The following is a 44,168-nucleotide window of genomic DNA, read 5'->3' on the forward strand; positions in this document are numbered from 1 at the left end:
CACCCAGCTGACCGACGGCGCCGGCGCCGCCCGCGCCCTGGCCGAAGGCCGCCCCGCCATCGTCGAGGCCCGCGACGACGAAGCCTTCCGCCGCGCCCTGGCCGACCTGGGCGCCGCCGGGCGGGCCGTCGGCGTGGTCAGCGGCCACAACTATTCCTCGGGCGACGACGTGCGCCTGACCGTCTACGCCCCGGCCCTCGCGCACCGCCTCCCCGTCTGGACCACGGGCACCGAGACCTGGCTCCGCGCCCACGGCACCCGGCTGATGCTGGGCTGCCGACCGGAGCACTGGGACGTGGCGTCCCGGCACTACACCCCCGACGCGCTCCACCGCGCCGCCGCCGAGGCGGTGCCCGGCGCGGTACCGCTCGGGGACCTCACCGAGGACGAGGCGCGGCTCGCCCGCGCGCGGTACGGACTCGACCTCGCCCCTCCCGCCGCCGACGACGCCCGGCATCCCCTCACGCTGCGGCTGCTCGCCGAGGTACGGCACGCCATGCCCGGGGGAGCGCCAGGGACGCCGGGCCGGGAGGAGGTCTTCGCCGCCCACCTCGACCTGATGTGTCTGCGGGTGGCCGTACGGATCGCCGCCGGAACCCGCCCCGTCCCGCGCGGCACCGCCGTCCGCAGGCTGGCCACGCGCGTCGCCGGGCAGATCCACGAGGCGGCCCGCAGATGCCTGGGGCCCGGGGAGGGCGAGCTGGACCGCGGCTCCTTCGAGGAGCTGTTCCCCTGGCGGACCGGCTGGGCCTCCGCCGTCCTGACCGAGGGCCTCCTCGCCCCGGCCGGTTCCGGCTACCGCTTCGGCCACGAGGAGCTCGCCGACTGGATCCAGGGCGCCCACCTGGACGTCGACGGCGCCCTGCGCGTGCTCGCCGAGGTCACCCCGCCCGCCCCCGCCCGCCCGGGCTCCCCGCACGCGGCCCCGCCACAGCACCCCCTGCCCGTACCGCGTCACCGGATCGGGCCCGTCGTGCAGGCCCTGCTCCTGATGGACCGCGAACACGGCCCCGACGCGCTCGGACTCCGTCTGACCGGTCTCGCCGACACCCTGGACCGGCTCCGCGCCGACGGCCGCGCGGCCACCGACACCGGCTGGTGGGCCTCCCGGCTCCTCGCCCAGACCCTGCTCCGCCTCCCCGACCCCCGGCCCTACCTCCCGGTCCTCCGCCACCTCGCCGACCGGCTGGGCGCCCCCCGGCCGGCCCCGCTCCCCGGGGAGGGGATCCCCCAGCCGCGTCCCGCGCCCGAGGCCCGGCCCCAGGCCGACGCCCCGCACGCCGACACCTCGCCCGCACCGCGCTCCCACCTCTCCGGGCCGGCCGCCCCCGTCTTCGGGCCCGCGTTCTGGGAGGCGCTGCGGGTCGGGGAGGGGGAGCGGATCGACCTGCTCCGGAGAGTCGTGCCGGCCGACCCGCCCGTCGGCGCGACCACGGCGCCCCGGTTCCTCGACGTCGTCGCAGAACGCCTCGTCGCCGAGCCCCGTGGCGTACAGCCGCTGCTCTGCCGCTGGTTCGGCGACGGACGAGCCCTCGCCGCCGCCCCGTACGCCACCGTCGGCACCGCCGCGCAGGCCCTGCTCCACACCCATCGGCACCTGGCCGTCGACGACTTGTGCGAGGCGCTCGTCGCCACCGCCCATCCGCTCGCCGAAGGGCTGCTCACCGCGCTCACCGAGGACGAGCCGTCGGCCGTCTGCCGGGCCGTCGACCGCTGGGCCCACGACGACGGCCGGCCCGCGCGCCGCGCCGCGGCCGCCACGTACGGCAGCCTGGTCGCCCCGCACGCCACGACCGGCCCGGACCGCGAGCTCCTCCGGTACGCCGCCCTCGCCCTGCTCGCCCGCCCCGGCGACGCCGCCCTGCACGGCCCCGCCCTCGGCCTCCTCGTCCGCGACCCGCACACCCGCTCCCGCCATCTGCCCCGCGCCCTGACCCACCCCCGCGTCCCCGCCGACGCCCTCGCCGCCGCGCTCGCCACCCACCCCGAACCCGTCCTCGCGGCCCTCCAGGCCCGGCTGCACGGACCCGGCGAGGCCGCCGGAGAGACCCTGCGCGCGCTCGCCGAGGTCACCACGCCCGCCCTCGCCCGGCGCGCGGCCGCCGTCGTCGGCGCGTACATCGACCGCCACCCCGACGGCGCCCGTCATGCCGCCGCCTTCGTCGACCGCCGCCTCGAACACGGTCCCGCGGCCCGAGCCGTCCTGTTCCCCCTGGTCACCGGCCTGCTCCGGGGCCGGCCCGTCCAGGTCCGCAGCGCCCTCGCCCCCGTGCTCGCCGCGCCGGGCACGGGGGCCTCCCGCCTCCTGCGCACCGAACTCCTCGACGTACTCCTCGACCACGAGCGGTACGCGGCGCGGGACCTCACCGTGCTCGACGCCCTGCTGCGCGCCGCCGCCCTCGGCTGCGAGAGGCGCCCGGAGGTCCGCACCCGGGACCTCGTCCACCGCGCCGCCCTCCTCCTCGTCCGTACCGCCGAGGGGGCCACCTGCTGCGACCGGCGACTCGTCGAGCTCGCCCGCGAAGTGCCCGCGTTCGCCGTACAGCTGGCCCGCTGGATCGCCGACGCTCCCGACGACTGGTCCGTGCTGATCGGCCCGGTCGCCCGCCGTACGGTCCAGAGCATCGGCAGGTCCATGCCGATGCGAGGAGAAGGCCGTGGGCATGGCAGTCTTAGACCGGCGTAATCGGCGAACAGGCGGACGAGGAGCGGTCACAGTGCAGCGCTGGCGTGGCTTGGAGGACATCCCCCAGGACTGGGGGCGCAGCGTCGTCACCATCGGCTCCTACGACGGGGTGCACCGCGGGCACCAGCTGATCATCGGCAGGGCCGTGGAGCGCGCCCGCGAGCTGGGCGTGCCCTCGGTCGTGGTCACCTTCGAGCCGCACCCCTCCGAGGTCGTGCGGCCCGGCAGCCACCCCCCGCTGCTCGCCCCGCACCCCCGCCGCGCCGAGCTGATGGCGGGGCTGGGCGTGGACGCGGTCCTCGTCCTGCCGTTCACGGCCGATTTCTCGCAGCTCTCCCCGGCCGACTTCATCGTGAAGGTCCTCGTCGACAAGCTGCACGCCAAGGCCGTCATCGAGGGCCCGAACTTCCGCTTCGGCCACCGCGCCGCGGGCAACGTCGCCTACCTCGCCGAACTCGGCGCCACCTACGACTACGAGGTCGAGGTCATCGACCTCTTCGTGAGCGGCACGGCGGGCGGCGGGGAGCCGTTCTCCTCCACGCTCACCCGCCGGCTCGTCGCCGAGGGCGATGTGGAGGGCGCCGCCGAGATCCTCGGACGCCCGCACCGCGTCGAGGGCATCGTGGTCCGCGGCGCCCAGCGCGGCCGCGAGCTCGGCTTCCCCACGGCCAACGTCGAGACCCTGCCGCACACCGCGATCCCCGCGGACGGCGTGTACGCCGGCTGGCTGACCGCCGCCGGGGAGCGCATGCCGGCCGCGATCTCGGTCGGCACGAACCCGCAGTTCGACGGGACGGAGCGGACGGTCGAGGCGTACGCCATCGACCGCGAGGGCCTGGACCTGTACGGCCTGCACGTGGCCGTCGACTTCCTGGCGTACGTCCGCGGCATGCTCAAGTTCGAGACCCTGGACGATCTGCTCGAAGCGATGGCCGGGGACGTGAAGCAGGCCCGCGAGCTCACCGCGGTGTACGACAGGAAGAACTGACCCGCCGTCCCCCGGCCGGGGTCGGCGCGTCAGACCGTCTTCGCGCCGTCGGTCACCCAGTGGCAGGCCACCTCCCGCGTACCGCCGCCGCCGAGCACCGGCAGGTCCTCGCCACGGCAGCGGTCCGCGACCGCCGAGGCCTCGCCCGAGGCGAGGACCTGGCAGCGGGCGTGGAAGCGGCACCCGGACGGGATCCGGGCCGGGTCCGGCGGCTCGCCCGCCAGCACCACAGACGCTCCCTCGGACTCCGGCAGCACCGACAGCAGCGCCCTGGTGTAAGGGTGCTGAGGGGCTGTCAGGACGGACTCCACCGTGCCCGTCTCCACGATCCGCCCCAGGTACATCACCGCCACGCGGTCCGCGATGTTCCACGCGAGGCCGAGGTCGTGCGTCACGACGAGCGCCGAGAGTCCCAGTTCGTCGCGGAGCCGCAGCAGCAGCGCCAGGATCTCGCCCCGTACCGACGCGTCCAGCGAGGCCACCGGCTCGTCCGCGACGATCAGCTCCGGCTGGAGGACCAGCGCGCCCGCGATGACGACACGCTGGCGCTGGCCCCCGGACAGCTCGTGCGGATAGCGCAGGAAGAACCGCTCCGGCGGGCGCAGACCGGCTCGGGACAGGGCCTCGGCGACGGCCGCCCGCTCGTCCCCGTCGTACCCGTGGATCCGCAGTCCCTCGGCCACCGCGTCGTACACGGTGTGCCGGGGGTTGAGCGAGCCGCTGGGGTCCTGCAGGACCAGCTGGGCGCGCCTGCGGTACGCCTTCAGGGCGCGGGAGGTGTACGCGAGCGGCACTCCGGCGAAGGCCACGGAGCCGGCCGTCGGCGGCACGAGTCCGAGCAGCGACCGCGCGAGCGTGGTCTTGCCGCACCCCGACTCGCCGACCAGGGCCACGATCTCCCCGGTGCCGATGTCGAGATCCACCCCGTCCACGGCCCGCGCGGGGGGAGCGCCCCGCCTCCCGGGGAAGGTGACGCGCAGCCCGCTCGCGGACAGCAGCGGACCGGCGGTCCTCGCCGCGCCGTCCGGGGGCGCCGAGGCTACCGACGCGCCCGAGCCCGAGCCTGCGCCCGCGCCCGCGTCGGCGCCCGCGCTCGTCGGTGCGGTGTCCGGTGTCAGCGGGTTCATGAGCCACTCCCTACGTGTACGCAGGCGGCGCGGCGTCCTGTGCCCGCCTCCCTCAGCTCCTGGTCCTGCTCCCCGCAGACCTCCACGGCCGCCGGACAGCGCGGATGGAAGGCGCATCCGGCCGGCAGATCGGCGGGGTCCGGCGGATCGCCCGGAAGGCCCCGCGGTGCCCGGCGTGACGCCGGGTCGCCGATCCTCGGGAAGGCCGAGGACAGGGCGCGCCCGTACGGGTGCTCCGCCGCGTCGTACACCTGACGCGCCGGGCCCTCCTCCACCACCCGCCCCGCGTACATCACCGCGAGCCGGTCGCAGGTGTCGGCGAGGACCGCCAGATCGTGACTGATCATCAGCAGGCTGATGCCGTCGTCGGCCACCAGACGCTCGATCAGCCGCAGGATCTGCGCCTGGATCATCACGTCGAGCGCCGTCGTCGGCTCGTCCGCCACGATCAGGCGCGGATCGCAGGCCAGCGCCATCGCGATCATCACGCGCTGCCGCTGCCCGCCGGACAGCTCGTGCGGATAGGCCGCCGCCCGCGCCGCCGGCAGGCCGACGTGCTCCAGGAGCTCCCCGACCCGCTTCCGTGCCTCCGCGGAAGTGGGCCGCCCGTGCACGAGCAGCGGCTCGGCGATCTGGTCGCCGATCCGCCGCACCGCGTTCAGCGAGTGCATCGCGCCCTGGAAGACGATCGACGCGCCCGCCCAGCGCACGGCCCGCAGCCGCCCCCACTTCATGGCGAGGACGTCCTCGCCGTCCAGCAGGATCTGCCCCGTCAGCCGCGCCGAGGCGGGCAGCAGGCGCAGCAGCGCCAGCGCCATCGTCGACTTGCCGCACCCGGACTCGCCCGCGACCCCGAGCTTCTGCCCGGCCTCCAGAGTGAGATCGATACCCCGTACGGCGGGGACGGCCGACGCCCCGGACCCGTACGTCACCGTCAGATTCCGTACGTCGAGCAGGCTCATCGCCCCACCCCCAGCTTCGGGTTCAGCACGGACTCGACCGCGCGCCCGCACAGCGTGAAGGCCAGCGCGACCAGTGCGATCGCGATCCCGGGCGGCGCGAGGTACCACCAGTGGCCCGACGAGACCGCGCCCGCCTCCCGGGCGTCCTGGAGCATGCCGCCCCAGGAGACCACCGTCGGATCGCCGAGGCCCAGGAAGGCGAGGGTCGCCTCGGTGAGGATGGCGGTCGAGATGCCGAGCGTGGTCTGGGCGAGGACCAGCGGCATCACGTTGGGCAGCACGTGCCGGCTCATGATGTGCCCGTGTCCACCGCCGAGCGCCGTGGCCCGCTCGATGTACGGACGGGACTCCACCGCGATCGTCTGGGCCCGCACGAGACGGGCCGTGGTCGGCCAGGTGGTGACGCCGATCGCGAGGATCACCGTCCACATCGAGCGGGACATCACGGTCGCGAGCACGATCGCGAGGACGAGGGTCGGCATGACGAGGAACCAGTCGGTGATGCGCATGACGACCGTCGAGAACCAGCCGCCGTAATGCCCGGCGATGATCCCGACCAGCGTGCCGATGGCGACCGAGAGCGCCGCCGCGAGCAGCCCGACGAGCAGCGAGATCCGCGCGCCCCAGACCAACAGCCCGAGCAGCGAACGCCCGAACTGGTCTGTTCCGAGCGGGAATTCGGCGCTCGGCGGCTCCATGGCCGTACCCGGCGCGTTCGTCACGGACTGCACGTCCGCGCCGACGATCAGCGGGGCGGCGAGCGCGATCAGGGCGATCAGGGCGAGCCCGGCGAGACCGTAGAGACCGGCGCGGTGGGTGCGGTACTGCTTCCAGAAGCGGGACACCGTACCGCGCCGGCGTTCCCAGGCCAGAGACGAGAGTGACGAGGAGGTCATCGGCCCACCCGGGGGTCGAGCAGCGGATAGAGCAGGTCGGCGATCAGGTTCATCACGATCATCGCGCCGGCGAAGACCACGAACAGGCCCTGGACCAGTGGCAGATCAGGCACGCTGAGCGCCTGGTAGAACAGCCCGCCGAGCCCGGGCCAGGAGAACACCGTCTCCACCAGGATCGAACCGGCCGCCACATGGCCGAGGTTGATGAAGACCATCGTCACCGTCGGCAGCAACGCGTTCGGTACGGCGTGCCGACGCCGTACGAGGTCGTCGCGCAGCCCCTTCGCCCGCGCCGTCGTCAGATAGTCGCTGCCCATCTCGTCGAGCAGCGAGGAGCGCATGACGAGCAGCGTCTGCGCGTAGCCGACCGCCACCAGGGTGACGACCGGCAGCACCATGTGGTGGGCGACGTCGAGGACGTAAGCGAAGCCGGTCTCACCCGCGCCCGACTCCATGCCGCCGGTAGGGAAGAGACCGGGGACCGGCCCCATGCCGACCGAGAAGACGATGATCAGAAGCAGACCGAGCCAGAACGAGGGCACGGACCACAGGGTCAGCGCGACGCCCGTGCTCACCTTGTCGCCGAGCCCGCCGTGGCGCCAGGCGGAGCGGGTGCCGAGCCAGAGGCCGAGCGCCGAGTAGATCACCACGGCGACACCGGTCAGCAGCAGCGTCGCCGGCAGCTTCGTCGCGATGAGATCGCCGACCGGGGCGTGGAACTGGTACGACGTGCCGAGATCGCCACTCAGCGCCTTGGCGCAGTAGTCGGTGAACTGCTGCCACAGCGGGAGATCGAGCCCGAACTGCCTCCGTAGTGTCGCCAGCTGCTCCGCCGAGGTGGGGATCCCGTGGGTCATCGCCTTGACCGGGTCACCGGGGATGATCCGGAACAGGAAGAAGCTGGTGACCAGGACGGCGAAGAGCGAGACGGCCGCGCCGCCCAGCTTCCCGGCCACGTAGCGGAGGTACTGGAGGGTCGTACCGGTGCGGGACGCGCCGTCCGTGGTGCGGGCCTTCTCGGTCCGCACCACGTCGACGGGGGTGCTTGCTGTCGTCACGTCGCCGCTCGTCTACTCGCGGTCGTCGGCGGTGGAGCGCCGCCGCATGCCGAGGAGGACGCCGATGCCGACCACGACCACCACGGCCGCTCCGATACCGAGGATCACACCGTCGGAGGACTTGCTCTCCGACCCGGCGGCGGTGGACGCCGGGGTCGGCACGGCCGACCACCAGCTCCAGTAGCCGTCCTGACCCCAGAGGTTGCCGGCGGCCGCCGGCATGGTCGTGATGGACTTGATCTGGTCCGAGCGGTACGCCTCCAGGGCGTTCGGGTAGGCCATGATGTTCATGTACCCGGTGTCGTACAGTCTCGACTGCATCTGCTTGACGAGATCCGCCCGCTTGGCGGCGTCGTACTCCGCCGACTGCTGCGCGTAGAGCGTGTCGAACTGCTTGTCGCAGATGAAGTTGTCGGTGGCGCCGGTGTCCTTCGGGGTCGCGGGCAGCGTGCCGCAGGTGTGGATCGACAGGACGTAGTCGGGGTCCGGGTTGACCGACCAGCCGTCGAAGGCGAGGTCGTAGTCGCCCTTGGTCCACGGATCGCCGACGTTGTCGAGGCACTCGACCCTCAGCCCGATGCCGAGCTCGCCCCACCACTCCTGGAGGTACTTCCCGACCGCCTTGTCGTTCGGGTCCGTGGCGTGACACAGGATCCGGAAGTCGAGCGACCTGCCGTCCTTGCCGACCCGCTTGCCCTCGCCGTTCTTCCTGTATCCGGCCTGGTCCAGGAGCCGCGCGGCCCTGGCCGGGTCGTAGGCGAGCTTCTGCGCGGCGCTCGGCTTCCAGAAGTACGAGCCGAAGCGCGGCGGGATGTAACCCTCGCCCTCGACGGCGTGGCCCTGGAAGACCTTGTCGACGATCGTGGTCCGGTCGACGGCGAGGAAGAGCGCCTTGCGGACCGCCGGGTCCAGGAGCGCCGGGTGGCCGTTGCCGAAGGTCTTGCCGTCCTTGGAGCGCGCGCCCGGGTTGGTGGCCAGGGCGAAGAACCGCCGGCCGGGAGCGTCGTTGACCTTGATGTTCTCGGCGGACTTCAACGCCGCGGCCTGAGCGGGCGTCAGGTTCGAGACGAAGGACACCTCGCCCTTCTGCAGCGCGGCGACGGCGGCGTCACCGTCCTTGTAGTACTTGAACACCAGCTCGTCGAACTTGGGTGCGCCTCGCCAGAAGCCCTTGTTCGGCTTCATCTTGATGTACTGGTCGACCTTGAAGTCCGTGATGACGAACGGTCCGTTGCCGACGATCGGGAACTGCTGGTCGTTGTTGAACTTCGAGAAGTCGCCGACCTTCTCCCAGACGTGCTTGGGCACGATCGGCACGTCCAGCGCCGTCATGGTGGCCTGCGGCTTCTTCAGCTCGATGACGAGGGTCCGCGGGTCGGGCGCGGTGACCTTCCTGAAGTTGGACGTGAAGCTGCCGTTCGCGGTGGCGGCGTTCGGGTCCGTCATCATCTTGTCGAAGGTCCAGGCGGCGTCCTCGGCGGTGGCCTTCCTCCCGTCGGACCACGTCGAGTCCTCACGGATCGTGTACGTCCAGGTGAGCTTGTCCGGCGAGGACGTCCACGCGGTCGCCAGCCCCGGGATCGCCCGGGCGTCGTCGGCGTCGTAGTTGGTCAGGTACTCGTACGCCAACCGGTGGATGCTGGTCGAGACGAGCTTCTGGGCGAGGAACGGGCTCAGCGAGTCGACGCTCTGCGAGACGGCGACGGTGAGGGTGGTGCCGCCGCTCTTGGCGTCGCCTTCGGCGGCCGGCGCGGCCTGGGCCGTGGCCTGGGGGACGGCCATGAGCGTGGCGGCGGCGACGCCTGCGGCGAGGAACAGCCGGGGCAGTCTTCGGGGGGTGGCGGGGCGGGGCGGGACCTTCGTGACCATGACCATAGGACGTACCTCGCGTCGTGGATCTTGGGCGCCAACTGGTGAAGCGAAGGTCTATCAGCGGTGGACAGCGTCGTCAACGATGACTCAAACCCCTTGTGGGCTGCGGGAATGCAATGAGGCTCCGCACCGGGGAGCCGGTGCGGAGCCTCATTGGTCTACTCCTGTGATGCCTTACTGCTGAGGGGCTGGCGGAGCCTGCGGGGGCGTCTGCTGGGGCTGCTGCGGCCATCCGGCGGGAGGCATGGGAGCGTTCGGATCCGCTTGCGCCTGCGGTGGTACGGGCTGCGCGGGAGGCTGCTGCTCCCACCCCTGGGCGGAGCCGGGCTGACCGTACTGGGGCGGCTGTCCGGGCTGTCCCGGCTGAGGCGCGTACGGCTGCTGCGGGTAGGGCTGCGGCTGAGCCTGCGGGTACGGCTGGCCCTGCGGCTGCGGCTGCGGCTGCGGGTACGGCTGTGCCTGGGGGTACGGCTGGGGCGCGTACGGCTGACCCGGCTGGGGCGCGTACGGCTGACCGGGCGCGGGCTGGCCGGGCATCGGCTGCTGGCCTGGCATGGGCTGGCCGGGCATCGGCTGTCCCGGCATCGGCTGCTGTCCCGGCATGGGTTGACCGGGCATCGGCTGCTGGCCGGGCATCGGTGGAGCCGAGTTCGGCGGCACGCCGCCCTGGCCGTCGCCCGTCCACAGTCCCTGCACCTGCTGCGCCCGCGCGAAGTCCTCGGCGACCATCGCCGACAGGTTGAAGTACGCCTCGCGCGTCTTCGGCCGCATCATGTCGAGGTCGACCTCTGCGCCGGCCGACAGGTGCTCGTCGAACGGCACCACGATCACCCCGCGGCAACGGGTCTGGAAGTGCTGCACGATGTCGTCGACCTTGATCATCTTGCCGGTCTCGCGCACCCCGGAGATGACCGTGATCGAGCGCTGCACCAGGTCCGCGTACCCGTGGGCGGAGAGCCAGTCGAGCGTCGTCGAGGCGCTGGAGGCGCCGTCGACGGACGGGGTGGAGATGATGATCAGCTGGTCGGCGAGGTCCAGTACACCGCGCATCGCGCTGTAGAGCAGACCCGTACCGGAGTCGGTGAGGATGACCGGGTACTGCTTGCCCAGGACGTCGATCGCCCGCCGGTAGTCCTCGTCGTTGAACGTCGTCGAGACGGCCGGGTCCACGTCGTTGGCGATGATCTCCAGGCCGGAGGGCGCCTGCGAGGTGAAGCGGCGGATGTCCATGTACGAGTGGAGGTACGGGATCGCCTGCACGAGGTCACGGATGGTGGCCCCGGTCTCGCGCCGCACCCGGCGGCCGAGGGTGCCGGCGTCGGGGTTGGCGTCGATGGCGAGGATCTTGTCCTGCCGCTCGGTGGCCAGGGTCGCGCCGAGGGCGGTGGTCGTCGTGGTCTTGCCGACACCGCCCTTGAGGGAGATGACCGCGATCCGGTAGCAGGACAGGACCGGCGTACGGATGAGGTCGAGCTTCCGCTGTCGCTCGGCCTCCTCCTTCTTCCCGCCGAGCTTGAAGCGGGCGGAGGCGCCGGGGTTCCGGCTGGACTTGGCCTTCTGCTTGTTGTTGCGCAGCAGCCGGTCGGAGGAGAGCTCGACGGCGGCGGTGTATCCGAGCGGGGCACCCGGCACGGACCGTTCGCGCTGGTCGTGCGTCACCGGGGTGGGCCAGGCGGCACCGGTCCGCGGATCGACGGGCGCCTGCGGCGGAACCTGCGCCTCGGGCTGCGGCTGCCCCGGCTGGGGGAATCCGTATCCGCCCTGCTGCGGGAACCCGTACCCACCCTGCGCCTGCGGAGGGACGGGGGCGGGCTGCCCCTGAGCGGCCGGCACCTGACCGGCCTCCGGCTGACCGTGCTGGGGCTGCGGCTGCCCGGGCTGCGGGAATCCGTACCCGCCCTGAGGCGTCGGTGCCTGGGGTGCCTGGGGTGCCTGGGGTGCCTGGGGTGCCTGGGGTGCGGGCGGTTGCTGGGCCTGACCGGGCTGGGGGAATCCGTACCCGCCCTGGGGTGCGGGCGCGTCGGTCGCCTGCGGCGCGGGCGGCTGCTGCGGCTGCCCGGGCTGCGGGAATCCGTACCCGCCCTGAGGCGTCGGTGCCTGCGGTGCCTGCGGTGCCTGCGGTGCCTGCGGTGCGGGCGGCTGCTGCGGCTGCCCGGGCTGGGGGAATCCGTACCCGCCCTGCGGCGGAACGGGAGCCGGCGGCGTCTGCCAGGAGGCGGCGGCCGGCATCGGCGTGGCCGGCGCCGGCTGGTCGCCGGGCGGCACCGGCGCGGGCCACTGCGGCGCGGGCGTGGGCGCCGCGGGCTGGAACGACGGCGGCAGCGGCGGCAGTCCGGCCCCGTCCTGCGGCGCGGGCGCCGTGTGAACCGCGGGCGGCAACGGCGCCGGGACAGCGTCCTGGGGTGGCGTCGGGACAGCGTCCTGGGGTTCCGGCTGCGCGGGCTGCTCGGGCGCGAGGGTGGTCTGGGAGGCGGAGCCGGTCACGTCGCCCTCGGCGCGCCGGGTCGGCTCCGCGCCGTCGGCGACCTCATCGGCGGTGACCGGGCCGGCATCCGGGGCGTCCTCGGAGTCGTCGCCCTGAGCCGTCGGCTCCACCGGCCTCTCAGCTGCGGGCGCTGCGGGCGCTGCGGGCGCGCCGGGGTCCGCCGTACCGGAGACCGCGGTCGGCTTCGGCGTCGTCGTGCCGTCCTCCGCCCGCTCCGTGGAGGTCGCGTCACCGCTGCCGGCCGCCTCCGGGGACGCGGCCGGGCTCCCACCCTCCGTGGCCGACTGCGCCGCAGCCGCGCGGTCCGCGATCTCCGCCATCTCACGCTTCATGGCGGCGGGGGAGAAGCGCATGGTCGCGCCGCTGTCCAGATCACCGTTGCCGAAGGGCTCCGCAGCGGACGCCTCGACCGGCACCGGCGCCGGCGCGCTGTCAGCAGGCGTGCCCGCACCAGGCGGTACGGGCATGGCGGACGGAGCCGGCGTCGCGGGCGGGACCGGCGCCGCTGACGGAACGGGTGTCGCGGGCGGGACCGGCGTCGCGGACGCTACAGGCGTCGCGGGCGGGACCGGCATTCCGGGCGGTACAGGCATTCCGGGCGGTGCGGGCGGCACCGGTACGTTCGGCTGGAAGCCGCTTCCCGCGGGCAGGCCGGGCACGGCGACCGGTGCCCCCGCCGGCGGAGGCAGGGGCTGCTGCCCCGACGAACCGTCGGAGGTGTCGCCGGTCGCGCTCTGCGTGTACCAGGCGGGCGGCGTGTAGTCGATGGTGAACTCACCCGTCAGCTCTGCGGGATCCGCGTCGGACTCGTCGACGGGAAGGTTCCAGCTCCCGTGGATGTCGTCCCGATCGCTGTTCACTGTGCCTCCTGGTGTGGTCGAGCACCCTTGTGCCGTCGTGGGTGGGGGCCACCGTTCACATCCGATCGGCCCGGCTCTCCCCCTGGGACGCGGTGAACAAGCCCGAGGTTCTTCTGCCGCGCCCTGACCCACCCTAATCGCCCGCATCACCGCCAGGGCAGGCCCGTCTGCCCTCGGCGGCCGTCCCTTGCGTCACGCGTCGCCCTCAGGTGACGCCGGTACGGCAGAGCGTGAAGAATCGCAGGGGTCAAACCCATACAACTGCACACGAGTCCTAACCGAATCCGCCCATCCGGTGTGCGCGGCCCAACAATCCGGTCTCGGCGCCCCCGGTCTTCGGTCGAGCCTCACGACGACGAACCGGCGGCCGCGCGCCCCCGACCGGGACGTACGGCCGCCGGTTCGACGGCCACCTCTTCACCTCAGCTTCACCTCAGCGGAGGTCGAACTCCCCGTCCCGCGCGCCGAGCACGAACGCGCGCCACTCGGCCTCGGTGTAACGCAGCACGGTGTCGGGGTCCAGCGAGGAGCGCATGGCGACGGCGCCGCCCGGCAGATGGGCGATCTCGACGCGCTCCTCGTCCGGACTCGTACCAGGCGCGCCCTGCCATTCGACGTCGGAGATGTCGAGGGCGTACAGCTCGTCCTTTTCCTGCGCGCTCCCCATGGGGTTCCTTTCGCTCCTGGCCGGTGAACGGCCCAAGTATCCCGTGGCGCCGAGGCGTTCGGCGTCGCCCGGCGTCATACGGCTCACCAAGGGATACTAGGCAGCTCAGGACCCCGGCGGGGGCGGTTCGGCCACCCGCTCACCCGGGGGTGGCTCAGTCCATCCGGCGGGCCGCGCCGAGCAGACCGGACTCCGCGTCCGTGGCGCTCGTCATCACCCACTGCCGCTCGGCACCGGCACACCAGAGTGTGACACCGTCCGCCAGTGTCGGCAGCGCCTCGACCTCGGCCTGGGCCAGCCCGAGGATCCGCCCGGTCTGCTGTGCCTCCTGGGGCGAGACGCGCTGGACGCCCACGAGCGTCGAGGACCGCATGAGCCGCGGTGCCACCGGGCTGAGGTAGGGGAGCAGGGTCAGCACCGACTGCCACGGCGACGAGACGACGCGCCCGCGCGGCGGTCGCATGCCGCAGTCGCGCACCACGACGACCGGGCTGCCGACGGTCGCGCCCAGCGGGGGCACCCGCCCCACGTCGGCGAGCGTGATGCACTCGAGGCCCGCTCCCGCCGCCTGCGCCAGGCCGGTCCACTCGTGCGGACGCCCGGTCTCCACCACCACCCGCGCTCCCGTGCCGGCCGCACGCAGCGCCAGCACCTGCGCCGTCCACAGTCCGCCGATGAGCAGGACGTCGTACGGCGTCGAGCGGTGGAACCCCACCAGCTGCGAACGCCCCTCGGCGTCCTCGCCGATGACCACACCGTCGTCGCCGACGGGCAGGGACAGGGCGCCGAGATGGTCCGCGGGCATGGTGTGCCCCGCGTACCGGGGGCCGACCAGGCCCCGCAGCCCCTTCGCCGTACCGCCGCGTCCGATCACCGGGCACCTCCCAGAGGCATCGTCGCCAGCGCGCCCGGCAGCTGTTCGCGGTCGAGCCGCAGCAGACCGACCTTCGCGGTGCGCGCCGCCTGCTCCAAGGTCCGCCGCACCCGGACCAGTTCGTTGTCGGAGCCGCCGGTGACCCGCACATGGCCGCCGACGTCCATGGCTCCCTGTCGCGCGCCGCGCCGCACCGTGAGGCTGACGGTCGTGGCGTACGCCGGTACGGAGGTGAGCAGCGAGATCAGCCTGGGCAGCGGAGCCGCTCCCCGGCCGAGCTCCGGCCAGCGGCCGACCGCGTACGTGGTGTGCCAGCGGTCGTCGCAGCGCCAGACGCGGGAGGTCTCGGCCGTGCGCCGCTGGGGCGCGGCGTCGGGCCGGCCGGCGCGGGCGGCGGCGCGCGGGCTCGTGCAGGCGGCCGTCGCCACGGTGGAGTTGAGCTCCTCCTGGTCCAGTACGGAGGCATGGAAGCCGGCACCGGTGATACGGCTCGCGAGGTGGTCCGCGATCCGGACCAGGCAACGCTGAGCACCCTCGAGCCCGCCGCCGCGGGCCTCCACGGCCTCCCGGCAGAGCTCGGGGTCCAGCTTCACGGCCACCCAGGTCAGGCGCAGCGCGGGAGCGCCGGTCCGTTCCTGGAGCGGGGTGTACGAGAGCCGCGCCACGGCCTGCTGGGGGAGGTGCGGTGCGGGAGCCGGGCGTACCTGCTGCACCAGCTGCACCGACTCCACCACGATGTCGTCGACTTCCAGGGCGTCGCCCAGAAGGGAGAGGGGGAAGGCGCGCACACCGAAGACCGGGCGCAGCGCCGAACCGCTCGCCTCGACCCGCAGGACCGCGGTCAGGAAGCTGCCGTCGCCCAGCATGCCGACGGTGCGGTGGTTCTGGTCGACGTAGGGCACGGCGCGGAAGCTCGGCACGCTCTCGGTCACCGGGGCGAGGGAGGGCTCCGAATCGGGCACGGTGGGCGCGGTGTTCCGCCGGCGTGCGCGCAGCGCGAGCGCGGTCCCCAGCCAGTCCTGCATGGCCTGACCGCGGCGGCGGATCGCCGCGAACACGACCAGCACACCGGCGGCGACGCACGTGGGAACGAGCCAGAGGCCGCCCACCGCGAGTCCGACCGCGACGAGGGCGAGCGCCGACTCCACCAGAACAAGTTGCCGCAGCTGGAAGGGGCCCACCCGGCCCGTGCGCGACAACGGGCGCAGGGTGGTGGTCGCGGGGACACCGCCCGGACCAGGCGTTGTTCGAGTTCCGCCGCCACCATTGCTTCGTTGCCGTCGGGAAGATCCGGGCGTCCGGCCAGTGGTCCGCCCGTTACGCGCACGCGTCGCCGTACCCATCGCCGCGTTGCCCCCTCGTGTCCGTAATAGCCGAATTCCCATGGGCGTTGACTGGGCGATCACCCTACCTGAGCAGTGCGACGCAAGCGCCGACAGGCATAGTAGGGGGCTGCGGGACGGCTGACCGGCCCGACGAGTGTGGGACCCTGGTCGCCCATCGGGGAGAGGGACAAGCGAACAGATGGCATCACGACGGGATGAACTGAACGCCTACACCTTCGCGAAGCGGAGGCTGATTGCGCAGTTCGTGCAGCCGAACGCGACAGGCTCGGAGGAAGGCGCTCCGCGCCCGCTGCGGGCGGTCGCACCCGGAGCCATCGTCGGTGTGGTGATCCTCGCGGTCTTCGGCGCCTGGGGCATGTTCAAGCCCGTCGCCCCCAAGGACTGGGACAAGCCCGGCGAGAACGTCATCATCGCCAGCAAGTCGACCACCCGCTACGTGGTGCTCAAGACCGGTGGCAAGACGCAGCTCCACCCCGTCCTCAACATGTCGTCGGCCAGACTGCTCCTCGACCCCGACAAGGGCAAGGTCATCAACGTCGACGAGTCCGTACTCGACAGCGGCAAGATCCCGCACGGCGCCACGCTCGGCATCCCCTACGCCCCCGACCGCCTTCCCGGTGGCAAGGAGGCGGGCGCCGCCAAACGCTGGGCCGTGTGCGAGCGCCCCGGTGAAGGCGGCCGCGCGATCCAGAAGGCGGTGTTCGTCCTCGCCGAGCGCGAGGAGAAGAAGACGGACGGCACCGACCGGCTCAGCGGCGGCGAACTGCTGTACGTCGAAGGTCCCAACGGCACGCGCTACGTGGTGGACGCCAAGGGGACCGCGTACGCCGTCGAGAAGGACGAACTCCTCCTGCGCCAGCTCGTCGGCCAGGGCCGTGCCGCCCAGCGCGTCTCCGACGCGTGGCTGCGCACGCTCCACAAGGGCGACCCGATCTCCTTTCCGACCGTCCCCGGCCAGGCGGGTGCCTCCGCGGGCGTGAACGGCCTCGCCCCCGAGGTCGACAAGATCGGTATGGTCATCTCCGCGACCGACGGCACCCGCAGGCAGATGTACGTCGTCCTCAAGGGAACCGTCGCCCCCGTCACGGACTTCGTGGCCAAACTCCTGCTCAACAGCAGGCAGCTGGTGGACATGGGGCAGGCGGGCCAGGCGACCTCGGTCAGCGGTGGTGCCTTCCAGCCGGGCCGCGCGTTCGGCGACGACAAGAAGTGGCCCGCGGCCGCGCCCGTGCCCGTCAACGAGGCGAGCACGACCGAGGGCAGCCGTAACACCGTCTGCAACGTCCTGCGTGAGGTGGACACCGACAACGGGGCGACCACTCTCAGCACATGGGCGGGCACCGACTTCCCTGCGACGCTGCCCACCGGCTCCAGCAGCGCGTACGTCACCCCCGGATCGGGACAGCTCTTCCGGCAGTTCAAGGGGTCCACGACCGAGACCGGGTTCCTCTTCCTCGTCACCGACACCGGCCTGCGCTACGCGATGCAGTCCAACGGCGACAGCGCGACCGACGACGCCGGCATCGGCTCCTCCGGCTCGGACGAGGAGAAGCAGGCACGCCTGGCGGAGCAGCAGCAGGCCCAGAACCGTCTCGGTTACAAGAACGTCGAACCGCTGCCGATCCCGGCCGAGTGGTCGACGTTCCTGCCGACGGGCCCGCGACTGTCGACGGGCGCCGCACGTCAGCCGCAGGGTTCGTGAGGACCGGCAGGGCGATGACGACGATGACGACGATGACGCCGCGGAACTCCCGCCGCGTGCTCGCGGTCGCGGCGGTCGCGATGCTCACGCTCGCGGGCCTCCCGCTGCCGACCGCGGCGGCGGACGACGGCTCGCAGTGCACCTTCCCCGGCAAGACGTACGAAGGCCGTCCCTGGGCGCTCCAGCGCGTCCTGCTGGACGAACTGTGGAGGCAGTCCACCGGCAAGGGGGTCAGGGTCGCCGTCATCGACACGGGTGTGGATGTCAGGAACCCGCAGTTGACCAAGGCCGTGGACGTCAAGAGCGGGGTGAACCTCATCCCGAAGGGGATCAAGGACGCCAACGGGAACAAGATCGAGCGCGGCAAGGAGAACGGCACCACGGACACCGTGGGCCACGGCACCAAGGTCGCGGGCATCATCGCCGCCCGCCCCGCCAAGGGCACCGGGTTCGTCGGACTGGCGCCGGACGCCACGATCATCCCCGTCCAGCAGAACGACGCCGAGGGCCACGGCACGGCCGCCACCCTCGCCGCGGCCATCCGGCACGCCGTCGCCAAGAAGGCCGACGTGATCAACATCTCCCAGGACACCGCCGACGCCGTCGAGCCGACGCCGCTGCTCAAGCAGGCCGTCGACGAGGCGCTGGCGAAGGAGATCGTGATCGTCGCGTCGGCGGGCAACGACGGCATGGGGGGCAATGTGAAGCCCACGTACCCCGCCTCGTACGAAGGCGTCCTGGCGGTCGCCTCGTCGGACCGCAACAACGAACGGGCCCAGTTCTCCCAGTCCGGTGACTTCGTGGGCGTCGCCGCCCCCGGGGTGGACATGGTCTCCACCGTGCCGGGCGGCGGTCACTGCGCCGACAACGGCACCAGTTTCTCCGCCCCGTACGTCGCCGGCCTGGCCGCCCTCATCAAGGCCAAGCACGGCACATGGACGCAGGAGCAGATCGTCGCCCAGATCCAGCAGACCGCCGAACGCTCGATCGCGGGTCACGACCGCCTCGTCGGCTGGGGCGTGGTCGACCCGGTCCGGGCGCTGACGGAGGACGACAAGCCCATCGAGAAACCGGTAGCGCACGAGGGCATGACGGACGCCGAGGCCCCGACCCCGGCCGCCCTCCACCTGGGGGAGACCCCGGAGCAACGCGCGGCCCGCCTGGCCACGTACGTGGTCGTGGGCGGAGGCGTCCTCGTGGCCGCGATCGTCGGCGCGGCCGTGGCCCTCCGGGACCACCGCCGCCGAAGCCGCCGGATCGCGCGGGGAGCGTCGGGCTGAGTTCGCGCAGCAAGGTCGGGACAATACGGTGATGGTTGCAGCCGCACACCGTCCTTCGCTCACAGAGCTGTTGAAGTCTCGTGACCGTGAGGACACTTGGGGCTGTCAGACCAAGATATTAGAGTGGTGTGCGATGCGATCGACGGTTGATCACTCGCCGCGATCGCAATGTAGGACAGCTGTAGCAAACGGGGAGGAAGTCTTGTGCTCGAGGTAGATGGTTTCGGGGGCCGCTGTGACGAGTAACCTCGAGCTCGGCGTCGGCGAGCTGAAGAAGTTCCGCAACCGGGTCAACGCCCTGCTGACCGACCTCGAGGGCGGCGACGCCGGCGCAGCCAAGGTCGGAGTGGAGCGCGTGACGCGCGGCTCCTTCGGCACAGGCATCCCCTTCGGCGAGGCAGAGGGCTTCTACGCGGAGTTCAACCGCGTCCACAAGGCCCTCGTGGGTCTGTCGAAATCCCTCAGCGACCAGATCGAACTGCTCAGCATCGGAGTCCACGCGGCCGACGTCGGCTACGCCAACGTCGAAGAGGAACAGCGCCGACGTTTCTACGAGATCACCGCGCGCCTGGACAAGGAGCGCGACGAGGCGACCGAGCGCGAGAAGCAGGCCAGGAGCGGCGACCCCGCCCAGCCCGCGAAGCCGCACGGAGACCGCAACACCGTCACGAAGGACATGGGGTGATGACGGGTGAGTGACGAGAAGCAGCCGACGCCGAGCCAACCCGAACTGACGCCTCAGGAGCAGGCGCAGCAGAAGGAATCGGACCAGATCCAGACCAGGCACGCGGTCACCGACATGGTGGAGCGGCTGGACGACATCTTCCCCGTCTTCGGTATCGGCGGTTCGGGGAGCGTCTTCGGCAAGACGGCGTTCGACGGCCAGCGACTGAACGCGATGCTCGACTTCCTGGACAGTGCCAACCCGAGCGACCTGGAGGAAGCCGGCCGCGCCCTGGAGAACGCCACGAAGGCGCTCAACGCGGCCGCCAAGGACCTCGGCGACTTCGTCAGCAGGACGGAATGGAAGGGCGAGGCCGCCACCGAGTTCCAGCGCTACGGCTCCGAGGTCGTGAGCTATGCCTGGGGCATCGGCAACCTGGCGAACGCGGTCGGCGCCCAGATGAAGGTCGCGAGCACGGGCCTCGCCTCGGTCCGCAACGCGAAGCCCCCACGGGATACCCGCATCGATCAGAGGCAGCCGAAGGACTTCCCGCTGCTGGAGCAGACGGAGGACAACCCGAAGTACAAGCAGGCCCTGCAGGTCGAGAAGGACCGGCAGGAGGCCATCAACCAGATGAACCGCCTGGCGTCCTTCTACGCGGTCTCGCAGTCGACCCTCCAGAGCCAGGAGATCCCCAAGCCGCCGGTGTCGTACAAGGCGCCGATTCCGCCGCCGTCTGGGCAGCAGCGGATCGAGCATGCGGGCTCGGGCTCCACCAAGCCTCGTGACTCACTGGCCAACGAAACCTCCGGACGTGTCAGTCCCAGCGAGGGCCGCCCGAGCGAGACGGTGATCCGTTCCGGGGACCTTGGCAAGGACGAGGCGATCCGGGAGCCGGACACGAAGGTCCAGATCGACAGCGTGAAGACGCCTCCGGCGCCGCCCACCACGCTCCCCACGACACCGCCGACCGCGCCGCCCCAGGTAACCCCGAACCAGACCGGTCCCATGCTCCCCCCGACGGTCTCGCTCGGAGGTCCTCCGCGTACCGGAGGCCCTCGGGCCACCGGCGTGCCCGGTGTCCCGCGCACCACGACCGGACCGACCGCCGTGGGCCGGACGGGTGGGCCGACGACTTCCCCTGCCGTGGGAAGACCTGGTGGCCCGACCAGCTCGCCCGCCGTCGGACGTCCGGGTGGGCCCGTGGCGAAGACAGGAGGCCCGCCGACGACTGCGCAGTCGCCGCAGGTCGGCCGTCCGGGCGGACCGGGCATGCCCGGCGGCACGACGCAGCGTCAGGGAGCCGGTGGGACACGGCAGTCTCCGATCGTGGGCAGGCCCACGGGTACGGGACAGCCTGTCACCGGACGCACGAGCGGCGGCCCGGGCACCGGCCGGTCCACCCCGATCGTCGGTGGCTCGCCGCAGCGCACCTCGGTTGGGAACGCCGGATCCCGGCTTCCCAAGGGCACGGTCGTCGGCAGCGAGGGTCAGGCTGCGGGCCGTACATCCGCGGCCCGGCCCAGCCAAGCGGGTGTGGTGGGCGCCAACTCCGGTAACGCCGCCGCCCGTCCCGTCGGTCGCGGCACTCCCAGCACGAACGGCGTCATCGGGACGCCTCGTGGCGCAGGCACGCCCGTCGGCGGCGGCCGTGGCAACCAGCGCCCGGCACGTGACGAGCAGGACCGCGAGGGCTCTTCGCGCCCGGACTACCTGACGGAAGACGAAGAGACATGGACGAACCGTCGGCGCGGTGCTGTGCCACCGGTGATCGACTAACCACGGGGAAGGCTCGGAAGTCGGGATGACGGCAGGAATGATTGAGGTGCGCAGGCTTCGGCGAGGGATGCTCGGCGCGGTGGCTGTGACGGCGGTGCTGGCATCAGGCCTCACCGCGGCTGCTCCGGCTGCCGCTGCCGACATCCAGTCGAAGCAGTGGTACCTGGATGCCATGCACGCCGAGGAGATCTGGAAGACCTCCACCGGCAAGGGCATGACAGTCGCTGTGATCGACACCGGCGTCAACCCGGCCACCCCTTCGCTCAAGGGCCAGGTGCTGAAGGGGATGGACGTCTCGGAGGCCGAGGGTGACGAGACCGACGACTACACGGGTCACGGAACGACGATGGCAGAACTCATCGCCGGGACGGGGAAGGGTGGCGGGCTGAAGGGCCTGGCACCTGGAGCCAAGATCATTCCATACCGGGTCAGTGACACCGAGTTCCAGAACAAGAACAAGGTCAACGCCTTCGACATGGAGGAAGCGATCAAGGCTGCCGCTGACAGCGAAGCTCAGATCATCAGCATTTCCTTCGGAAACGAGTTCTACTCGTCCTCGGTCCGGCAGGCGGTCAAGCATGCCCAGGCGAAGGGAAAGCTACTCTTCGCCTCAGCTGGCAATGACGCGAAGAAGGGGAACAAGGAGAACTACCCGGCGGCCTATCCCGAGGCGATCGCCGTTGCGGCGACCACCGGCGACGGAGAGGTGGCCGAGTACTCCCAGCATGGCGACTTCGTGGACCTCGCCGCACCGGGCAGCGAGATTCCCGGTTGGTGCGACGAGAACTTCACGCGCTACTGCGACGGTGACGGCACCAGTAACGCTGCCGCCATCGCCTCCGCTTCCGCCGCCCTCATCTGGTCCGCCCACCCCGACTGGACGGGAAACCAGGTGCTCCGGGTCATGCTCGAGTCCGCCGGTAAGGGCGACGACTGGGAGCCCGGCACCCTGAGTCGGTATGCCGGCCACGGCGTCATCCGGCCCAACGCCCACCTCACTCGTGGCATCGGCAAGCCGGGTGACCCCGACATCAACCCCCTGACCAACCAGAGGGTCGGCGGCGACACGGGCTCGTCCGGTTCGTCCCCGTCCGCGGCCCCCTCGGCGTCGATGTCTGCATCAGGTTCGCCACAAGCCCCGGAGAGCAAGCCGTCGTCGGACGCCGTTGTGGCAGGCTCCAGCGAGAGCACCGATGACGGCAGCCCGTTGGGGCTCATCATCGGCGGCGCCGCGGCCGCAATCGTCGTCGCGGGAGTGGCGTACGTGATCGTGCGACGGCGGCGTACGGCCTGACGACGTTCGGCCTGACGACGTTCGGCCGGCGTCGGATCCGGGCCATCGAAGACCACTCTGCGCTCCGCGCGAGGCGGCGGACGCAGCCACAATGAGAATCCACGAAAGGGAGAGCGTCACATGACGATCCAGAAGGTCGGCGATCAGAGTCTCAAGGAATTCCAGGATGACCTCACCCTCCGCTTCGAGGGCGTCAAGGGTCAGCTGAGGACGCTCCAGGGCGTCATCGACGGTCTCGAGGGCCGCTGGAAGGGTGTCGGCGCCGGCGCGTTCGACGTCAAGCAGAACGAGATCAACCAGGGCATGGTGCGCATCGCCAAGCTGCTGCTGAACTTCCAGGAAGCCATCCAGGTGACCCGTACCAACGCGGCGAACGTGGACTCCGAGATCGAGCAGGCGCTCAAGGGCGTCGACGTCACGGCCGGCTTCTCGGGCGACGCCGCCGCGGAGAAGGCCTCGACCTCGGGCATCGCCAAGCTCTGAGGCAAGCGGAACTCGTCACCGTAGAACGTCGATACACAGGCACTGGGAGAACTCATGGCACAGAACAACGACGGCGTGATGGTCGTCACCTACGCATCTCTCGACGATGCGGCAGGTGTGATCGAGAAGCAGGCGGGCGAGCTGGACAAGGCCCTGGAGGAGATCCAGCGCCGCATCAGGCTCGTCTCCGAGACCTTCGAGGGTGAGGCCAAGACCGCGGCCGACGCCGCCCACAAGAACTGGGACAAGGAGACGCGGATGATCCACACCGCGCTCCGCGAGATCGCGGGCAAGGTCCGCATGGCGGGCCCCGCGTACCAGGAGGGCGACCGCAGGTCGGCCAGCAACTTCTGACCGCCGAGAGGCCGCGGAAGAACAACAGGGTGGGCGCGCACGGGAGGCGCCCACCCTGTGGCGTCTGTCTTCCGGCGCGACGTCCACCCCGCCGTAGTCAGGCGCAGGTCAGTGCAGCCGTGTCGCTCGGCCGACGTTTCCGCCAACTCCCGGAACGCGGGGAGCCCGAGCGTCTCCTCGCCTTTCTCCCCGGGAAGCCACTCGGTACCTCCGTGCCGGGGTGACAAGCCCTCGAACAGAGGCGGTGACCCGGTGGGGACTGATCGGCCTTCACCCGGACGGAGCGGCACTCACAGGCGGGGCCTCGGTAGGAAGCTCGGACGGGAGGTCGCACCTGGCGTCCTTGTGAGCGAACTGAGCCGCACCCACAGCCAGATCCACGAGTCGTTGCCTGACCTTCTCCTCGTTCGCCCCGTCGTACGGTCTGAGATTCACGACGACGCTCAGGCTGAAACTTCCGCCCACGACGGTTCCAGGCGCTGAACACGGCACGAGAATGGCTGCCTTGAGGCCCGGGAAGTCGACGACACCCAGGGAGCCTGCGTCGAACTCCTCAGCCCTGGCTGCCTGCCTTTCGCCGATGGCATCCGCCGCCCAACTGCTCGGCGACTCGGGGAGCACCATCTGGCTCCGGACACTGAGGAGCATGTCGCTCTCGCCGCGTACGAAGCAGTAGGCGTTGTAGCTTGATCCGCCTTGTGCGACGTTCTCTCCGTTGAATCGGTCTTCGAATGAGTACTCCGACTGGCTCGGGAGGGCGTCGTCGAGCGCTGGGATGGACTTCTGGGATTCTCCGAGTGACGCGCAGACATCCTCGGAGCTGATCACTCCGCGCCGTTCGAAAGGAGGAACCTCCAGCACATAGGCCGTACCTGCGGCCAGTCCCACGGCGGCGACTACGGCCGCGACGGGAACAATGATCCTTCTGCGCTTGACGTCCATGGGGCTACTTGTCCTTTTCCAGCTGCTTCGGGACTCCCTGTCCGTTGCAGTAGTCCGTGACCATGGCCTGGGCGTTGGTGAATCCGGACTCGGCGGCGGTCGCGGCAGCGGAAACGATGTGAGGTGAGGGGTTGCCCGCCTTTTCACCTGCTTTTTCGGCAGCCGCCTCGATGAGCTTGTACGTCGATTCCTTGGTGTCGCTGATCTCCTGGCCGTTGCGGTAGATGACCTCGTCGGTGCTGTCCTTCATCAAGCCCTCGGTGAGGGCTCCGATGATTTCGTCCGCCGCCGTGCCTGCGAGGCCTCCGGCGACGGTCCCGCCTGGACCGACGGCAGGGGCAGTGGCCAGTCCGACGCCGATCCCCACGCCGCTGCTCACCCACGTGCTGGCGGTCTCGATGGCATCGTTGAATTCTGCGTCCTTGTTGCCTCCCTCCACCTCGTTTGCGTAGGCGCGACCGACGCCGATCGTCCCCTCGATCTCTCCGGAAACCCGGGCGATGTCTTCGATCGACTTCTTGAGGTTGTCGTTCACGCTGAAGTTCTTGTCCGCGAGGTTGGCTTCCGGATTGGCGAAGTGGTACTCCATCACCGATGTGGTGTAGCTGTGCTGTCCTGCGTTGATGGCCGCGTAACCTTCGGGGTTCTGACCCGTGGTGTAGAGGAACCGCGTGATGTCCTGCTCGCTGAGCTCGGCCGGTGAGCCGGCGATCGGGAACAGGCTGTCCGCATCGCTTTTGGCCGGGTGCAAACCTCGATGGATGTCCGGCATGTACTCGGCGGCGATCTGACCCATGCTGTCGGACATGAAGCTGTTCTTCGTGAGCCGCTCTGGGTTCTCCGACACGGAGTGGAAGATGTCCTCGACCAGCTTTGCCTGCTGGTCGTTGTGTGCGGGAGTGTCGATGTTGGGCATTTCACCGGCGGGATGCCCGGTCGTCGCAGCCTCCAGGGCCTTGGCCAGGTTGTTGCGCCCCTCGATGCTGTTCTCGCCCTTGCTGTCCATCTCCGGCGGCCAGTCGCGCTCCTCGAAGAGGTAGTCGAAGTTGCTCAGCTCCCGCTTCTCGTTCTTGCCGTTGCCGTCGGCGTCCTCTTCGAAGTCGTGGTCCTCGTCCTTGGTGAGGAAGTCCGCGTTGAAGAAGTCGGTGGCTGCGTCGGGGCTGTTGGAGAGAGCTGCCAGGAAGCCGATCACGGGATCGGAACCGGAGTCGGTGCCGGTCCTGTTGAGATCCGGATCCATGCCCAGGTGCGTCCAGACGGTGGGCGAGTGGCGGCCGTTGCCGGAGGCGGCCTTCTCGACCTCCATGAGCTTCCCGCCGTAGTCCATGAGGAACTGGTCGTCGAAGTTGCCCCAGCGCATCAGGTTGCTCATCACCTGGGCGCCCTGCGTGATGCTGTTCTTGCCGAGAGGTTGGTCGGCCAGGTTGACCATGTCGTACTTCCAGCGCGACATCTCGGGGGAGTCCGCCTGGGTGGCCGTGGCGAGCGTGAGGCTCAGGTTCTTCTGGAGTTCGGCGTACTGCTCACGACGATCCGGGTAGACATCCCTGTTCTTCTGGTAGTCGTTGAGACCCGCCCAGAGGTCGAGGGTTCCCTTGGGACCGACCGTCGTTGCGAAGTGCTCGGCGAAGATCTGGTCGCCGGAGTACTTCTTCAGGCCGGAGTTGAGCGCGTCGAAGTCCGCGGTGGTCAGGTCCTCGGGCTTCTTCTTGGCGATCGCCGCCAGCTTCTCCGCCTCCTTGACGGCAGCCGCCGCCTCGTCGCGGTTCTTGTAGACCGCGTCGGCGAAGCCGTGGTCGGTCAGGTCGACCAGAGCCTTCAGGGAGGTGGAGGCCGTGCTGTCGATCTCGGTGGCCGTGTTCAGAATGCCCTGGAGCTCGTCCCGCAGCGCGTCCACGTCGGTCTGGCCGTTGGGAGCCTTCTTGTCGGGGTTCTCCCGGACCGTGAACCCGCCGCCGTTGGTGGTGACCGTCAGGTTCTTGCCCTGGCCCCGCGAGATGGCCTCCTTGAGGAGGCGCTGCTGCGTCTTCAGCTCGTCCCGGGTGTCCTGCATGATGTTGCGGATCGACGTCGCCTGGACGAGTGCGTCACCGAACTCGCCGGAGGTCTTGCCCACGAACTCGCGGGTGATCACCGCGTTGTCGCCGGCCCAGTTGGCCTTGAGGGCCTTTCCCCGGAGCCCGTCGTGCGCGTCTTTCTTCAGGGCTTCGAGTTTGGTGAGCATCGACGTCCAGTCGTTGACCGTGTCGTCGAGCAGCTTGAAGTTGGCCGAATGAAGGGCTTCGAAATCCATCAGGTATCCCCCTAGTCCTTCTTGTCCTTCTTGTCCTTCTCTTCGTACACCGGGTTCTTCTTGCCCGGTTCGGCCGATGCCTCGTCGAAGCCCGCGTCGAGAGTCTGGATGCTGCTGACGTGCCGCTCGATGAAGATCTCGTCGCCGGCGTGTGCGTTCTTCGTGAAGTCCATGTGATTCGAGATGAGAGCGCAGGCGTCCATCACGGAACCCAGCTGCTTGTCCCAGCGCAGCGACACGTGCGACAGGGCGCCGCCGAGGGCGAACCCCTGGGTCGAGAGGTCGGTCGCGGCGCCGTCCGTGGAGGTGACCCGCGCTTCCTTCCACAGCCGGTTGTACAGCTTGAAGGCCTCGTCACCGATGGCTGCGAGGTCCTGCCGGTCAACGGCGAGAAAGCCGCCGGACGGGTTGCCCGCGTTCGGTCTGTCCTCGGGCGGCAGCCCGTTCAGCTGCATCCGTGCCGAATCCTCCTCGGCTGCGGACGCCTTCAACTGCTCCCACTCGTCCCATGCCATGGACGTCACATCTCCTCGCTGTCGCTCACGGGTCCTGGGGACAGGCCTCGTCCACGACGTCGGTCCGGACTGCGTACTCCAGATTGTCGATGGCATGCGCCATCTCGGACTGGCCCGGCAGCGGCGTCGCCGTCACCGTGAGACAGATGCCGTCGACCTCGTACCGTTCGACGAACGGGCCCCTGATGTCCGAGTCCGACCCCGAGTCCGACCCCGAGTCCGACCCCGACTCCGAGTCCGACCCCGACTCCGACTCCGACCCCGAGTCCGACCCCGACCCGGACCCCGCCCCCGACCCGCCACCGGCACTCGACGTCGCCTCGTCGTCGTCCTCCTCCACCAGCGACAGCACCGGGTCGTCCCGCTCCGGCCCCTTGAGCTTCGGGTTGAGGAAGGCGCCCCAGGAGCCCGGCGAGCCGGGGTACTTGGGGCGACCGTCACCCTCGTCCGTCTCCAGCTGCCACGCCGCCTCCTCCACCCGTTCGAGGATGTCGGCGTGGTCCGCACCCGTCCCGAAGACGCCCGCCAGGCGGAGCAGGCTGACGCTCTGCCACGCCAGGACGAGCCCCACCACCACCAGCAACACCCGGCGCGCCGTGAACGACGCCGACGACGGCTCGTGCGCCTCCGGGGCGTCGAAGCGCGGCGCCCGGAAACGCCACCACAGCGCGCGGCCGTCGACGAAGAGGCCCAGGACGACGAACGCGACCGCGAAGACCCCGGCGAAGACCGCCGCGCCGATCACCCGTACACCTCGGGCATCAACCCCGTCTGCACCAGCGGGTTGCCCCGCTGCCGGGACACGTAGATGCCCCGGCCCGCCGGCATCGGACGCATGCGGACGCCGCCCAGCACATCGCCCTCCTGCGGGTCGCCGGAGAGCAGCACGCCCTGCGCGCCGAGCTCCATCATCCGCTGCATGAAGGACTCGTACGCCGACCGGCTCGCCCCCGCAGCGCTGCGGGCGATGATGAAGCGGACACCCACGTCACGCGCGAACGGCAGCAGTTCCGCCAGCTTCGCCAGCGGGTTGCCGCTCGACGTGGACACCAGGTCGTAGTCGTCGACGACCACATAGACGGACGGGCCCTGCCACCAGCTGCGGTCCCGCAGCTGCTGGGCCGTGACGTCCGCCGACGGAGAGCGGCGCCGCATCAGGTCGGCCAGCGCGTCCACGTGGTGCTCCATGTTGTTCGACATGGGCACGTACTCCGCCAGGTGGCTCGCCGGAGTGACGTCGAGGAGCGCACGCCGGTTGTCGATCACGAAGAACTTCGCCGAGTTCCCGTCGTACCGCTCCGTGATCTGCTTGATGAGCAGCCGCAGCAGGTTCGACTTGCCCGACTCGCTCTCGCCGAACACCAGGAAGAACGGGTCGCGGTCGAAGTTGACGAAGACCGGCTCCAGGTTGTTCTCGTCGATGGCGAACGCGACACCGCGCTGCGGCTCCGCGTAGCCGGCGGGCAACTGGTGCGCGTCGAGTTCGCGCGGCAGCAGCCGGACCTCCGGCGCACCGGGCGCCGTCCAGTGCCGGGTGACCTCCTGCGTCATCGCCGCCGTCGCCTCCGACAGGTCGCTGTCGGAGTTGATGCCGTCGATACGCGGAACGGCCGCCATGAAGTGCAGCTTCTCCGGCGTCAGACCCCGGCCGGGGACGCCCGTGGGCACATTGGCGGCGATCTTCCGGTCCAGCTCGGAGTCCATCGTGTCGCCGAGTCGCAGTTCCAGCCTGTTCATCAGGTGGTCCTTGAGGTTGGCCCGGACCTCCATGGAGCGCGACGCCGTGATGATCACGTGAATGCCGTACCCGAGTCCGCGCGCGGCGATGTCCACGACGGCGGGCTCGAGCCCCTCGTACTCGGTACGGAAGTTGCCCCAGCCGTCGATCATGAGGAAGACGTCACCGAACGGCTGGTCCGTCACCGAGATGTCGCCACGGGCCCGCAGCCTGCGGTACGTGGCGATGGAGTCGATCCCCGAACTGCGGAAGTACTCCTCGCGCCGCGACAGGATGCCGTAGACCTCGGCCACCGTACGGCGCACCCGCTCGGGGTCGAGACGGGACGCCACGCCGCCGACGTGCGGCAGCCCCGCGACCGACGACATACCGCCGCCACCGAAGTCGAGTCCGTAGAACTGCACCTCGTGCGGGGTGTGCGTCAGCGCGAAGGCGGAGATGATCGTCCGCAGCAGAGTCGACTTGCCGGACTGCGGACCGCCGACGATCTGCATATGACCCGCGGCGCCGGAGAAGTCCCGGTAGAGCGTGTCGCGGCGCTGCTCGTACGGCTTGTCCACCACGCCCACCGGTACGACGAGGCGGCCCGCCCCCTCGTACCCGGGCTGCGTCAGCCCACGGCCCTCGACACCGGCGAGGCCTGGCAGGATCGAGTCGAGCGGGGGCGGGTTGTCGAGCGGCGGCAGCCACACCTGGTGCGCCTCGACGCCGCGTCCTTCGAGCCGTCGCACGATCACGTCGAGCACCGAGTCGGCCAGCGCGTCGTCCTCGGCGGCACGGGCCTCGGGAACCTGCGCCTGGGCGGCCGGTTCGAGGTAGCGCACCGGGACGTGCGCCGCGGTGAACGGCACCGGACGGCGGTCCACGGGCAGCGGCCCGCCCGGCACGGCGGCGTGCTGGTTGGTGCGGTACACACCGGAGACGTACGCCGCCTTGAACCGCACCATCTCGTCGGTGCCGTACTTCAGGTAGCCCGAACCGGGGACGTTCGGCAGCGAGTAGGCGTCCGGCACACCGATGGCCGCGCGGGACTCGGCGGCCGAGAAGGTCCGCAGACCGATCCGGTACGAGAGGTACGTCTCCAGGCCGCGCAGCCGGCCCTCCTCCAGGCGCTGCGACGCCAGCAGCAGGTGCACACCGAGCGAGCGGCCGATACGGCCGATCTGCACGAACATCTCGATGAAGTCCGGCATGGCCGTCAGCAGCTCGCTGAACTCGTCGATGACGAGGACGAGTGACGGGATGGGCTGGAGCGGGGCGCCCGCGGCGCGTGCCTTCTCGTAGTCGTGGATGTTCGCGTAGTTGCCCGCGTCCCGCAGCATCTCCTGGCGGCGGTTCAGCTCACCGCGGATGGAGTCGCCCATACGGTCCACCAGCGTGAGGTCGTCCGCCAGGTTGGTGATCACCGCGGCGACGTGCGGCATCTGGGACATGCCGGCGAAGGTGGCGCCACCCTTGAAGTCCGCGAGGACGAAGTTCAGCGTCTCCGAGGAGTGCGTCACCGCCAGACCGAGGACGAGCGTGCGCAGCAGCTCCGACTTCCCGGAACCGGTCGCCCCCACACAGAGGCCGTGCGGGCCCATGCCCTCCTGCGCGGCCTCCTTGAGGTCCAGCATGACCGGCGTACCGTCCTCGCCCACACCGATCGGGACGCGCAGCCGCTCGGACCGGGAACGGGGACGCCAGGTGCGGCTGACGTCGACCGAGGCCGCGTCGCCGAGGTTCAGCAGATCGGTGAAGTCGAGGTTGGCGAGCAGCGGCTCGTCGTCGTCCGCTCCCGACGCGACCCGCAGCGGTGCGAGCTGACGGGCGAGCGCCTCCGCCGCGTCGAGGCTCAGTCGGTCGGGGCTGCCGTCGTACACGAGCCCGTGACCGGACTCCAGACGCAGCGAGTCGGCGTCCACCGTCACGGACAGGTCGCCGCGCGGCCCGGTGGCCCGGCCCTGAACGACTTCGATGATCGTCACGCCCTGAAGGCCCTCGGGGGAGGCCAGGGCCGAGGTCTGCGGGATCGACCGGCCGTCCAGTACGACCACGAGGTGCGGGTGGTCGAGGAGCGGGTGGTTTCCGCCCTGGAAGCGGGGGCGACCCTCCAGCCGGGCGTCGAGCATGTCCTGCAGCTCGCGCGGGTCCGTGGTGATCAGCCGTCGGCTGCCCGCACCGTCGCCGGGCCCCGACGCCTGTACGTGGGGCAGCCACTTCGCCCACTCCCACGCGGGCGCCGAGTCGTTGCCGGCGCCGATGGCGATGACCAGGTCCTCGGGGGAGTGCAGCGCGGCGAGCGAGCCGACCATCGCGCGCGTCGTGGAACGGGCGGCTTCCGGGTCGCCGCTGACGGTGAGGTGGTAGAAGGCGCGGAGGGACACGGCCATGGGAAGGCCGTCCAGGGTGCTGTGCGCGGTGAGGAACTGCCGCATCGCGCCGGCCGTCAGCGGCTCGAGCTCGTCCACGGGCGCGGTCTCGGGGGCGATCAGGGGAGTGGCGAGCTGCTGGCTGCCCAGACCGATGCGTACCTGCGCGAAGTCGTCGTCTCCGACACGCCGCTCCCAGACCCGGCTGCCCTCGGCGACCAGCGCCCAGAGCTGCTCGGGCGAGGGGTGCAGATAGAACTGCGCGTCGCGCTGGAGGTGCGCGGTCCTGAGGACGGCACGTCGTGTCTGGGTCAGGTACTTCAGGTAGTCACGCCGCAGGTCGGCGAGCTGCCCCTGCGTACCGCGCCGGTAGCGGACCAGCATCGCGATCGCCATGGCGACCGTCGAGGCGATCATCACCATGCCCATGATCCGCATGATCGGGTTCGGCGTCATGAAGAAGAAGACCACCGAACCGCCCATGCCGAGCATCGGCAGGAGCTGCATCAGAGCGCCCTCCTGCTGTCCGCGGGGCAGCTCCGGCGGAGGTTGCAACTGCACCTGCTCGCCGGGCACTTCGGACGGCAGCGCCCGTGGTGGGCGCTTGACGACGATCTGACTCACAGCTCACCAATTTCCGTTGCCGGACGGAAAGTTCCTCTAGACGCCCCCGTGGCGACGGGATCCATCCGCGGGGAGGGATCCTACTTTGGTACGGGGTCGCGGGTGGGCGGTAGGGTGGGTCGACGTGTTTGCGCGCCCATGAACTATCGCAAAAAAACGGGTCATTCGGAACGCAACATCCGGAGCGCGGCGGCCGGAACGCGACGACCGGGAACACACCGTTCCGGGCGTCACGTCCGTGACCGCACGCCCGGGCACGCACCACTCCGGACATCCCGCCCGGACCTTACGCGTCGCCCGGGACCGCACGTCCGGGCGCACAGGTCGGTCCTGCCGGCCAGGATCACCACGAGGGGAAGCAGCAGGTGAGTATGACGGCCCCAGCCACGGCCGGCGGAGCAGGCCAGTCGGCCCCCGCGACCGTGTTCCACGGCGGCACCGGATTCTGCCGGGTCACGGTCGTCGCACCCGACGGTCGCGTCGATGTCGCGCTGCCCGAAGACATCGCGGTCGCCGACCTCTACCCGGAGGTCCTCCGCCTCTCCGGCCAGACCCCCGCCCCCGGCGCCCCGGTCGGCTACCACCTGGTCCGCCGCGACGGCACCGTCCTCGACGGCGGCCGCTCGCTCGCGGCGCAGCGCATCCTCGACGGTGAGCTGCTCTCGCTGCGGCCCTTCGCCGAGTCCCTCCCGCCGGCCGTCTTCGACGACGTCTCGGACGCGGTGGCCTCCGCCGTCGCCCGCGACCGCACGCTCTGGTCCGACGCGCTGATGCGCGGCGCCGGCCTCTTCGGCGGCTCGGTCCTGCTGCTCCTGCTCGGCTTCGTCCTGTGGACGGCGGATCCCCGGCACGACATGCACGGCCTGCCCGGCATCCTCGCCGCCGTCACCGCGGTGCTGCTCCTGGCGCTCGCCGCCGTCCGCGCGCGGGTCTACGACGACCGCGGCTCCGCCGTCGCGCTGGGCATGGGAGCGATGGCGAACGCGGCCGTCGCCGGTTCCGGGCTGCTCCCCCTCACGGCCGGGCACGGCATCGGCAAGCTCCAGTTCCTCCTCGCCTGCGCCGCCGTACTGGTCTGCGCCGTGATCCTGACGATCGTCTCTCCGGGCGGGGACGGCCCGTTCGTCGCGTTCGTCTTCGCCTCGGCCGTCGGCCTCCTGGTCACCTTCGTGGCCGTCCTGACGAAGCTGACGCCGGCCGAGACCGCCGCGGTCTGCGCGCCCCTCGCCGTCGGCGCCCTCGCCTTCCTGCCCGGGCTCTCCACCCGCTTCGCCAGGCTCCCGATCGGCTTCGATCCCCCCAGGACCAGCGTCGGCGGTTACGGCACCGAGGCCGAGCCCCAGGGCCCGGTCGACGCCGTCCGCATCGCCGCACAGGCCCGCCGGGGCCACGAACTGCTGGTCGGCCTCGTCGGCGGCTGCGCCCTCGTCGCCGTCTCCGCCTCCGCCGTGCTGGGCTTCTCCGAGAACATCTGGGGCCAGCTCCTCGCCCTCGCCACCGGCGTCGCCATGCTGATGCGCGCCCATCTCTTCCGCTACACCGCACAGGTCGGCTGCGCCCTCGGGGCCGGCCTCGGTGCCCTCGTGCTGCTCGGACTGGGTCTCTGCCTCAACCCGCCCGTGGAGCTGATCACGGACGCGCTCAAGGGTGACGGCACCGGCCTCGACATCCGTACGATCTGGCTCTCCGCGGCCATCGCCGGTGTCGCGGCCCTGATCACCGCCATCGGCCTGATCGTCCCGCGCAAGGGCGTCACGCCGTTCTGGGGACGCTTCCTGGAGATCGCCGAGACCTTCGTCCTCCTCACACTGCTGCCGCTCTGTCTCGCGGTCTTCGACGTCTACCACTCCATCCGGGCGATGACGTCCTGAACCCCCTGGTACCCTGTGTAACGGCCGTTTGTGTACGCGCTCCCGGAAGTGCCCCGAATCCTCGGATTCAGAGGATTCTCTGGGAGCTGCGCTCATCGGACCTTCGCCTCCGAGTCACGGAAGCTCCCCTGAGACCAAGACCAGGGGCACTCGTGGGCGCACGAACACCAGAGGAGTACCGAGTGTCTCTCGACGCCGCTACGAAGAAGCAGATTTTCGCCGAGTTCGGCCAGAAGGAGGGCGACACCGGCTCCCCCGAGGTTCAGGTCGCGATGCTCTCCCGCCGCATCTCGGACCTGACCGAGCACCTCAAGCAGCACAAGCACGACCACCACTCCCGTCGTGGTCTGCTGATCCTGGTCGGCCAGCGTCGCCGCCTGCTGCAGTACCTGGCCAAGAAGGACATCCAGCGCTTCCGTGCCCTGGTCGACCGCCTCGGCATCCGCCGCGGTGCGGCCGGCGGTGCCAAGTAAGGACGCCGTGAAGGGAGCGGTTCCCACTTTTAGGGGGCCGCTCCCTTTGCTGTACGTGCGCGATGTACCGACCGGCACTTAGTCTGGTCACACAACGCCACATTCACGAGTGAGAGGCCGCCGGCACGCCGCCGGTCCTCGGTAGTGGCCCCCGGACCCCACAATCCCCGGGTGCTTCGATCGAAGACCGGCCCGCATCCGAAGGCGCGCTTCTCCTCGACGACCGTCCCCGGCCACACGGGCCGACGGACGAAAAGACGAAAGTAGGAGAAACCGCTAGTGGAGAACGAGACCCACTACGCCGAGGCCGTCATCGACAACGGCACCTTCGGCACCCGCACCATCCGCTTCGAGACGGGCCGCCTGGCCAAGCAGGCCGCCGGCTCCGCCGTGGCGTACCTGGACGACGACACGATGGTCCTTTCGGCCACCACCGCGTCGAAGAAGCCCAAGGACCAGCTCGACTTCTTCCCCCTCACGGTGGACGTCGAGGAGCGGATGTACGCGGCCGGCAAGATCCCCGGCTCCTTCTTCCGCCGGGAAGGCCGCCCCTCCGAGGACGCCGTCCTCACCTGCCGCCTGATCGACCGCCCGCTGCGCCCCTCCTTCGCGAAGGGCCTGCGCAACGAGATCCAGATCGTCGAGACGATCATGGCGCTCAACCCCGACCACCTCTACGACGTGGTCGCCATCAACGCCGCCTCCTGCTCCACGCAGCTGGCCGGCCTGCCCTTCTCCGGCCCGATCGGCGGCACCCGTGTCGCCCTGATCCAGGGCCAGTGGGTCGCGTTCCCGACGCACACCGAGCTCGAGGACGCCGTCTTCGACATGGTCGTCGCCGGTCGCGTCCTGGAGGACGGCGACGTCGCGATCATGATGGTCGAGGCCGAGGCCACCGAGAAGACCATCGAGCTCGTCAAGGGCGGCGCCGAGGCGCCGACCGAAGAGATCGTCGCCGCCGGTCTCGAGGCCGCGAAGCCCTTCATCAAGGTCCTCTGCAAGGCCCAGTCGGACCTCGCCGCCAAGGCCGCCAAGCCCACCGGCGAGTTCCCGGTCTTCCTCGACTACCAGGACGACGTCCTGGAGGCGCTCACCGCCGCGGTCAAGAGCGAGCTCGCCCAGGCGCTCACGATCGCCGGCAAGCAGGAGCGCGAGGCCGAGCTCGACCGCGTCAAGGAGCTTGCCGCCGAGAAGCTCCTCCCGGCCTTCGAAGGCCGCGAGAAGGAGATCTCCGGTGCCTACCGCGCGCTGACCAAGAAGCTGGTCCGCGAGCGGATCATCAAGGACAAGGTCCGCATCGACGGCCGCGGGATCACGGACATCCGTACCCTCGCCGCCGAGGTCGAGGCCATCCCGCGCGTGCACGGCTCGGCGCTGTTCGAGCGTGGCGAGACCCAGATCCTGGGCGTCACCACCCTCAACATGCTCCGCATGGAGCAGCAGCTGGACACCCTCTCCCCGGTGACCCGCAAGCGCTACATGCACAACTACAACTTCCCGCCGTACTCCGTCGGTGAGACCGGCCGCGTGGGCTCGCCCAAGCGCCGCGAGATCGGCCACGGCGCGCTCGCCGAGCGCGCCATCGTGCCGGTGCTGCCGACGCGCGAGGAGTTCCCGTACGCGATCCGTCAGGTGTCCGAGGCCCTCGGCTCCAACGGCTCCACGTCCATGGGCTCGGTCTGCGCCTCCACCATGTCGCTGCTGAACGCCGGTGTGCCGCTGAAGGCCCCCGTCGCCGGTATCGCCATGGGTCTGATCTCCGAGGAGATCGACGGCAAGACCCACTACGTCGCCCTCACCGACATCCTCGGTGCGGAGGACGCCTTCGGCGACATGGACTTCAAGGTCGCCGGTACGAAGACCTTCGTCACGGCGCTCCAGCTCGACACCAAGCTCGACGGCATCCCCGCCTCGGTCCTGGCCGCCGCGCTGAAGCAGGCCCGTGACGCGCGTCTGCACATCCTCGACGTGATGAACGAGGCGATCGACGTTCCGGACGAGATGTCCCCGAACGCGCCGCGCATCATCACCGTCAAGATCCCGGTGGACAAGATCGGTGAGGTCATCGGCCCCAAGGGCAAGATGATCAACCAGATCCAGGAGGACACCGGCGCCGACATCACGATCGAGGACGACGGCACCATCTACATCGGTGCCGCCGACGGCCCGGCCGCCGAGGCCGCCCGTGCCACGATCAACGGCATCGCCAACCCGACCATGCCGGAGGTCGGCGAGCGCTACCTGGGTACGGTCGTCAAGACCACCACCTTCGGTGCGTTCGTGTCCCTGCTCCCGGGCAAGGACGGCCTGCTGCACATCTCGCAGATCCGCAAGCTCGCCGGTGGCAAGCGCGTGGAGAACGTCGAGGACGTGCTCGCGGTCGGCTCCAAGGTCCAGGTCGAGATCGCCGAGATCGACCAGCGCGGCAAGCTCTCCCTGATCCCCGTGATCGCAGACGACGAGAACGCTGCCGGCGACGCCGAGAAGGACGACACCGACCAGTGACGTCCCGTAGTTCCCGTGTGACGGCCCGCCCCTCTTCGGAGGGGCGGGCCGTCGCCCGTACCCAAACGCTTCTCCCGGGCAGGGACGGCATCGGCACGGTCCGCCGCACCACCCTCCCCGGCGGCCTGCGGATCGTGACCGAGACCCTCCCGTCCGTGCGCTCCGCCACCTTCGGCATCTGGGCGCACGTCGGCTCGCGCGACGAGACGCCCACGCTCAACGGCGCCACGCACTACCTGGAGCACCTCCTCTTCAAGGGCACCGGGCGACGCAGTGCCCTCGACATCTCCTCCGCGCTCGACGCGGTCGGCGGAGAGATGAACGCCTTCACGGCGAAGGAGTTCACCTGCTACTACGCGCGGGTCCTCGACACCGACCTGCCGCTCGCCATCGACGTGGTCTGCGACATGCTGACCGGCTCGCTGATCCTCGAGGACGACGTCGACGCCGAGCGCGGGGTCATCCTCGAAGAGATCGCGATGACCGAGGACGACCCGGGCGACGTCGTGCACGACCTGTTCGCGCACACGATGTTCGGCGACACCCCGCTGGGCCGCCCGGTCCTCGGCACGGTCGACACGATCAACGCCCTCGACCGCGGCCGGATCGCCCGCTTCTACAAGAAGCACTACGACCCGACGCACCTGGTCGTCGCCGCCGCGGGCAACATCGACCACGCCACCGTCGTACGACAGGTCCGCCGCGCCTTCGAGAAGGCCGGCGCCCTCTCCCGCACGGACGCGGTCCCCGTCGCCCCCCGCGGCGGCCGGCGCACGATCCGCACCGCCGGCGCCGTCGAGGTCCTGGGCCGCAAGACCGAGCAGGCCCATGTGGTCCTCGGCATGCCGGGCCTGGCCCGCACCGACGAGCGCCGCTGGGCCCTGGGCGTACTGAACACGGCCCTCGGCGGCGGCATGTCCTCGCGCCTCTTCCAGGAGGTCCGCGAGAAGCGCGGCCTGGCCTACAGCGTGTACTCGTACACCTCCGGCTTCGCCGACTGCGGTCTCTTCGGGGTGTACGCGGGCTGCCGCCCCAGCCAGGTCCACGACGTGCTGAAGATCTGCCGCGACGAGCTCGACAAGGTCGCCTCCGACGGGCTGACCGACGACGAGATCACCCGTGCCGTCGGCCAGCTCTCCGGCTCGACCGTCCTCGGCCTGGAGGACACGGGCGCGCTGATGAACCGCATCGGCAAGAGCGAGCTGTGCTGGGGCACCCAGATGTCGGTCGACGACATGCTCGCCCGGATCGCCGCCGTCACCCCGGACGAGGTCCGCGAGGTCGCCCGTGATGTGCTCGGACAGCGTCCCTCGCTGTCCGCCATAGGGCCGCTGAAGGACAAGCAGGCGGCACGCCTGCACGAATCCGTCTCCTAGAAGGAGTTCAGAGAGCAATGAGCAAGCTGCGCGTGGCGGTCGTCGGAGCCAGGGGCCGTATCGGCTCCGAGGCCGTACGGGCCGTCGAGGCCGCCGAGGACATGGAACTGGTCGCGGCGCTCGGCCGCGGCGACAAGCTGGAGACGCTCGCCGAGTCGGGTGCCCAGGTCGCGGTCGAACTGACCACCCCGGACTCGGTGATGGGCAACCTCGACTACTGCGTGCGTCACGGTATCCACGCGGTCGTCGGCACGACCGGCTGGACCGAGGACCGCCTCGCGCAACTGAACTCCTGGCTCGCCGCCTCCCCGGGGACCGGCGTCCTGATCGCCCCGAACTTCTCCATCGGCGCCGTGCTGACCATGAAGTTCGCCCAGATCGCAGCCCCGTACTTCGAGTCCGTCGAGGTCGTCGAGCTGCACCACCCGAACAAGGTGGACGCCCCCAGCGGCACCGCCACCCGTACCGCCCAGCTGATCGCCGCCGCACGCGCCGAGGTCGGCCTCGGCGACCAGCCGGACGCGACCGCGACCGGGCTGGAAGGGGCGCGCGGCGCGGACGTCGACGGCGTCCCGGTGCACGCCGTACGGCTCCGGGGCCTGCTGGCCCACCAGGAGGTGCTGCTCGGCGGCGAGGGCGAGACGCTGACGATCCGTCACGACTCCCTGCACCACTCCAGCTTCATGCCGGGCATCCTTCTGGGCGCCCGCCGTGTCGTCTCCACCCCGGGCCTCACCTTCGGCCTGGAACACTTCCTGGACCTGGGCTGACGGCCATGGGTGGAAAGATCACGTACGTCTTCCTCGCCACCGCTCTCGTCCTCGTCTTCGGCGTGGTGGCGATGGAGGGGGTCCTGCTCCTGCTGACCGGCGAACCTCTCGCCATGGCCATGGGCGCGGTCGCGTTCCTGCTCCCCGGTGTGGGCGGCTGGTTCCTCTGGAAGAACACCGCCTTCGCGCGGAACGCGCAGCGGCTCGCCCGCGAGCTGGAGGCCGAAGGCGGCCTGCCGTTGGACGAGTTGAGGCGTACGGCGGGCGGCCGCATCGACCGGGAATCGGCCGACGAGGTCTTCGCGAAGCGTCGCGCCGAGACCGAGGACGCCCCGGACGACTGGCGCTGCTGGTTCCGGCTCGCGGTCGCCTATCACGACGCCCGCGACACCCCGCGCGCCCGCAAGGCCATGCAGCGCGCGATCGCGCTGCACGCGGGCCGTACGGTCAGCGCGTAGCGGCGGGTACAGCGGCGACGCCGTACTCGGCGTTCCACGCCTCGACGGTGTCCGCCGCGCGGTCGAACGCCTCGATGCGGGAGAGGACTTCGTCTTTGTCTCCCTCCACCCCACCCCCCCCCCCACCACCCTGCCGTACGAGAATCAGGGCCTGGCCCTGGACGGTCCGCGGCAGCCCCAGCCACCGCACGGGCTGCTGCACCGTACGCACCTGCGTCACCCGGGTCCACGCCACGGTGGTGGTGGTGAAGAAGCCGACCCGGCGCACGCCGTGCCGGCTCACCCAGGTGCCCACCCGCAGCATCCGCAGCGCGGAGACGATGATCAGGGCCGCCAGGACGAACGTGACGACGGCACCGCTCATCGCGCCGGCGGCGACGATGATCACCGCGGCGAGGAGCACGAACGACGCCAGCAGCAGCGCGAGCGCCGCCGCCCCGACGCGCCAGGGACCCGGCCGGTAGGGCCGACGCCACTGGTCGTGGTCGTCGAAAGGCAGCGCGACGTCGTCGGTCGCGTCAAAAGCGCGGTCGGCCGTCAGAAAAGTCAGGGGCACGACTGGTCCTCACTCACAAGCACGCTCGAAGGGGCTGTGCCCGGTGAGGCTACCCAGGTGGTCTCGACCGGGCCACCTCAGGGGGGCCGTTCTGATCAGCGGCCGTCGGAGGCCTGGGACTGCTGCCGGTGACCGTCGGCCGCCCCCGACTGCATGGACGGCATCCCGAAGAGCAGCGATCCGACGAGACCGGCCACGACGGTCAGCCCGACCAGCGTACGGCCCGCGACCTGAGAGACGCTGAGGCGCTCCCTGGGCGGCGGAGTGACGTTACTGCGGAAGCGGTCGGCCTCGGCGACGAATGCGAACGGGACGGCCTCTCGCCGGCTGAACATCTGGGCCACTCTCCTCGGAGCTCGTGTGGTGTGTCACGGAAGAAGACGACCAAAGTCACCGTCCGGTGCCCGATTTCCCCGGATTGGCCAAAGAAAGTGGTCCGGGTGGGTGGGGGAGCGGGCGAGGGGCTCGGCTGTCGGTGGCTCCCCGTAGAGTGGGCGCCGCCCGAGCGACGCACTTTGGAAGGACCCCGCCGGTGACCGACACCCCCGCAGCAGATCTCAAGCCCAGTTTCCGCAGCGATGTGACCGTCGAGCTGGTGAAGCACAGCGCCGCCGACTCGGACGTGCTGTGGGCGGCCCGCGTCTCCACGGCGGGTGAGCAGTCGCTCGACGAGCTGCAGAAGGACCCCGAGCGGTCCAAGGGGCTCATCAACTACCTGATGCGGGACCGGCACGGCAGCCCCTTCGAGCACAACTCGATGACCTTCTTCATCAGTGCCCCGATCTTCGTCTTCCGCGAGTTCATGCGGCACCGTGTCGGCTGGTCGTACAACGAGGAGTCGGGCCGCTACAGGGAGCTGGAGCCGGTCTTCTACGTCCCCGACGCCTCCCGCAAGCTCGTCCAGGAGGGCCGCCCCGGCAAGTACGTCTTCGTCGAGGGCACCGAGGCCCAGCAGCAGCTGACCGGCCGCGTCATGGAGGACTCGTACGTGCAGGCGTACACGGCCTACCAGGAGATGCTCGCGGCGGGCGTCGCCCGCGAGGTGGCCCGCGCGGTCCTGCCCGTGGGCCTCTTCTCCTCGATGTACGCCACGTGCAACGCGCGCTCGCTGATGCACTTCCTCGGCCTGCGCACCCAGCACGAGCTGGCCAAGGTGCCGTCCTTCCCGCAGCGCGAGATCGAGATGGTCGGCGAGAAGATGGAGCAGCACTGGGCCCAGCTCATGCCGCTCACGTACGACGCGTTCAACAAGAACGGCCGTGTGGCCCCGTAAAGCACAGATGTACGACCACGTCACGCGAAGTGTCCGTATTGCGACGTTTCACGAAGTTCATCTAGGCTGATCAAACGGACCCGGCACTGCTTGAACCCCCGAGCAGGCAGTGCCGGGCTCCCTTTCTCACGTCCCCCGAGGGGACACCGGGCGATGAGCAGCGAGTAGCGTGTTACCCATGGCTCCGATCTCCACTCCGCAGACCCCCTTCGGGAGGGTCCTCACCGCCATGGTCACGCCCTTCACGGCGGACGGCGCACTCGACCTCGACGGTGCCCAGCGACTCGCCGCCCATCTGGTGGACGCCGGCAACGACGGCCTCGTCATCAACGGCACCACCGGCGAGTCCCCGACCACCAGCGACGCGGAGAAATCGGAGCTGGTACGAGCGGTACTGGAGGCGGTCGGCGACCGGGCCCACGTCGTCGCCGGCGTCGGCACCAACGACACCCACCACTCCATCGAGCTGGCCCGAACCGCAGAGCGCGACGGCGCACACGGCCTCCTGGCCGTCACGCCGTACTACAACAAGCCCCCGCAGGAGGGCCTGCACCGGCACTTCTCGGCCATCGCCGATGCCACCGGCCTCCCGGTCATGCTCTACGACATCCCGGGCCGGAGTGGTGTCCCGATCGACACCGAGACGCTCGTCCGGCTCGCCGAGCACCCCCGGATCGTCGCCAACAAGGACGCCAAGGGCGACCTCGGGCGCGCCAGCTGGGCCATCGCCCGATCCGGCCTCGCCTGGTACTCCGGCGACGACATGCTCAACCTGCCGCTGCTCTCCGTGGGCGCCTGCGGCTTCGTCTCCGTCGTCGGCCATGTCGTCTCGCCCGAGCTCCGCGCCCTCCTCGACGCCCACCTGAACGGTGAGGTCCAGAAGGCCACCGAGATCCACCAGCGACTGCTGCCGATCTACACGGGCATGTTCCGTACGCAGGGCGTCATGACCACCAAGGCCGCGCTCGCCCTGCAGGGCCTCCCCGCGGGCCCCCTGCGACTGCCCCTCGTGGAGCTTTCGCCCGAGGAGACCGCCCAGCTCAAGATCGATCTCGCCGCCGGCGGGGTAGAGATCTAGATACAGACTTCACAACTGAATATCCGATCGGCGAACGATCGACTGACAACAGCAAGTGCACGAATGTCATGCGCGCCACGTGCCCAAGCGGTACGTGGCGCGTGTGGTGAGGAGAGTCTTTTGAGTCATCCGCATCCTGAACTCGGCGCCCCGCCGAAGCTGCCCAAGGGCGGCCTGCGCGTCACCCCGCTCGGCGGGCTCGGTGAGATCGGCCGCAACATGACGGTCTTCGAGTACGACGGCCGGCTGCTGATCGTCGACTGCGGTGTCCTCTTCCCCGAGGAGGAGCAGCCCGGCGTCGACCTGATCCTGCCCGACTTCACCATCATCAAGGACCGCCTCGACGAGGTCGAAGGCATCGTGCTCACGCACGGCCACGAGGACCACATCGGCGGCGTCCCCTACCTGCTCCGGCTCAAGCCGGACATCCCGCTCATCGGCTCCAAGCTCACCCTCGCGCTGATCGAGGCGAAGCTCCAGGAGCACCGCATCCGCCCCTACACCCTTGAGGTGAAGGAGGGCGACAGGGAGAACCTGGGCTCCTTCGACTGCGAGTTCATCGCGGTCAACCACTCCATCCCGGACGCGCTCGCGGTCGCCATCCGCACCCCCGCGGGCATGGCCGTCGCCACCGGCGACTTCAAGATGGACCAGCTCCCGATGGACGGCCGGCTCACCGACCTCCACGCGTTCGCGCGGCTCAGCGAGGAGGGCATCGACCTCCTGCTGTCCGACTCGACGAACGCCGAGGTCCCGGGCTTCGTCCCGCCGGAGAAGGACATCTCCACCGTCCTGCGGAACGTCTTCGCCAACGCCCCGAAGCGCATCATCGTGGCCAGCTTCGCCAGCCACGTGCACCGCATCCAGCAGATCCTCGACGCGGCGCACGAGTACGGCCGCCGCGTGGCCTTCGTGGGCCGCTCGATGGTCCGCAACATGGGTATCGCGCGCGACCTGGGCTACCTCCGCGTCCCGGCCGGTCTGGTCGTCGACGTGAAGACCCTCGACGACCTCCCGGACGACGAGGTCGTGCTGGTCTGTACGGGCTCCCAGGGCGAGCCCATGGCAGCCCTCTCCCGCATGGCCAACCGCGACCACCAGATCCGGATCGTCCAGGGCGACACCGTGATCCTGGCGTCGTCGCTCATCCCGGGCAACGAGAACGCGGTCTACCGCGTGATCAACGGCCTGACCCGCTGGGGCGCCAACGTCGTCCACAAGGGCAACGCCAAGGTCCACGTCTCGGGCCACGCCTCCGCCGGCGAGCTGCTGTACTTCTACAACATCTGCAGGCCGAAGAACCTGATGCCGGTCCACGGCGAGTGGCGCCACCTGCGCGCGAACGCCGAGCTCGGCGCGATGACGGGTGTCCCCAAGGACCACATCGTCATCGCCGAGGACGGCGTCGTGGTCGACCTGGTCGACGGCAAGGCCAGGATCGTGGGCAAGGTCCAGGCGGGCTACGTCTACGTCGACGGCCTCTCGGTCGGAGATGTCACGGAGTCCTCTCTGAAGGACCGCCGCATCCTCGGCGACGAGGGGATCATCTCGGTCTTCGTCGTGGTCGACGCCTCGACCGGAAAGATCGTCAGCGGCCCGAACATCCACGCCCGTGGTTCCGGCATCGACGACGCGGCGTTCGACGCCGTGATCCCGAAGGTCGAGCAGGCACTGAACAAGTCGGCCCAGGACGGCGTGGTCGAGCCCCACCAGCTCCAGCAGCTGATTCGCCGCTCGGTCGGCAAATGGGTCTCGGACACCTACCGCCGGCGCCCGATGATCCTCCCGGTGGTCGTGGAGGTCTGACGGACGGCTCAGGCCCCGGCCTGACCAGCGCCAACTGGTAGCGGGGGGGGGGGGGGTGGGGTGGGGGGGGCCGATCCCGGGCGTTTTCTGGTTCCCCCACCAAGGGAGGCCCCAACCCCCCCTTTTTTCCTGCGGACGGACCAAACGGGGGGGGAGCCCCGC

34 protein-coding genes are annotated in these 44,168 nt (G+C 70.5%); 18 read left to right on the top strand and 16 right to left on the bottom strand.

Annotated features, from left to right (window positions below; all coding sequences use genetic code 11):
- Together ACFUJR_RS20460 and ACFUJR_RS20465 are read left to right on the top strand one after the other, a co-directional pair.
- Positions 1-2,686 (top strand): serine protease (locus ACFUJR_RS20460; protein ID WP_383450616.1); only part of this gene is annotated, 2,686 nt, incomplete at its 5' end.
- Positions 2,687-2,717: 31 nt separating this feature from the next.
- Positions 2,718-3,674 carry a bifunctional riboflavin kinase/FAD synthetase gene (locus ACFUJR_RS20465; RefSeq protein WP_383178777.1) on the top strand — a complete coding sequence of 319 codons (957 nt, stop codon included), beginning with the start codon at positions 2,718-2,720 and terminating at the stop codon, positions 3,672-3,674.
- A 29-nt stretch (positions 3,675-3,703) separates the two neighbouring features.
- Here the strand turns inward: ACFUJR_RS20465 and ACFUJR_RS20470 are convergent, their stop codons facing one another.
- The 9 genes from ACFUJR_RS20470 to eccE form a co-directional block, all read right to left on the bottom strand.
- Complete coding sequence (locus tag ACFUJR_RS20470; protein ID WP_383178774.1) at positions 3,704-4,801, bottom strand: ABC transporter ATP-binding protein; 1,098 nt, start codon at positions 4,799-4,801, stop codon at positions 3,704-3,706.
- Positions 4,798-5,763 (bottom strand): ABC transporter ATP-binding protein, encoded by a 966-nt coding sequence (locus tag ACFUJR_RS20475; protein WP_383178771.1) that lies wholly within the window; start codon positions 5,761-5,763, stop codon positions 4,798-4,800. The genes ACFUJR_RS20470 and ACFUJR_RS20475 overlap by 4 nt, the downstream gene beginning before the upstream one ends.
- On the bottom strand, positions 5,760-6,659 hold the full coding sequence (locus ACFUJR_RS20480) for an ABC transporter permease (protein ID WP_383178768.1): 900 nt from the start codon (positions 6,657-6,659) through the stop codon (positions 5,760-5,762). Before ACFUJR_RS20480 ends, ACFUJR_RS20475 begins: the two co-directional genes overlap by 4 nt.
- Entirely contained in the window at positions 6,656-7,717 is a 1,062-nt protein-coding gene (locus ACFUJR_RS20485; RefSeq protein ID WP_383178765.1) for an ABC transporter permease, read from the bottom strand. The genes ACFUJR_RS20480 and ACFUJR_RS20485 overlap by 4 nt, the downstream gene beginning before the upstream one ends.
- Before the next feature lie 12 nt (positions 7,718-7,729).
- Positions 7,730-9,586, bottom strand: coding sequence for an ABC transporter substrate-binding protein (locus ACFUJR_RS20490; RefSeq protein ID WP_383178783.1), 1,857 nt, complete (start codon positions 9,584-9,586; stop codon positions 7,730-7,732).
- Positions 9,587-9,763: 177 nt separating this feature from the next.
- Positions 9,764-12,934, bottom strand: coding sequence for an SCO5717 family growth-regulating ATPase (locus tag ACFUJR_RS20495; protein WP_383173301.1), 3,171 nt, complete (start codon positions 12,932-12,934; stop codon positions 9,764-9,766).
- Between the two features lie 433 nt (positions 12,935-13,367).
- On the bottom strand, positions 13,368-13,601 hold the full coding sequence (locus tag ACFUJR_RS20500; RefSeq protein ID WP_260227673.1) for a DUF397 domain-containing protein: 234 nt from the start codon (positions 13,599-13,601) through the stop codon (positions 13,368-13,370).
- Between the two features lie 154 nt (positions 13,602-13,755).
- Positions 13,756-14,406 carry a hypothetical protein gene (locus tag ACFUJR_RS20505; RefSeq protein ID WP_383173325.1) on the bottom strand — a complete coding sequence of 217 codons (651 nt, stop codon included), beginning with the start codon at positions 14,404-14,406 and terminating at the stop codon, positions 13,756-13,758.
- Positions 14,407-14,471: 65 nt separating this feature from the next.
- Positions 14,472-15,818 (bottom strand): type VII secretion protein EccE, encoded by a 1,347-nt coding sequence (gene eccE / locus ACFUJR_RS20510; RefSeq protein ID WP_383173303.1) that lies wholly within the window; start codon positions 15,816-15,818, stop codon positions 14,472-14,474.
- Positions 15,819-15,999: 181 nt separating this feature from the next.
- On the opposite strand from eccE, the gene eccB reads away from it, so the two are divergent.
- The 7 genes from eccB to ACFUJR_RS20545 all read left to right on the top strand — a co-directional run bounded on the left by eccB (position 16,000) and on the right by ACFUJR_RS20545 (position 23,377).
- A complete protein-coding gene (gene eccB / locus ACFUJR_RS20515; RefSeq protein WP_383173304.1) occupies positions 16,000-17,523 on the top strand; it encodes a type VII secretion protein EccB in 1,524 nt (507 codons plus the stop codon).
- 14 nt (positions 17,524-17,537) lie between these two features.
- A complete protein-coding gene (gene mycP, locus ACFUJR_RS20520) occupies positions 17,538-18,803 on the top strand; it encodes a type VII secretion-associated serine protease mycosin (RefSeq protein ID WP_383173306.1) in 1,266 nt (421 codons plus the stop codon).
- A 235-nt stretch (positions 18,804-19,038) separates the two neighbouring features.
- Positions 19,039-19,488 carry a hypothetical protein gene (locus ACFUJR_RS20525; RefSeq protein WP_383173307.1) on the top strand — a complete coding sequence of 150 codons (450 nt, stop codon included), beginning with the start codon at positions 19,039-19,041 and terminating at the stop codon, positions 19,486-19,488.
- 6 nt (positions 19,489-19,494) lie between these two features.
- Complete coding sequence (locus ACFUJR_RS20530; RefSeq protein ID WP_383173308.1) at positions 19,495-21,246, top strand: hypothetical protein; 1,752 nt, start codon at positions 19,495-19,497, stop codon at positions 21,244-21,246.
- Positions 21,247-21,283: 37 nt separating this feature from the next.
- Positions 21,284-22,540 (top strand): S8 family serine peptidase, encoded by a 1,257-nt coding sequence (locus ACFUJR_RS20535; RefSeq protein ID WP_383173309.1) that lies wholly within the window; start codon positions 21,284-21,286, stop codon positions 22,538-22,540.
- Between the two features lie 120 nt (positions 22,541-22,660).
- Positions 22,661-23,023 carry a WXG100 family type VII secretion target gene (locus ACFUJR_RS20540; RefSeq protein WP_383173311.1) on the top strand — a complete coding sequence of 121 codons (363 nt, stop codon included), beginning with the start codon at positions 22,661-22,663 and terminating at the stop codon, positions 23,021-23,023.
- A gap of 54 nt (positions 23,024-23,077) precedes the next feature.
- Positions 23,078-23,377, top strand: a complete 300-nt coding sequence (locus tag ACFUJR_RS20545; RefSeq protein ID WP_383173312.1) for a WXG100 family type VII secretion target — start codon at positions 23,078-23,080, stop codon at positions 23,375-23,377.
- A gap of 270 nt (positions 23,378-23,647) precedes the next feature.
- Here the strand turns inward: ACFUJR_RS20545 and ACFUJR_RS20550 are convergent, their stop codons facing one another.
- The 5 genes from ACFUJR_RS20550 to eccCa are packed head-to-tail and all read right to left on the bottom strand — an operon-like array spanning position 23,648 to position 31,840.
- Complete coding sequence (locus tag ACFUJR_RS20550) at positions 23,648-24,319, bottom strand: hypothetical protein (RefSeq protein ID WP_383173313.1); 672 nt, start codon at positions 24,317-24,319, stop codon at positions 23,648-23,650.
- Between the two features lie 4 nt (positions 24,320-24,323).
- Positions 24,324-26,612, bottom strand: a complete 2,289-nt coding sequence (locus tag ACFUJR_RS20555; RefSeq protein ID WP_383173315.1) for a hypothetical protein — start codon at positions 26,610-26,612, stop codon at positions 24,324-24,326.
- Positions 26,613-26,623: 11 nt separating this feature from the next.
- Positions 26,624-27,127: a hypothetical protein gene (locus tag ACFUJR_RS20560; RefSeq protein WP_383173316.1), complete on the bottom strand. Its 504-nt coding sequence runs from the start codon at positions 27,125-27,127 to the stop codon at positions 26,624-26,626.
- Positions 27,128-27,152: 25 nt separating this feature from the next.
- The gene (locus ACFUJR_RS20565; protein WP_383173317.1) at positions 27,153-27,872 is read right to left on the bottom strand and encodes a hypothetical protein; all 720 of its coding nucleotides are present in this window, start codon (positions 27,870-27,872) and stop codon (positions 27,153-27,155) included.
- A complete protein-coding gene (eccCa, locus tag ACFUJR_RS20570) occupies positions 27,869-31,840 on the bottom strand; it encodes a type VII secretion protein EccCa (protein WP_383173319.1) in 3,972 nt (1,323 codons plus the stop codon). Before eccCa ends, ACFUJR_RS20565 begins: the two co-directional genes overlap by 4 nt.
- A gap of 371 nt (positions 31,841-32,211) precedes the next feature.
- On the opposite strand from eccCa, the gene eccD reads away from it, so the two are divergent.
- The 6 genes from eccD to ACFUJR_RS20600 all read left to right on the top strand — a co-directional run bounded on the left by eccD (position 32,212) and on the right by ACFUJR_RS20600 (position 39,293).
- Positions 32,212-33,711, top strand: a complete 1,500-nt coding sequence (eccD, locus tag ACFUJR_RS20575; RefSeq protein WP_383173320.1) for a type VII secretion integral membrane protein EccD — start codon at positions 32,212-32,214, stop codon at positions 33,709-33,711.
- Between the two features lie 182 nt (positions 33,712-33,893).
- Positions 33,894-34,184, top strand: coding sequence for a 30S ribosomal protein S15 (gene rpsO, locus ACFUJR_RS20580; RefSeq protein ID WP_147979976.1), 291 nt, complete (start codon positions 33,894-33,896; stop codon positions 34,182-34,184).
- A 279-nt stretch (positions 34,185-34,463) separates the two neighbouring features.
- The gene (locus ACFUJR_RS20585; RefSeq protein WP_383173323.1) at positions 34,464-36,689 is read left to right on the top strand and encodes a polyribonucleotide nucleotidyltransferase; all 2,226 of its coding nucleotides are present in this window, start codon (positions 34,464-34,466) and stop codon (positions 36,687-36,689) included.
- Positions 36,686-38,065 carry a M16 family metallopeptidase gene (locus tag ACFUJR_RS20590; RefSeq protein WP_383450619.1) on the top strand — a complete coding sequence of 460 codons (1,380 nt, stop codon included), beginning with the start codon at positions 36,686-36,688 and terminating at the stop codon, positions 38,063-38,065. The genes ACFUJR_RS20585 and ACFUJR_RS20590 overlap by 4 nt, the downstream gene beginning before the upstream one ends.
- 17 nt (positions 38,066-38,082) lie before the next feature.
- Positions 38,083-38,835 carry a 4-hydroxy-tetrahydrodipicolinate reductase gene (gene dapB / locus ACFUJR_RS20595; protein WP_383180118.1) on the top strand — a complete coding sequence of 251 codons (753 nt, stop codon included), beginning with the start codon at positions 38,083-38,085 and terminating at the stop codon, positions 38,833-38,835.
- Positions 38,836-38,840: 5 nt separating this feature from the next.
- On the top strand, positions 38,841-39,293 hold the full coding sequence (locus ACFUJR_RS20600) for a hypothetical protein (protein WP_383180121.1): 453 nt from the start codon (positions 38,841-38,843) through the stop codon (positions 39,291-39,293).
- On the opposite strand, the gene ACFUJR_RS20605 is transcribed toward ACFUJR_RS20600, so the two are convergent.
- Positions 39,283-39,849 carry a hypothetical protein gene (locus ACFUJR_RS20605; protein ID WP_383450622.1) on the bottom strand — a complete coding sequence of 189 codons (567 nt, stop codon included), beginning with the start codon at positions 39,847-39,849 and terminating at the stop codon, positions 39,283-39,285. The genes ACFUJR_RS20600 and ACFUJR_RS20605 overlap by 11 nt on opposite strands.
- Before the next feature lie 95 nt (positions 39,850-39,944).
- The gene (locus ACFUJR_RS20610) at positions 39,945-40,184 is read right to left on the bottom strand and encodes a hypothetical protein (protein WP_383180127.1); all 240 of its coding nucleotides are present in this window, start codon (positions 40,182-40,184) and stop codon (positions 39,945-39,947) included.
- Positions 40,185-40,381: 197 nt separating this feature from the next.
- Between ACFUJR_RS20610 and thyX the strand changes: the two genes are divergently transcribed.
- From thyX to ACFUJR_RS20625, 3 genes are all read left to right on the top strand, one after another.
- The gene (thyX, locus tag ACFUJR_RS20615) at positions 40,382-41,122 is read left to right on the top strand and encodes an FAD-dependent thymidylate synthase (protein ID WP_383180130.1); all 741 of its coding nucleotides are present in this window, start codon (positions 40,382-40,384) and stop codon (positions 41,120-41,122) included.
- 178 nt (positions 41,123-41,300) lie between these two features.
- On the top strand, positions 41,301-42,200 hold the full coding sequence (gene dapA, locus ACFUJR_RS20620) for a 4-hydroxy-tetrahydrodipicolinate synthase (protein ID WP_383180133.1): 900 nt from the start codon (positions 41,301-41,303) through the stop codon (positions 42,198-42,200).
- Between the two features lie 120 nt (positions 42,201-42,320).
- Positions 42,321-44,006, top strand: a complete 1,686-nt coding sequence (locus ACFUJR_RS20625) for a ribonuclease J (RefSeq protein ID WP_383180135.1) — start codon at positions 42,321-42,323, stop codon at positions 44,004-44,006.
- Positions 44,007-44,168: the final 162 nt, after the last annotated feature.

It is taken from the genome of Streptomyces sp. NPDC057271 (assembly GCF_042668715.1).
Classification (GTDB): domain Bacteria; phylum Actinomycetota; class Actinomycetes; order Streptomycetales; family Streptomycetaceae; genus Streptomyces.

Excerpts from the sequence above, each read along its gene's own strand:
- ACFUJR_RS20470 (WP_383178774.1), bottom strand. The coding sequence starts at position 4,801 with ATGAACCCGCTGACACCGGACACCGCACCGACGAGCGCGGGCGCCGAC.
- ACFUJR_RS20475 (WP_383178771.1), bottom strand. The coding sequence starts at position 5,763 with ATGAGCCTGCTCGACGTACGGAATCTGACGGTGACGTACGGGTCCGGG.
- ACFUJR_RS20480 (WP_383178768.1), bottom strand. The coding sequence starts at position 6,659 with ATGACCTCCTCGTCACTCTCGTCTCTGGCCTGGGAACGCCGGCGCGGT.
- ACFUJR_RS20490 (WP_383178783.1), bottom strand. The coding sequence starts at position 9,586 with ATGGTCACGAAGGTCCCGCCCCGCCCCGCCACCCCCCGAAGACTGCCC.
- ACFUJR_RS20500 (WP_260227673.1), bottom strand. The coding sequence starts at position 13,601 with ATGGGGAGCGCGCAGGAAAAGGACGAGCTGTACGCCCTCGACATCTCC.
- ACFUJR_RS20505 (WP_383173325.1), bottom strand. The coding sequence starts at position 14,406 with ATGCCCGCGGACCATCTCGGCGCCCTGTCCCTGCCCGTCGGCGACGAC.
- eccE (WP_383173303.1), bottom strand. The coding sequence starts at position 15,818 with ATGGGTACGGCGACGCGTGCGCGTAACGGGCGGACCACTGGCCGGACG.
- eccB (WP_383173304.1), top strand. The coding sequence starts at position 16,000 with ATGGCATCACGACGGGATGAACTGAACGCCTACACCTTCGCGAAGCGG.
- mycP (WP_383173306.1), top strand. The coding sequence starts at position 17,538 with ATGACGACGATGACGACGATGACGCCGCGGAACTCCCGCCGCGTGCTC.
- ACFUJR_RS20535 (WP_383173309.1), top strand. The coding sequence starts at position 21,284 with ATGATTGAGGTGCGCAGGCTTCGGCGAGGGATGCTCGGCGCGGTGGCT.
- ACFUJR_RS20540 (WP_383173311.1), top strand. The coding sequence starts at position 22,661 with ATGACGATCCAGAAGGTCGGCGATCAGAGTCTCAAGGAATTCCAGGAT.
- ACFUJR_RS20545 (WP_383173312.1), top strand. The coding sequence starts at position 23,078 with ATGGCACAGAACAACGACGGCGTGATGGTCGTCACCTACGCATCTCTC.
- ACFUJR_RS20550 (WP_383173313.1), bottom strand. The coding sequence starts at position 24,319 with ATGGACGTCAAGCGCAGAAGGATCATTGTTCCCGTCGCGGCCGTAGTC.
- ACFUJR_RS20555 (WP_383173315.1), bottom strand. The coding sequence starts at position 26,612 with ATGGATTTCGAAGCCCTTCATTCGGCCAACTTCAAGCTGCTCGACGAC.
- ACFUJR_RS20560 (WP_383173316.1), bottom strand. The coding sequence starts at position 27,127 with ATGGCATGGGACGAGTGGGAGCAGTTGAAGGCGTCCGCAGCCGAGGAG.
- eccD (WP_383173320.1), top strand. The coding sequence starts at position 32,212 with ATGACGGCCCCAGCCACGGCCGGCGGAGCAGGCCAGTCGGCCCCCGCG.
- dapB (WP_383180118.1), top strand. The coding sequence starts at position 38,083 with ATGAGCAAGCTGCGCGTGGCGGTCGTCGGAGCCAGGGGCCGTATCGGC.
- ACFUJR_RS20600 (WP_383180121.1), top strand. The coding sequence starts at position 38,841 with ATGGGTGGAAAGATCACGTACGTCTTCCTCGCCACCGCTCTCGTCCTC.
- ACFUJR_RS20610 (WP_383180127.1), bottom strand. The coding sequence starts at position 40,184 with ATGTTCAGCCGGCGAGAGGCCGTCCCGTTCGCATTCGTCGCCGAGGCC.
- dapA (WP_383180133.1), top strand. The coding sequence starts at position 41,301 with ATGGCTCCGATCTCCACTCCGCAGACCCCCTTCGGGAGGGTCCTCACC.